We start from the raw sequence: 57,671 nt of genomic DNA on the forward strand, positions 1-57,671 counted from the left end.
GAAACCATTGCAAATCCCGCGCAAAGCATGGTGGGCACTCGCCACACCTTTTTCATCTTTCGTCTTCCAGGAACTTCCGAATTTGTCGTGCCAAGTTTCAATGTCCGCGACCACTGCTTCGGTCAACGCCTCGCGCCTCGCTTCGGGTACCGAGAGCACCTGTTCTTGGAACTTCTCGATATTGATGACGTCCACCTCACCGAAGTCTGGGATCGTGTCACTATTCCCCGAACCCGGAGGTGGCAATTGTTCCCCAAGTCCGCAAATTTGGCCAATGGCATAGTGAAGGCCGGCAAGGTTGATTGGCTTGGATATAACGCCATCCATTCCTGATGCTAGAACTGCAGAACGTTCATCATCGCCGGCAAAGGCTGTCACTCCATAAATGGGGATTTTTGCATGAGCCTTTATCGATCGAATCTCGCGTGTTGTTGTCATCCCGTTTGTTGGCATCCAGACGTCCATCAAAATGCCGTCGAAACGTTCGTTCTCCAATGCGGGCAGTACTTTTGAACCATCATTCACGATTATAATTTCGCAACCCATTGTCTCCAACATCGAGGCTATCACGATTTGATTGGCTTCGACATCTTCGGCAACCAAGATTTTCGGAGGACGCCCGTCGACCAATAGTTTCTTCGGGAGAGTAACTGCCGCTTCTTTGTCCGCAACTTGGGAACCATCGCTAATGGTTACCGGGATAGAGAACCAAAACTTGCTACCTTTGTCCACTTCGCTTTCAACGCCGATATCGCCGCCCATTGCCTCGGCAATCCGTTTGCATATCGAGAGGCCAAGTCCAGTGCCTTCGATCTCGCTATTATCCGCGTCACCGCGATCAAAATCCTCGAACAAACGATCCAGAAAGTCAGGCGCAATGCCTTGACCGGTGTCCGAAACACATAGCTTAAAATATGATTTTTCTGCTTTGCTCGACATTTCGATCGAAACGTCAATTTGTCCATTGCTGGTATATTTGACTGCATTGCTTACAAAATTATCGATTATTTGGCGCGTCCGTGTGGCATCAGTTAGAATGAACGCCGGACAATCCGTTGCAATATCTACCGTGATATCGAGGAGCTTTTTGCGTGCCAGAGGGCGCCAAGTGTCCGCAGCCCCCTCCACAAATTTGGGAAGATTTATTTCTTCCATTTTTAGGTCAAATTGCCAGCCATCTGTTCGCGCATATTCGATAATATCCGCGAGTAAAAAAAGCAGCTGATCGCTGCTGTTTCTTGCCAGTTCGACCTGTTTCTGCTGCTTGGGTTCCAGGTCCGAAATACTCAACAATTCGAGCGTAGCGAGAATGGCATTCATAGGTGTGCGAATGTCATGGCTCATCATGGCCAAGAATCGCGATTTGGATTTATCGGCTGCTACAGCTTTCTCTCTGGCGGCCTTCAGATCTTCGGTGAGAGCTTGGAGTTCGCTTGCCCTGCGTTCGGTGAGTTTCAGCAACTCTTGCTCTTGCCTCTCAGCCTCCCGCTCTTCGGTAATGTTTCGGACGGCTCCATAGCCAAAAAACTGAACTCCATCAGCTGAACGTTCCTGGGTGACCGACCATCTTAACCAACGAATATTTCCATAATCATCGCAAAACCGGAAATCTCGTCTAATATTTTTACCGATCAGTTCTCCGCGATCCGCGTCCAACAGGATTACCATCGCCGCATTTTGGTCGTCGGGATGAACCATTTTTGCAAATTGTTCAAAACTGGTGACCGGCGTTTTGGAGCCGACAACGTCAGCAAAATTCTCGGAACCGATGAAACGTTTATCTTCGTCTCCGTGGAAAGTCGCGACATTAGCGAGTGTTTGCGCACTGACCAGCGACAGTGTTTGGCGGTTAACTTGCTCTAAGAGGGCGGCTTCTTTCTGCCGGAGCATTTCTTCAGCGGATGCAAGAGAGCGGCTTTTTGTATCGAGCAGATGTTCGGCTTCTTTACGTGCAGCCTCACTCCGCGCTAGTCTCCTTTGCAATAAGGTTTCTCGCTGAGAAGGCTGATCAGGTGCCTTGGTTTCTTTGGACTCGTCCATAGCTATTTCTAGCACTAATTACTTTATTGATGGTGAACCATCTAATTCTATCAATGTTAGACAGCATTTGCCTCCTAGAGGCAAATGCCTTGAGCTATTTGACCCACTCTAGTCCCATATCTTGATAGACGCTGCGATCCTCATCCCAGTTGGCGCTGACCTTGACGTGAAGATATAAATGCACGGTTTTCCCTAATATTTCAGACAATTCCGCACGTGCCTTAGCGCCAATATCTTTTATCTGATGACCACCTTTGCCAAGGATGATGGCCTTCTGGCTGGCTTTCTCGACAAGTATTTGTTGGTGTATCTCGAGCGACCCATCTGGACGTTCCTGATATTGCTCCATCGCGATCGCGATCGCATATGGCAGTTCGGCGTGAAGTTGCCGGAAAACCTGCTCACGCGTGATTTCGGCTGCTAGAACCCGTTCGCTAGCATCTGAGACCTGATCAGCGGGAAAATGCCAAGCGCCTTCGGGCATCGCCTCGACGAGATAGGACCTTAGCTCCTCCAGTCCATCGCCAGTCTTCGCGCTAACGAAGAATGTTTCATCAAACTCGGCGAGCGCGTGTAGTTTAACGACATGACCGAGCATTTTGTCTTTTGCTGCAATATCGACTTTGTTCATGACAAGAATGGTTTTTTCGGACCGGTGTTTGATACGTTCGACGATCGATGTCACTTTTTCGCCAAGTCCAGCCCGTGCATCAACCAGAAGTACAATGATATCAGCATCTTCAGCACCTTCCCATGCCGCGGAAACCATTGCGCGATCTAGGCGGCGATGCGGTTCGAATATACCCGGGGTATCGACCAACAATAACTGCGTATCGGCCTCGATTGCGATCCCTAGCAATTTAGTCCGAGTGGTTTGCGGTTTGGCACTGGTGATTGCGACCTTTTGCCCAACCAATGCGTTGATCAAGGTCGATTTACCGGCATTCGGTGCGCCAATCAGAGCCACTACGCCACATTTTTTTGTCATGTGAATTTTTCCAGAAATTTCTTAGCAGCCTCAGTCTCGGCTGCCTGAATGGCGGAGGCCGTGGCTTGAACTTCGCCAATCTTGTTAACGCTCACTCGGACGGTAAATTTCAAATCATGATGCGGACCGCTTTTCTCGATCAGTTCATATTCCGGCACTTTCCGATTGTTCGATGCGGCCCATTCTTGCAGCGCGGACTTGGGGTGCCGAATGTCATCAACCGGTTGGGTGATCCGGCTTTTCCAATGGAGAAGAATGAAACTGCGGGCCGCGTCCATGCCATGATCGAGATAAACGGCTCCGATCAAGGATTCCATGACATCGCCCAGAACCTTCATGCTTTGTCGGGCACCATCATCGCGCGCCTGTTTCCCCAGTAGAATATGGTCGCCGACGCCGATATCTTTCGCGACTTGGCCGCAAACATGGCCCGAAACAAGGCCATTGAGGCGTTGCGATAGTTGGCCTTCGGGTTCCTTGGGAAACTCGCGATAAAGATGATCTGCGATGACTAACCCTAAAACCCGGTCACCCAAAAATTCCAGCCGCTGATAATCTTTGTCACCATGGCTTCCATGGGTGGCAGCCCGAGTGTAAAGGTTTGGAGTTAAGGGCTTCTTGCCGGTGATCTCAACGATCCAGTCGGTAAAAGCTGAGCGACTCAAAATCCTTCTCCAATACGGTCCCAGCGCGCGGCTGAAAACCACGTCCAAGGCTTGATCCATTCCGCCGAACCATCGGTCGAAAAAACGGAAACCAATGCTCGTCCTACCAGATTTTCTTCGGGGACCATACCGATAGATTGCCCTTCTATGGCAGGAAAGCGACTATCCGCGCTACGATCTCGATTATCGCCCATCAGAAACATATGACCGTCCGGAACCATGAAGGTTTCCGTATTATCACCTTCCGAATTTTCGTAAATATCGAGAATGCGATAGCTTGCTCCATTCGGGAGGGTTTCCTGAAACTGGGGATAGCGGCAAATCAGCTTGCCATTTCCGCCATTCGCTTCAAACTCATCGCGGAAGCAGGGGCTATTCGGTGTTACCGGATGCGTAAAATCTTCAATTTTCTCTCGTTTGACGGCGACACCGTTTATCGAAATCAAGCCGTTGGTGACCTGAACCATGTCGCCTGACAAGGCTATGACCCGTTTGATATAGTCATCGCGGGCACTGGGTGGTGCTTTGAAAACAACGACATCCCCAGGTTTCGGCGATTGGGGTAATATACGGCCTGGTATGAGAGATATGTTGAAGGGCAGGCTATATTTGGAAAATCCGTAGGGCCATTTTGCGACGAGCAGAAAATCTCCAACGACGAGACGGGGCTGCATAGACTCCGAGGGGATATTGAATGGGGAGACTATAAAACTGCGCAATATTACAATGAACAGTGCAAGTTTTAGAATGAACGCGGTGAAATCCCACGTTTCCGATCGTTTTGCTTTATGGCGCGTCATGGCGCCCCTTCGCCGACATTGTCGATGGCGTCAAGATTTCTTGCGTTCTGTTCTTGAGGGTGATTTTCAACTTGAGACAGGCCTATCCGGCGGATAGGGCAGGGCAGGTTAACGGATGAACGCAATTTCAAATCTAGAGATCGGGCAATTGGATGACTTCAGACCATTGGCAAACCATCAAGGCGCTTCCACAAGCTTCGTTAGAACATCTTTTTGCTGAAGATAGCGATCGGGTTGGAAATCTCGGATTGGAACAGTCTGGGCTCTATTTTGATTTTTCCAAAACGCATCTCGACAAACGCGCAATGGATGCCTTCCAAAAGCTGGCGGATGATGCGCAGTTGTCGACAAAGGTCAATGCACTATTCGCTGGCGAGCCTGTGAATGTAAGCGAAGGCCGGGCGGCTGAACATGGAGCCGAACGGGGTACCGGAAATCCCACAAGTGTTGATAATGCTCATGCTCTTCACCAGCGGATGAGGAGCCTGATTGGCGCTATTGAAGCAGCTGCTTTGGGTGAGTTTACGCAGATCATCCATCTGGGCATCGGAGGCTCGGCGCTGGGGCCAAAAATGCTGCATCAGGCACTGAAACTGGGCGATGAGAAATATGAACTTGCTGTGGTGTCCAATATCGACGGCGCCGCTCTTGAACCGGTTCTAGAACGCTTTACCGCCGAAAAGACTTTGCTTGTTGTTGCATCAAAAACATTCACCACCGCCGAAACCTTGCTGAACGCTCAGTCCGTGTTGGACTGGATGCGGGAGCAGGGAATCACTGACCCGTTGGGGCAAGTTGTGGCTTTGACTGCTGATCCGGAACAAGCCGTTGAATGGGGTGTGGACGAAACCCGAATCTTACCCTTTTCTGAGACAGTTGGTGGTCGTTATTCCCTATGGTCTTCCATTGGTTTCAGCGTCGCCTTGGCACTAGGCTATGATGTTTTTGAAGATCTATTGGCCGGTGCTGCGGCGATGGACCGCCATTTCCAGGAAGCCTCTTGGGATAAAAATATTCCGGTGCTCGCGGCTTTCGCTGATCAATATTATACGCAAGTTCGCGGATGCGATACCCGCGCTGTCTTCGCTTATGACGAGCGTTTGGGGTTACTTCCTGACTATCTCCAGCAACTCGAAATGGAGAGTAATGGGAAATCGGTCACCCTCGAAGGGGAGGCGCTTTCCCTGCAATCCAGCCCGATTGTCTGGGGCGGCGTGGGTACCGACGCACAACATGCCGTGTTCCAGTTGCTCCATCAGGGAAGCCATTTGGTCCCGGTCGAGTTTCTCGCCGTTGTCGAACCGGGCGACTCTCTCAGCCCGGCCCATCACAATGGATTGTTGCTCAATTGTTTCGCCCAGGGCGCCGCTTTAATGGCGGGCAAAAAATCCGATGACAGTCATCGAAACTATCCGGGTGACAGACCGTCGGTCACCATATTACTGGAAGAGATGGAAGCATCTTCATTGGGTGCGCTGCTGGCATTTTACGAACATCGAACTTTTGTGAATGCCGTTTTGTTGAACATCAATCCGTTCGATCAATTTGGCGTGGAACTCGGGAAGCAAATGGCCAACAAGCTGGCCGATGATGATGGTAACCGATTGGATGCTTCCACCGAAGAACTGAAAAAGCGGGCCTTTGGCGCCGAATAGCAAGGAAATATAATGGCTGAATATGATTATGACCTGTTCGTTATCGGTGGCGGTTCCGGCGGTGTCAGGGCAGCACGGATATCGGCTACACACGGTGCAAAAGTAGCGATTGCCGAAGAATTTCGGATGGGCGGCACCTGTGTTATTCGCGGGTGCGTTCCGAAGAAGATGCTGGTCTATGGTTCGCATTTTGCAGAGGATTTGCACGAAGCCCATCGCTTCGGTTGGGACGTCGAGGGCGCCGCATTTGATTGGCCCCGGCTGCGCGATATTGTGCAAGCGGATGTTGACCGGCTGGAAGGATTATATTCCGTAAATCTCGGCAATGTTGGTGTTGAAATTATCGAGCAGCGAGCGGTTGTCGCGGGGCCCAATGCGGTCAAACTGGCGGACGGAAAAACCGTCAGCGCGAAATATATCCTGATCGCTACCGGAGGCTGGCCGGCGCCAGCGGGATGTCCGGGTGAAGAGCATGCATTGACCTCCAACGAGATATTCCATCTCGAGAAAAAACCGGAAAATATCATCATCGTCGGCGGTGGCTATATTGCGAACGAATTTGCCGGAATCTTCCACGCTTTTGGCAGTAATGTGATCGTAGCCAACCGTTCCGAGAAGATATTGCGCCCATATGACCAGGAAATTGTCGGTCGGTTGCAAGAGATCAGCGAAGCCAAGGGCATAGCTTATCGACTCAACGCTCCCTTGGAGAAGATCGAGAAAAATGATGACGGGACCGTAACCGTCCATTTTAGAGATGGCGGCCCACCGCAAAATGCTGATGTGATCATGGTCGCAACGGGCAGGGTGCCCAATAGCGCGAATCTCGGTCTCGAAGAGGCCGGTGTGGCACTCGATCAGGCGGGCGCCGTCTCGGTCGGGGACGACAATAGGTCGAGCGTGGAGAGCATCTATGCGGTTGGCGATGTGACCAACCGGGTTCAGTTGACCCCGGTGGCGATCCGGGAAGGCCATGCCTTTGCCGATAGCGTCTTTGGCGGCAATCCCCGGACCATTTCCTATGACAATATCCCATCCGCCGTATTCTCTAGCCCGCCCATTGCTTCGGTTGGGATGACCGAAGACGAAGCTCGTGCAAAATTTGGCGAGGATATCAAAATTTATCGCAGTGATTTTAAGCCGATGAAGAATGTCGTCTCAGGCCGCGAAGAGCGCGCCTTGTACAAGATGATCACGCGAGGACCGGATGAAACGGTAATCGGTCTCCACATGATCGGTCCGGAAAGTGCGGAAATCCTGCAAGGCGCAGCGGTCGCCATTGTCGGGAAAATGCCCAAGAAGGTTCTTGATGACGTTGTCGCCATCCATCCCAGCATGGCCGAAGAACTGGTATTGTTCAAATAGGGTGACGCTACGGTAGCTGCCGTTAAAGCTGAAGTTTAATCGACTGTTTAATTACTATTGAGGATTGCCTAACCGGTTGTGCATTGACTAGGGCTTCTGGAACAAAGTGATTCACAGCCGGGGGTTGAATGTCAGACATAATCGCACAATTGGAAGCCAAACGCGCGGAAGCCATGCTCGGTGGCGGGCAGAAGCGCATTGATAGCCAGCATGCCAAGGGCAAACTTACTGCCCGCGAACGCATTGATATTCTGCTCGACGAAGATTCGTTCGAAGAAATCGATATGTATGTTGAACATAATTGCGTCGATTTCGGCATGGAAGAGACCAAAATTGCAGGCGACGGTGTGGTCACCGGTTCGGGCACGATTAACGGCCGCTTGGTCTTTGTCTTCTCCCAGGATTTTACGGTTTTCGGTGGATCTCTGTCGGAACGCCACGCGGAGAAAATCTGCAAGGTTCTAGAGAACGCCATGAAGGTCGGCGCTCCGGTGATTGGCATCAATGACAGCGGCGGCGCGCGTATTCAGGAAGGCGTGGCGTCTCTGGGCGGCTATGCCGACGTATTCCAGCGCAACGTTCTGGCCAGCGGTGTTGTGCCGCAGCTCAGCCTGATCATGGGGCCTTGTGCCGGCGGTGCCGTCTATTCGCCAGCCATGACCGACTTCATCTTCATGGTGAAGGACAGCAGCTATATGTTTGTTACCGGCCCCGATGTGGTCAAAACGGTGACCAACGAGATTGTGACACAGGAAGAACTGGGCGGAGCGGTCACGCATACGACCAAGACCAGCGTTGCCGATGTCGCTTATGACAATGATATTGAAGCCTTGCTGGCTGCCCGTGATTTTATCGATTTCATGCCGCTGTCTAACCGGGAAGAAGTACCGGAACGGCCGACCGCTGATCCATGGGATCGGCTTGAAGAAAGCCTCGACACGTTGATCCCGGACAATGCCAATCAGCCTTATGATATGCATGAAGTCATCCGCAAGATGGTCGACGAAGGTGATTTCTTTGAAGTCCAGCCGACTCATGCTGCCAATATCATCTGCGGCTTTGGCCGGATGGAAGGGGCTACCGTGGGCGTGGTCGCGAACCAACCGATGGTTCTGGCTGGTTGCCTAGATATCAATGCATCCAAGAAAGCCGCGCGCTTCGTCCGCTATTGTGATGCGTTCAATATTCCGATTGTGACCTTGGTCGATGTTCCCGGATTCTTGCCTGGTACCAGTCAGGAGCATGACGGCATTATCAAGCATGGTGCAAAGCTGCTCTTTGCTTATGCCGAGGCGACCGTGCCGAAAATCACCATCATTACCCGCAAAGCTTATGGCGGGGCCTATGACGTGATGGCGTCGAAACATCTTCGTGGTGACCTCAACTATGCGTGGCCAACCGCGGAAATCGCGGTGATGGGCGCGAAAGGCGCGGTCGAAATCATCTTCCGTGGTAAGAGCCCGGAAGAGATTGCAGAGCATACAGCGGAATATGAGGCGCGCTTCGCCAATCCGTTTATCGCGGCCCAAAAGGGTTTCGTGGATGAGGTGATTCTGCCGCATTCGACGCGGCGCCGGGTGGCTCTGGGGTTACGGAAACTGCGGAATAAGCAGTTGGAGAACCCGTGGAAGAAGCATGATAATATTCCATTGTGAGGACCGAAACTAGGGAGCTTTTGACGGGTTTTGTCATCTCGATATCGTTGATGGTAGTATTGGGAGCTGTGGCATGGTTTGGGTTTAATTGGCTTGAAACAGCTAATGAAACGGGGAGCATTCAATTTTTCTGGTATGAAATTGGAAAACAGAACTGGCCAACTCTGTTCTGGCTCTTAAGAGTTTTTTTTGGATTTTTTTTCGGAGCAGCCGGCCTCATGGCTATGATACAATTAGTTTGGATAACGAAATATCTATCAGGAATATTCAAGCCGTCCGTTTCTGACACCGATGAGAAGATATAATATATGCCAACAGGATTAGTAGCCCTCCTCGACGACGTCGCAGCCATTGCGAAAGTCGCGGCGACCTCACTTGACGATATTGGCGCCGCTGCCGCACGCGCCGGAACCAAATCGGCGGGCGTGGTTATCGACGATGCCGCGGTCACGCCGCAATATGTGACGGGATTCCATCCATCGCGCGAACTGCCGATGATATGGAAAATCGCCAAAGGGTCGTTCAAGAACAAGCTGATCTTTCTGCTTCCCGCAGCGGTTCTGCTGGGGCAGTTTGCACCGTTTTTGATCCCCATCATCCTGATCTGCGGCGGACTTTTCCTTTGCTATGAGGCCGCGGAGAAGGTGCTGGAATGGCTGCACGTAGACGAGAGCACCAAACATGACGAACCCGCCATTGTCGAAGGACATGGCCGCGAAGAGGAAATGGTGTCCGGCGCCATCCGCACCGATCTGATCCTGTCTGCAGAGATTATGGCGATCGCCTTGTCGGAAGTAACCGATCAAGTCTGGTGGCAGCAGGGAATCATTTTGGCGCTTATCGGCATTGTCATTACCGTCGCCGTTTATGGCACCGTGGCTCTTATCGTGAAAATGGATGATGTGGGGCTGCATCTTGCCACTGAAAATGAAGGTTTCATCGCCGCTTTTGGCAGGGGCTTGGTGTCCTTCATGCCGAAACTGCTTACGACGCTATCCATCGTTGGTACTTTGGCCATGGCATGGGTCGGCGGCGGATTGCTGGTCCATAATATTGCTGCTGTAGGTTGGCATGGCCCAGAACATCTCATCGATGTGATCTCACATCCTTTGGTCGGCCTGTTCCCAGAGACAGCCCGGCAAATAGCCAGCGGCATATCGTTCGCGATTCTATCCGGCCTGTTTGGCGTCGTCATCGGGGCGATCATCGCTCCATTGGTCCACAAAGTCATTCCTCATGGAGAAGCCCATTGAAACTAGGTCGCTTGAACCACATCGGCGTTGTCACGCCATCGCTGACCGACAGCATCGCCCATTGGCGCGATGTCATGGGTGCGACATCAATTTGTGAGCCATTTGATCTACCGGCTCAGGGCGTAAAAGTCTGTTTCGTTGATACGCCAGCGGAGGGGCCAACAAACGGCACGCAGATAGAATTGATCGAGCCCTTGGGTGAAGATAGCCCAATTCGAAGCTTTCTGGCTAAGAATCCCTTGGGCGGACAACATCATATTTGTTTCGAAGTGCCAGATATCCAAGCGGCCAAAGCTGAATTTGAAGCTTTAGGAAAGCGGGTGTTAGGCGAACCGCGTATCGGCGCGCATGGCACGCTTATCTTTTTTGTGCATCCCAAGGACATGGGCGGGATGCTAACCGAAATTATGGAAACGCCAAAAGGGCACTAACCACATACTCGCCATCCTGCGTTTATTCTGGAATCTCATAGGGTTCTGAAACAGGTTCAGGGTGACGGATCATTCAAAGGGACAGGATATGGAATTCGAGAACATCAAATTGGATATCACCGATCAGGTGGCCACCATCACGCTCAACAAGCCGGAACGCCTCAACGCCTGTTCACTGCCGATGGCGGATGATATCTACAATGCGCTGGACGTTCTGGGAGATGCTCGGGCTTTGGTCATTACCGGCGAAGGCCGCGCTTTTTGCGCCGGTGCCGATCTTCAGGCGAAAAGCGATAGCGCCACAACCGGCGGGCAGGGCAGCTATGCTGCGTTGAACCAGCATTATAACCCATTGATGCTGAAACTTGCCAAGCTGAACATTCCGACGATCACCGCAGTAAACGGCCCCGCAGCCGGCGTCGGTTGCTCGATCGCCTTGGCCAGTGATTTCGCGATTGCCGGGAAATCAGCCTATTTTCTGCAAGCCTTTGTCAATATCGGTCTTGTGCCTGATGGCGGAGCCTCATGGATGCTAACCCGGCTTGTCGGCAAGGCGCGGGCAACGGAAATGATGCTGCTTGGCGAGAAAATTCCCGGCGAGAAAGCGGCCGATTGGGGCTTGGTCTACAAATGCGTTGAAGATGCGGCGTTGATGGATGAAGCGGGCGCGCTGGCAAAACGACTGGCGGGCGGTCCTACCGTGGCTCTGGGTGTGATGCGCCAGAATTTGGCTGCTGCCCTGGAAAGCGATTATGCCTCTGCACTGGTTCGCGAAGCGGAAGGCCAGCGGATCGCCGGTGACAGTAAGGATGCCCGCGAAGGCGCCATTTCGTTTCTGCAGAAGCGGAAAGCCGAGTTTAAGGGCGAATAAGCCATTGTGATCGCCATCCGGACGTTTGTTGCGGATGGCGTTTCACGCACACGAGAAATGCCTAATGTTGCCAAAGTTGCTTTGGCACGACGAATTTTGGGACTGATATGACTGAGAAACCGACCGTAAATGACTGGGAAGAGCTGGCCAACAAGGAAGTTAAAGGCCGTGATCTGACATGGAACACCCCGGAAGGCATTGCCGTTAAGCCGCTTTATACTGCGGATGACGCCGACGGAAAAGGGATTGATCCGGGGCTGCCAGGCTTTGGTCCGTTCACCCGTGGGGTCAAGGCTTCCATGTATGCCGGCCGTCCTTGGACCATTCGGCAATATGCAGGTTTCTCGACCGCAGAAGAATCCAATGCCTTTTATCGCCGCAATCTGGCTGCTGGGCAAAAGGGTCTTTCCGTGGCTTTCGATCTCGCGACGCACCGGGGTTATGACAGCGACCATCCCCGCGTTGTCGGCGATGTCGGTAAGGCTGGCGTAGCGATCGACAGCGTTGAGGATATGAAAATTCTCTTCGATCAAATCCCGCTCGACAAAATGTCCGTTTCGATGACGATGAACGGGGCGGTTATTCCCTGTCTGGCATTCTACATCATCGCGGCGGAGGAGCAGGGGGTTTCTCAAGATAAGCTCGCCGGTACGATTCAGAATGATATCCTCAAAGAATTCATGGTGCGGAACACCTATATCTACCCGCCAGCCCCTTCGATGCGGATCATTTCGGACATCATCGGCTATACGTCGGAACATATGCCGAAGTTCAACAGCATTTCGATCTCCGGCTATCACATGCATGAAGCCGGAGCGACGGCGGTGCAGGAACTGGCTTTCACCATTGCCGACGGTCGGGAATATGCCAAGCAAGCCATGGCAACTGGTCTAGATATTGACGCTTTTGCAGGACGTTTAAGCTTTTTCTTCGGAATCGGTATGAACTTCTTCATGGAAGTTGCGAAACTCCGCGCTGCGCGGACCTTGTGGCATCGTGTAATGACCGATCTCGGCGCACAATCCGAACGGTCAAAGATGTTGCGGACCCACTGCCAGACATCCGGTGTTTCGCTGACCGAGCAGGATCCGTATAACAATGTGATCCGGACGACCATTGAAGCCATGGCGGCAACTCTGGGCGGCACGCAGTCGCTGCATACCAATGCGCTGGATGAAGCCATTGCGCTGCCGAGCGACTTTTCCGCGCGGATCGCCCGGAATACCCAGATCGTGCTGCAGGAAGAGGCTGGCATCACCAAGGTCGTCGATCCCCTGGGGGGCAGCTATTATGTTGAGGCATTGACCGACGAACTGGTCGAAAAAGCCTGGGAGATTATCGAACGCGTCGGTGCCGAAGGCGGCATGGCCAAAGCAGTGGCCGATGGCTGGCCGAAAGCGATGATCGAGGAAGCAGCCGCTGGTCGTCAAGCTGCTGTCGACAAAGGCGATGCCGTGATTGTCGGCGTGAATAAATATCAGTTGGAAGACGAAGAACAGTTGGAAACGCTGGAAGTCGATAATGATCGGGTTCGTCAGGGACAGATTGCGGGTCTTGAAAAAATGCGAGCCGCGCGTGACGAGGTGGCTTGTCAGGCGGCGCTCAAGGCGTTGACTGATGGTGCCCGTTCCGATGGTAATGTCTTGGCCCTCGCCGTTGATGCAGCCCGCAAACGGGCTTCGCTCGGAGAGATTTCCGATGCCATGGAAGCGGTCTTTGGCCGTTATGAGACGCTGCCGACTCCGGTCAAAGGCATTTATGGCGCAGCCTATGAAGGCGATGCGCGCTATGCGATGGTCATTGATGGTGTTGATGCGGTGTCCCAGAGATTGGGTCGCAAGCCGAAGATATTGGTCGCAAAAATGGGGCAGGACGGCCATGATCGTGGTGCCAATGTCGTCTCCAGCGCCTTTACCGACATGGGCTTTGATGTGATTTCCGGGCCGTTGTTCCAGACACCGGGCGAAACCCGCGATCTTGCTTTGTCGGAAAATGTCGATGCCGTGGGCGCATCCAGTCTGGCGGCCGGACATAAGACTTTGATCCCCGAGTTGATCAACCTTCTGAAAGAATCCGGACGCAGCGATATCAAGATTTTTGCCGGTGGTGTCATCCCGCCTCAGGACTATGAATTCCTGCGGAAAAGCGGTGTCGTCGGAATCTATGGACCGGGCAGCAATATTGTGGAATGTGCCGCGGACATATTGAGATTGCTGGGGCATAATATGCCACCCGAAGAGGAAGCTGCCGAATGAACGAAGAATTACCATCCGAAATAGCCGAGGTTCGTCAGGACTGGTCGCGCGACGAGATTGCCGCGCTATTTGACCTGCCGTTTGACGCGCTCGTATTTCAAGCGGCCACTGTGCACCGCGAACATCACAAACCCGGCGAGGTCCAACTTTCGACCTTGCTGTCGATCAAGACCGGCGGCTGCCCGGAAGACTGCGGCTATTGCAACCAGTCTGCTGGCGCAAAATCCGGGTTGAAGGCGGAAAAGCTGCTCGACGTCCGTACGGTGCTGCAAAATGCAGCGCAGGCGAAAGACCGTGGCTCTTCCCGCTTCTGCATGGGCGCGGCATGGCGGAACCCGAAAGACCGCGACATGCCGGCGATCATCGAGATGATCAAAGGCGTCCGGCAGATGGGCATGGAAACCTGTATGACCTTGGGCATGTTGACCAAGGAACAGTCCGCAATGCTGTCCGACGCGGGCCTCGATTACTACAATCATAATATCGACACTTCACCGGAACATTATGAGAAGGTGATTACCACACGGACCTTTGATGACCGGCTCGAAACACTCGAGAATGTCCGGAACAGCGGCATTAACGTCTGTTCCGGCGGCATCGTCGGCATGGGTGAGACTCGCGAAGACCGGGTCGGCTTTGTCCATGCCTTGGCGACCCTCCCGAAACATCCGGAAAGCGTGCCCGTCAATGCGCTGGTCCCGGTCAAGGGTACGGTTCTGGGCGACATGCTCGCCGACACGCCGCTCGCGAAGATCGACGATATTGAGTTTGTCCGCACGATTGCGGTCGCGCGTATCACCATGCCTGCATCGATGGTCCGGCTGTCAGCAGGCCGTGAAAGCATGAGCGAAAGCACGCAGGCTCTGTGCTTCCTCGCTGGTGCTAATAGCATCTTCACCGGCGACAAATTGCTGACGACTGGCAATGCGGGTGATGACGCGGACGAGACATTATTCGCAAAACTGGGCCTTGTTCCCATGGAAGCCGAGCAGCGCGACGACATTCTGGAGGCGGCTGAGTGATTGTACTTCCGCTATTGTTTCTGATTCAACCGCAAGTCGATTGCAACGCTCCGTTGACGCAGTTGGATATGAACTTCTGCTCCCGTCAGGAGTTTGAAGCGGCCGACGAGGCCTTGAATGAACAGTGGCGCAAGGTTTCAGCACATAAAAAGCGGAATGATGAAGCGGCAAAAGCAAATGGCACCGAAGGTGGCTATTTTCAGAAACTGCTAGAAGCGCAGCGTGCTTGGCTTTCTTATCGCGACAGTCATTGCGAGGCGGCCTCGGACGCCTATCGCGGCGGCTCTATTCGTCCATTAATCCATAACCATTGCAAGGCAGAGCTGACCGCGCAAAGAACCGATCAACTTCAAAACATGATTGAGCCAAACTAATGTTCAAAAAAATACTAATCGCAAACCGCGGCGAAATCGCTTGCCGGGTCATTCGCACTGCCCAGAAAATGGGTATCAAGACGGTTGCCGTCTATTCCGACGCGGATGCGCGCAGTCCTCATGTTAAAATGGCGGATGAAGCCGTCCATATTGGGCCTTCTCCGGCAGCAGAATCTTATCTGATCGCCGACAAGATCATTGCGGCTTGTAAAGAAACCGGCGCGGAAGCCGTGCATCCCGGCTATGGTTTTCTGTCCGAACGCACCAGCTTTCCCGAACAGCTGGCGGATAATGACATTGCCTTTATCGGGCCGCCGCCGAACGCGATTGCAGCGATGGGCGACAAAATCGAATCCAAGAAACTGGCCGAAAAGGCGGGGGTCAGCGTTGTTCCAGGGCATATTGGCGAGATAGACGACACCGAACATGCGGTGAAGATTTCGAGTGAAATCGGCTATCCGGTGATGATGAAGGCCAGCGCAGGCGGCGGCGGCAAAGGCATGCGTCTCGCGTGGAATGAAAATGATGTCCGTGAAGGCTTTGAAGCGACCAAGCGCGAAGGCCTTGCCAGCTTTGGCGATGATCGCGTGTTTATCGAGAAATTCATCGAACAGCCGCGCCACATTGAAATCCAGGTGCTCGGCGACAAGCACGGGAATGTCATCTATCTCGGCGAGCGGGAATGTTCGATCCAGCGGCGCCACCAGAAGGTTGTTGAAGAAGCGCCATCGCCTTTCGTCGACCCGGAGATGCGCAAGAAAATGGGCGAGCAGGCTGTCGCGCTATCGCAGGCTGTGGACTATCATAGCGCCGGTACGGTCGAACTGATCGTCGGGGCCGACAAAAGCTTCTATTTTTTGGAAATGAACACCCGTCTGCAGGTCGAACATCCCGTTACCGAATATATCACCGGGCTGGATCTGGTCGAACAGATGATCCGCGTCGCTTATGGCGAAAAGCTGCCATTGACGCAGGACGAGGTCACACTGACGGGCTGGGCGGTCGAAAACCGCGTCTATGCGGAAGACCCGTATCGCGGTTTCCTGCCATCTACGGGACGCTTGGTTAAATATCGCCCGCCGGAGGCCGAAGAAGGCATCCGGGTGGATGATGGTGTAGCCGAAGGCGGCGAAGTTTCCATCTTCTACGATCCGATGATTGCCAAGCTGATCACCTATGGCGAAACGCGCATTGAAGCGATTGATCGCCAGATCGATGCGCTCAACCGTTTCGAGTTGCAAGGCCCCGGCCATAATATCGATTTCCTGTCAGCCTTGATGCAGCATGAGCGTTTCCGCGAAGGCAATATCACAACCAATTTCATCGCCGAGGAATATCCTGACGGCTTTCAGGGCGCGCCAGCATCCGACGAGTTGTTGGGTAATCTGGGTGCCATTGGTGCCTTTGCAGCCACCGCCCACGCCGATCGCGCACGCCGTGTCGACAATCAACTGGGCAAAAGACTTGATCCGCCTTCGGAATGGCAGGTCAAAATCGGCGAGAAAATCATGGCCGTGTCGATTTCTGAAGAAGAGATCACCGTCGATGGCGTTACCGTTGATTTGTCGACCGAATATACGCCGGGTGATAGTTTGATCCTTGCCGAAGTAGCAGGCAAGCCGCTTTCCGTGAAAATCGCCAAGACTGCGGATGGTTTTGCGCTGAACAGCCACGGGGCGACGCATAAATTGCGGATATTGCCAGCACATATTGCCGAACATGCCGTGCATATGATCGAAAAAATCCCGCCAGATCTGTCGAAATTCTTGCTCTGCCCGATGCCCGGCCTGTTGGTCGCACTGCATGTTGGCGAAGGCGATGCGGTCGTCGAAGGTCAGCCTTTGGCGGTTGTTGAAGCGATGAAGATGGAAAACATCCTTCGCGCCGAGAAAAATGGCGTGGTGAAATCGGTGGAAGCTGCGCAGGGCGACAGCCTTGCCGTTGATGCCGTGATACTCGAGCTCGAATAAGAACAGCCTTGGGGAGGGCAAGATATGGCCAGTGAAGCCGCTATCGCAGGACAACGCGAACCAACACAAAAAGAAATCCGTCTGGTCATAGCGGCATCTTCCGCAGGCACCATTTTCGAATGGTATGATTTTTTCATCTACGGCACCTTATTCTATATCATTGGGCCCACCTTTTTCCCGAGCGGGAACCCGACGCTGGAAATATTGATGGTTTGGGCGACCTTTGCCATTGGCTTTGGTTTCCGTCCTGTCGGAGCCATTCTCTTCGGTTTTCTTGGCGATAAGCTGGGACGAAAATATACATTCCTTGTCACGGTGACCTTGATGGGGATTGCGACGGCAGGGGTAGGGCTTATCCCAAGCGCAGCGACCATCGGTCTTGCGGCTCCCCTGATCGTCATCTTCCTGCGAATATTACAGGGATTGGCGCTAGGCGGCGAATATGGCGGCGCAGCAATTTATGTTGCGGAACATGCGCCAACCGAAAAACGCGGGTATTATACAAGCTATATTCAGGCGAGCGTGGCGGGCGGCTTCGTCCTGTCGATCGGCGTTATTCTGGCCTGCCGCTTCCTGATTCCGGAACAGGCCTTTAACGACTGGGGCTGGCGGATACCGTTTCTGCTTTCCATCGCGCTGCTCGCCATTTCGCTTTGGATGCGGCTGAAACTCAATGAAAGCCCCGTCTTCCAAGCGATGAAAGAAGCAGGCGAAACGGCAGGCAATCCGTTTGTGGAGAGCTTTACCTATCCTGGGAACAAGAAACGCATTTTTGTGGCCCTGTTCGGTATAACCGGCGTCTTGACGACGATCTGGTACACCGCCTTTTTCTCCGGCATGTCGTTCTTGCGCGGTCCGATGAACATGGAAGCCGGGACTGTGGATATCATATTATTTGTCTCCGGCCTGATTGCCATGTCCTTCTATCTCGTGGTCGGCAAATGGTCGGACAAGGTGGGGCGCAAGAAACCGATCATTATCGGTGCGCTGCTAACCTTGCTGCTGTTGTTCCCCGCCTTTTGGGGATTGGGGCAGCTCGCCAATCCGGGATTGACGGAAGCCGCCAAAGCCAACCCCGTGCGGGTGGAAGGTAGCGCCTGTAGCACCGATCCTTTTGCCGAACTGTTCAGCAGAGAGCAGAGCGATTGCGGGAAAATTTTGGAGACGCTTACCTCTGCAGGTGTTTCCTACACGCTGACCGACGGCAGCGCATTAAGCCTGAGCGCTGGCGATAATCCGATCGCGATCGACCCGGCTTGGCTGACCGACGGTGACGCTCGTAGCAGCGGCGTTCGCGCTTCGTTGACGGCCTATGGTTATGATTTTGCGAAACAACAGCCGGGTATGATGAGCATATTGGGGATTGTCGCAATTCTGCTGGTACTGGGTGTTTTGAGTGCCTTGACCTACGGTTCGGTTGCAGCGCTGTTGTCAGAGATGTTTCCTGCCAAAATCCGCTACAGCTCGATGTCGATACCTTATCATATCGGTGCCGGTTATCTCGGCGGGTTCCTGCCTCTGATCGCCGGATATATCGTCGCGCGATCCGGTGATATCTATGCCGGCCTTTGGTACACATGGGTGGTCGTAGCATTCGGGGTCATCGTTGCCTGGTGGGGTATCCCCAATGATCCCGAGGCGGCTCTCGACGAAGCGCCCTAATCATCCTATCGATCAATCGATGCAGGACACCAAACAGATCGTACCGCCGACCGCGAGGGTTAGACTCGATTCCGACGCCCTGGTGGCGAACTGGAACAGTCTGAACAGTCTTTCGGGTAAAGCGAAAGCCGGGGCGGCGGTCAAAGCCGATGCTTATGGTCTGGGTGTCCGGGATGTTGTCCGCAAATTGGTGACGGCAGGATGCACCGACTTTTTTGTTGCCAATTGGCAGGAAGCTCAAGAAATTGAGGGTCTGACGCCCGCGGGAGTAAGTGTGTCCGTGCTCAACGGGATCCGCGAGCAGGACATGCCATTTGCGCTTCAATCTCCAGCGAAACCGGTGATTAATAGTCTGGAGCAGCTCAACCGCTGGAAGTCTTCGGGCAGGCCCTGCGATGTCATGATCAATAGCGGCATGAACCGACTGGGTATAAATGTTGAGGATCTAAGCAGCGGCCTTTTTGAGGACATTGAAATTGATATGGCCATGAGCCACCTCGCTTCAGCCGATGAAGATGTACCGCAGAATGATGATCAACTCACCCAGTTCAAAGCCGCTCTGGAAATCGTTCCCAGAAAACGGACAAGCCTAGCCAATAGTGCTGGAATCGCACTGGGTTCCGATTTCCACTTCGATGTCACCCGTCCGGGCTTATCTCTCTATGGCGGCATACAACGTCCGGAATTGGAAGGCTGTATCAGACAGATCGTGATACCGCAGGCCGAGATCATTCAAGTGCGGTCGCTGCGTCCCGGCGATAAGGTCGGCTATAATGCGCAATATACCGCCGATCGCGCGCATGATATCGGGATATTGGCTATGGGCTATGCCGATGGCTATTTGCGTGGCTTTTCCAATAGCGGCATCTTCCTGAATGAAGGCTCTGAATTGCCAGTGCTTGGGCGAGTTTCGATGGATTTGATCGCCGTTGATCTGACGACAGCGCCGGATATCAATGAAGGCGACTGGCTGGATTGCGAATTTGATCTTCGGACAGCATCTGCCCAATCGGGCCTTTCGCAATATGAATTGATTACCGGCATCGGCAATAGAGTTGCGCGCTATTGGATCTAAGGGACAATGGTAGCGCCCTGACGCAGTTGCACAAAGTAAAAATGCTGCGCAAAAATCCCTGAAAACTACAAAAGTTGCGGCAATGCACAAATAAGTTTAGTGCTTGTGCAACATGTATATATTTGTCGGTTAGATAGCCTTGCTAACCTTCGGTATTTCAAAGCATCGGGAGCTTATATGGCCAAGTCGAAAAAAACGGTTCAGGATGGTCCGATAATTATAAAAAAATACGCCAATCGTCGTCTTTATAATACCGAAACGTCCAATTATATAACGCTCGATTTTCTTGCGGAAATGACCCGCAATGACGAAGATTTCGTCGTTGTGGATGCGAAAAGCGGCGACGATATTACGCATAATGTGTTGACCCAGATCATTGTCGACGAGGAAAGCAGCGGCAAACAAATGCTGCCGGTGAATTTTCTTCGGCAATTGATATCGATGTACGGCAACAGCATGCAATCGTTGATGCCATCCTATCTCGAAGCGTCGATGGATAATTTTCGCAAAAACCAAAAGCAGTTTCAGGACGCAGTGGAGGGGGCCCTCAATAAAAACCCCTTGGGCCAGATGGCCGTAAAAAATCAAAAACAATTTCAAGAAGCGGTCGAAAATGCCCTAAAGGCTAGCCCGCTTGCTGGCGTGTTTGAAAAGGCGTTGAGCATCGGCCAAAATGATCGAGAACAACCCGATGAAGACGCGCAAGAAGAAGAATTGTCAGAAAAAGATGCCGAGATCATGGAATTGAAAAAGCAATTGGCTGACATCCAGTCGAAGATTGACAAGATCGATAACTGATCACCGGAAACAATAATCCGCAGGAAATAAACTCAGTGAAGAAAAATGCTCTCTCAATCACCCGCGAAAATGACTTTGCGGGATGGTATCAGCAAGTCGTAACGGAAGCCGATCTTGCCGAAGAATCCGGGGTCCGTGGCAGCATGATCATGCGGCCTTGGGGCTATGGCATCTGGGAGCGGGTGCAGTTTTTGATGGACCAGCGGATCAAAGCCGCCGGTCATGAAAATTGCTATTTCCCACTGTTCATTCCACTCAGCTATTTCGCGAAGGAAGCAGAACATGTGGATGGCTTTGCCAAAGAAATGGCAGTCGTCACACATCACCGTCTGATGAAAAGCGACGATGGTGGTTTGATCGTCGATCCTGATGCAAAATTGGAAGAGCCGCTTGTGGTTCGTCCGACCTCCGAGACGGTGATTGGCACCGCCTTTGCGCGCTGGGTGCAAAGCTGGCGCGATCTTCCGGTGATGATCAACCAATGGGCCAATGTCGTGCGGTGGGAAATGCGGACCCGGATGTTTCTGCGGACCACCGAATTTCTTTGGCAGGAAGGGCATACCGCCCACGCGACCAAAGCCGAGGCGATGGAAGAAACGCTGGAAATTCTGGAACTATATCGGAGTTTCTCCGAAGATGTACTGGCGATGCCAGTGGTCGCTGGTGAAAAGCCGGAGAATGAGCGCTTTCCCGGTGCGGATGCGACCTATTCAATCGAAGCAATGATGCAGGACGGCAAGGCCCTGCAAGCCGGAACCAGTCACTTCCTCGGCCAGACATTCAGCAAAGCGCAAAACATCCGCTATCAGGACAAGGATGGCGAATTTCAATTTGCCTATACGACCAGCTGGGGCACATCGACCCGGATGATCGGTGGCATCATCATGACCCATGGCGATGATGACGGCATGCGGGTTCCACCGCTGATAGCCCCCTATCAGGTGGTGATCGTCCCGATGCTTCGCGACAAGCCAGAAGACGAAGCCGTGCTGGATTATTGCAAGGCTCTCGCGAAGGATATCGGCAAGTTGAAAGCCTTTGATGAAACCGTGCGGGTCAAGCTCGATGTCAGCGGTGCAAAGACGCAGGCCAAACGCTGGTCCTGGGTCAAGAAGGGCGCGCCCATCATATTGGAAATCGGTCCCCGTGATATGGCGGACAATAAAGTTGCCATGATCCGACGCGATGACCTTTATCAAGACAGCGGCAAATTAAACACGCAGTTCCTTGCGAAAGATGCGTTTGTGCCTGAAATTCCAGCGCTGCTCACAAGTATCCAGTCCCAACTGCATGCCGATGCTGATGCGCGGCTTCAGTCCAATATTACCCGTGGCTTCGAACAATGGTCAGACGTGGAACGTTTCTACAAAGAAAATAAGAAACATCCCGGTTGGCTCGAGGTACAATGGTGCAAGGCGACCGGTGAAGAACTGGATGCGATTGAAGAGCGACTGAAGAAACTGAAGCTCACCTTCCGCAACGTACCGGTGAATTCGGCGCCAGCGGAAGGCGAATGTATCTTTACCGGCAAACCTGCTGTTGAACGGATCATCATCGGCAAAGCCTATTAATGGCCGGTCCCAAAAGACCTCATAAACCGAAACAGGTTCCGTCTCGCAAACAGATATTGGAATTTATCGAGCGATCCGAACAGCCCGCGGGCAAACGGGAAATCGCCAAGGCGTTCGGTTTACGAGGTTCGGACAAAATTGCGCTCAAGGCGTTGCTCAAGGATATGGCCGATGAAGGCTTGATCGATAGCACTCCGGGGCGGGCTTTCCACAAAATGGGCGGCGTTCCGAAAGTGACCGTGTTCAAAATTGTCGAGATTGACGGCAATGAAGCAATAGGAATGCCGGAGCGTTGGGAGGCGGACAATGCTCCTGCTCCGAAGATCAGAATCAAAGAAAAGGGCCGCCGCGCCGCGCTCTCGGTCGGAGACCGTATTCTCGCTCGCACTGAAGAGCGGGGGCAAGGCTATATTGCTTTTCTGATGAAGAAGCTGGCCCAGAGCAACGAAATGCTAATGGGCGTGGTCGAGAAAGACGAGCGGGACCGCTATTGGCTTAAGCCGGTCGACCGGAAAATCCGGCGTAGCACTGCAATCATTGATCTGGGCGAGGCGGAGCCCGGCAATCTCGTGCTCGCTGAGCCGGTCAAACGCGGATCTGAAATTAAAGCACGGGTGAAAGATATATTGGGCGACCCGTTTGCACCAAAATCATTCAGCCTGATCGCGATTCATAAATTTGAAATTCCGTTCCATTTTCCGGACGCAGTCACCAAAGAAGCGGAGCAGGCAACCAAATTACCGCTGTCCGAGGATCAGCGTGAAGATTTGCGTCAGGTTCCAATCGTTGCGATCGATCCCGCTGATGCCCGGGATCATGATGACGCGATCTGGGCGGAACCGGATGACAACCCGGATAACAAAGGTGGCTTCAAGGCGATTGTCGCTATTGCCGATGTGTCTTTCTATGTTCGTCCGGGCAGCAAGCTGGACAAAGAAGCCTATAAACGCGGGAATAGCGTCTACTTCCCCGACCGCGTTGTGCCGATGCTTCCGGAGGCTCTGTCTACCGATGTTTGCTCGTTAAAGCAGGACGTTGAGCGCGCCGCGCTGGCCTGTCATTTGACCATTGATGCCAAAGGGCAGGTGATAAAGACACGCTTCACCCGCGCCATCGTCAAATTAGCCGGTAATATTGCCTATGAAGATGCGCAGGCGGCGATTGACGGCAAGATCGAACATCCGTTGAAAACATCGGTGCTTGCACCGCTCTGGGCTTGCTGGAAACTGCTGGCGAAAGCGCGCGATAAACGTGAACCGCTGAATCTCGATATGCCCGAGAAGCGCGTTGTACTGGACGATCAGGGCCGCATAAAAGAAATAGCCATTCGTGAACGACTGGACGCCCATAGGCTGGTCGAAGACTTTATGATCGCGGCCAATGTTGCCGCCGCGAAGATGCTGGAATCCAAGAAATCACCCGTGATATATCGGACCCATGAAGTGCCTTCGCGCGAAAAACTGATTGCCCTGAAAGACTATCTCAAAAGCTTCGATATCAGCTTTGCCATGGGCCAGGTGATCAAACCGTCTGTATTTAACAATCTGATCAAACAGGTCGATGATGAGTTGCTGATGCCGCTGGTCATGGAGCAAATCCTGCGCAGCCAGACCCAAGCCTATTATGGCCATACCAATTTGGGTCATTTCGGCCTGTCACTGGGAAGCTATGCCCATTTCACCAGTCCAATCCGGCGCTACGCCGATCTGATCGTGCATCGCGCGCTGGTCAGCGCCTGCAAGCTTGAACAACCAGCACCGGACAATAATGATATTCCTGAATATTCAGGACTGAGCAAAGACGAAGGCGCGCGGCTAGAACTGATCGCTGAGAAAATCTCTAAGCTGGAACGACGAGCGATGAAGGCGGAATGGGAAACCGTCGACCGTTATATTTCTGCCCATTTGGCAGACCGCGTGGGCGAAGTTGTGAAATGCCGGATCACCGGTGTTCAGAACTTTGGCTTCTTCGCGACGGTCGAGGAGCTTGGTGGCGATGGGCTTGTACCGGTGCGGACATTGGGCGTTGAACGTTTTGATTATGATGAATCGAAACAACAACTCACCGGTATGGACAGCGGAACCAGCTATAATATCGGGCAGAAAATCGAACTGCGTCTGGTTGAAGCAAATGCTGCTACGGGCAGTTTGCTGTTCGAGCTGGCCGAAGGGGCCAACCACATGAAAAGCCGTCCGGCACCTTATCGGCGCGGTAAAGGCAAAACCCATCGAAAGGGGAAAGACGGCCGTCCCCAAAATATCCGTGGCAAGAAGGGTAAAGTCCGGCGAAAGTAATTCTGTATCGGAACAGGCCTATTTTGCGCGCGGGGCCGTCATGGAAACGTCCTAGCTTAGCCGATCAATCTGTTCTTTGGTCAAAGACCCTGGAACGACCATCACGGGGCAGGGCAGCGTCCCTGCCTCAGTTGCGGCGAAATGGCTGACCAATGGTCCAGGTGTGCCGGTCGCGGCTGCGCCCAGCACCAATGCGGCCAGACCATCCACATCACCCATCATTTTGCGGACAACTTTTGGACCTTTGCCTTGTCTAACGGTGATGGAAGGCCGGATTCCCGTTTCGTCGAATAAGGTGCCCGCAGCGCTGGATACAAGGGCTTCAGCGCGACTTTTGGCCTCTTCCTCTAGTGTGGCCTGAACCCCGCCCCAAGCGACAAAGCCTTCGCTTTCCACTAATGCTAGAATATGCAGAGCGCTGTTCGTTTTCATCGCCCGGCGAGAGGCAAAGCGCAACGCAACGCTGGCTTCATCCGTCTCGTCGATCACCACAAGATATGTACGCATGTACTCTCCTACCCCTGTCAGAAACACTTGTTGCGATAAAATTGCGCGCAAGGCAAGCGACTGCCCTTGACGACATTGGCGCAATGTTGGACAGCTTGCAGCGATAACAGGACTTTTTTCAGGAAAGATAACCGGCCATGCCCATCAATCTCCAAATGCCTGCGCTCTCCCCGACGATGGAGGAAGGGACGCTTTCAAAATGGTTGGTAAAGGAGGGCGATACGGTATCATCCGGTGATTTGTTAGCAGAGATTGAAACCGACAAGGCGACGATGGAATTTGAAGCGATTGACGAAGGTGTGATTGCGAAGATCGTTGTCGCCGAGGGCACCGATAATGTGAAAGTCGGAGACGTTATCGCGATTATCGCTGAAGATGGCGAGGAAGTTAGTGATGTGGAGGCCGCTCCTGCGCCAAAAGCAACGGCTAAGCCTGCGGTAAAAGCCCCGACACCTGCACCGGCTTCCAAAGCAGAACCTGCTGCGGCACCCCAAAAAATGGAAGCGGCGGTCGATGGCCGCGTCAAAGCCAGTCCGCTTGCCCGGCGTCTCGCGGAGCAGAAAGGCGTCGATCTGGCTGCTGTTTCTGGTTCCGGGCCTAGTGGGCGGATTGTCAAAGCGGATATCGATTCGGCAAAAGGCGGCACTGCACCCGTTAAAAGCGAAACAGCGACCCCGGTTCCAAGCGCAGCGCCGGCACCAACGGCAACATCGGGCGATTTCGATATCCCGCACAGTACGGAAAAACTGTCCGGTATGCGCAAGACGATCGCGCGCAGGCTAACGGAAGCAAAACAGACCATCCCGCATATCTATCTCACGGTAGACATAGAATTGGACAAGCTGTTAAAGTTGCGCGGCGAACTCAACAAGTCGCTAGAGCCACGCGGCATTAAACTGTCCGTCAATGATCTGTTGATCAAGGCCTTGGCCGTTGCATTGGTGCAGGTACCAAAATGCAATGTTTCAATTGATGGCGATCAACTCAAAACATTTGAACGCGCCGATATTTCGGTCGCCGTGAGCATACCCGGCGGTTTGATTACCCCGATTGTGACATCCGCGGACAGCAAATCGCTCAGCCAGATCAGCACCGAGATGGGCGACCTCGCCGAGCGAGCAAAAGCGGGCAAACTCAAGATGCACGAATATCAGGGCGGTACCGCTAGTATTTCGAACATGGGTATGTTCGGGATCAAGAATTTCGATGCGGTCATCAATCCGCCACAAGCGATGATCATGGCCATCGGGGCAGGGCAGAAGCGTCCGCATGTCATTGATGACAGCCTACAGATCGCCACTATCATGAGTGCAACCGGTAGCTTTGACCATCGCGCGATTGATGGCGCCGATGGCGCGCAACTGATGAAAGTGTTCAAAGAGCTTTGCGAAAATCCGTTGGGGATGTTGGCTTAGCTTGAACCTTTAACCAATCCAAAAACTTGGACCACTTCCTTCTCGGGCCTCTCCGTCACCGCGAGAGAAAATAACAAGGGATTACAATGTCTAAATCTTATGACCTCATCGTTCTCGGTTCCGGTCCCGGCGGTTATGTTGCCGCGATCCGCGCTTCGCAGCTGGGCCTGAAAACTGCCATCGTCGAACGAGAAAATCTTGGTGGGATATGTCTCAACTGGGGTTGTATCCCGACCAAGGCGATGCTGCGTTCAGCGGAAGTGTTCCACAATATGAAACATGCGGCCGACTATGGTCTCGTCGCGGAGAAGATCAGTGCCGATCTAGATGCCATCGTCAAACGCTCACGCGGTGTTGCGAAGCAGCTTAATCAGGGTGTCACCGGCCTGATGAAGAAAAACAAAATTGATGTGGTCATGGGCGATGGGACGATCACTGCGCCGGGTAAGCTGGCGGTCAAGACGGCCAAGGGCGAGGAAGAGCTTTCTGCCAAGAATATCATTATTGCGACAGGCGCTCGTGCCCGTGATCTTCCTTTCGCAAAGGCTGACGGCAAACGGATATGGACTTATCGTCACGCCATGACGCCGCCGGAAATGCCGAGCAAATTGCTGGTCATCGGTTCTGGCGCCATCGGGATCGAATTTGCGAGCTTCTATAATGATATCGGTGTCGATGTTACCGTCGTCGAAATGCTCGACCGGGTTGTTCCGGTAGAGGATGAGGAAATCTCCAAATTCCTTGAAAAGTCCCTGAAAAAACAGGGAATGACGATCATGACTGGTGCCGGCGTGAAGAGCATTGATGCCGGCGATAAAGGCGTCAAGGCGGACATAGAGGACAGTAAAGGCAAGATAGAAAGCCATGATTTCAGTCATGTCATTGTCGCTGTCGGTATCCAGCCCAACATTGAAACCATTGGCCTTGATCAGCTCGGTGTCGAACCGGACGAACGCTATCATATCAAGACCGACGAATATTGCCGGACGAATATCGACGGCATTTACGCTATTGGTGACTGTACTGCTGGCCCTTGGTTGGCGCATAAAGCGAGTCATGAAGGCGTCATCGCTGCCGAAACAATCGCAGGTGGCCATCCTCATGCGATGGATGTGAATAATATTCCCGGTTGTACCTATTGCCACCCGCAAATCGCCAGCGTCGGACTTACCGAAGCGAAGGCGAAAGATGCCGGTTATGACGTCAAAGTCGGAAAATTCCCGTTCATCGGCAATGGCAAAGCTATTGCTTTGGGCGAGACCGATGGTTTCATCAAAACGGTGTTCGACGCGAAAACCGGCGAGTTGCTTGGCGCACATATGATTGGAGCAGAAGTCACCGAACTGATCCAAGGCTATACCGTAGGCAAGACGCTGGAAACGACCGAAGCAGAATTGATGAATACGGTTTTCCCGCATCCAACGCTTAGCGAAATGATGCACGAAAGTGTGCTCGATGCCTATGGCCGTGTTTTGCATATGTGAAGGGCCGAAATCTATTCGGAACAAGGGAATGTTAAATCTACTACGCTTTCAGAAACCAATCATGCTATAGAGAGCTTTCATTTGGGGAGTGATAGTCATGATTGCATTTTTGAGTATTGCCTTGTTCACCACTGCATCAACCGCGGTAATCGCTGATGCGGAGAGCATGCGGATTGAATATTCCAACTGCCTGGTAGAATTTACAATGGTTCAACTTGACGCCAAAATAGGCACCAGCGCTTTCAAAGATGCTGCGAGTGCGGTCTGTACCGCAGAACGTGAAGCCATGATTGCTGCGATGGAAAAGGATGAGTTGGAATTTGGCAGTTCGGAAAGCGAGGCGACTGCCTACGCAACCGAAGAAGCGGACGGCGTGCTTTTTGCCTTCACCGACAGCTATGCAGGATATGCTAGCTCCAATACACGTCCCGTGAAGGAAGAGTAGCAGCGCAAACCGCAATATTGTCGGCATAATTTGCTACAAGAAAACAGCGGAGTGTAGAGTATCCGCACCTGTAACATCCGGTCCGATTTCTCGTGACGCCTTGCAGTTTGGGGGTGAGTGAGGCAATCGATAGTATATGGCTTCACAGATCAACAATCGGACGGGATCGATCCGGCAGCGTCTAAAACTGCTGCAACCCGGCCCGATGATCAGCGGGCTTTTAATTGTGTTTGCCGTTGCGGCGTTACAATTTGCGGCGATTCCCGGTTTTGAACGGCTCGGGCTGATGGTGTTCGATATCTATCAAAGCGCTGCACCACGTTCATACGAAGACGCTGGTGTCCGTATCATAGACATTGACGAGGAATCGATCGAAAAACTGGGTCAGTGGCCCTGGCCTAGGACGGAGATCGCGCGTTTAACGCAGACGCTTTCTGACGCTGGCGCCGCGGCAATTGCCTTCGACATAGTATTTTCGGAACCTGATCGGACATCGCCCAGCCAAATCGCCGCACGGATTCCTGACGACGAAGGCAATGATGCACTTATTGAGTCATTAGCGAGTCTGCCCGACCATGATTCGATACTGGCGGACAGTTTTGCATTGGCACCGGTGGTCAACGGCTTCTTTTTGCTAAAGGAAGACCGCGGCAAAGCGATTGAGCTACCCTCTGGCATGGCTATCTTGGGATCATCGCCGACCGTGGAGGTGGAGCCCTATCGCGGTTCGGTGCAATCATTGCCGGAGCTCAATCAAGCGTCTGCTGGGCTAGGTTCGTTAAGCATTGTCGGAGATGCTGATGGAGTATTGCGCAGAGCGCCGCTGGTTTTTCTCCATAAAAATGAGTTGGTGCCATCGCTCTCGTTAGAGGCGTTGCGCGTAGCGCAAGGAGCTGATTCCATATTGGTCAAAACCAGCGATGGCAGCGGAGAAACGACCAGTGCTCCCGGGGCACTCGTCAATCTAAGGGTCGGCGCGTTTGAAGTGCCAACCACCGCTGCTGGTGAATTGTGGATGCACTTTAGCGAGCCTGCCCCGGAGCGCACTATTCCAGCTTGGAGATTACTCTCAAACGAAATGTCAGCAGCGGAATTGCAACATTCGGTTGAAGGACAAATCATGTTCATTGGCGCGAGCGCCACAGGGTTACGGGATCTGGTTACAACGCCGCAGAGCGATAACGAGCCGGGTGTAACGGTTCATGCGCAGGCCGCCGAACAGATCATCTTGGGAAAGTTTTTGACGCGTCCTGATTGGGCACGGGGATTAGAGCTCTTTTTGATTATCCTGTTGGGTGGGGCGTTAGCCATCCTGTTACCCAATATGGGCGCTCTTGTAGGCGCGGGCATCGGAATGATCATGACAATCGGGGTTGCTGTTGGAAGTTTGCTTGCATTTGATCAATTACAATATCTGTTGGATCCGACTTGGCCGATCGTCGCCTTGGCATTTGTATATGCGGTTCAGACCCTGCTTAGTTTCCGCGAAGAAGAACAGCAGCGAGCCTATATCCATACCGCATTTGACCGGTATCTTTCACCAGAAATGGTCCGGCAGATCGCGGCAAATCCAGAACGATTGCAATTGGGCGGCGAAGAGCGGGAGATGACGGTTCTATTCTGCGATATTCGAGGCTTCTCGCGGATATCGGAGCAATATGAACCGAAGGAGGTAATTAACTTCCTGACCGGCTTTCTAACCCCGATGTGTGATATTTTGCTCGAGAGCAAGGCGACCGTCGACAAGTTTATTGGCGATGCAGTTTTGGCTTTCTGGAACGCGCCGCTTGATGACCCCGATCAATTTCGCAACGGTGCGCGTGCGGCACTAGATATGGTGGACAGTCTTGAGAAATTGAACGTTTCAATGCCGAGTAAGCCAGGCCAAGTTTGGCCGCCTGAGGTCAAAATCGGGATCGGAATGAACGCCGGGCTATGTTGCGTCGGCAATATGGGGTCGCAGCAACGTTTATCCTATTCTTTGATAGGCGACACTGTGAATATCGCGTCGAGGTTTGAAGGTCTTACCAAGCAATATGGCGTTAAAATCATGATCGGCAGCGCTCTAGCAGATCAGTTGGAAGGGTTTGCTTTGCTCGAACTAGACCAAGTGAAGGTGGTCGGACGTGATGCACCAGATACCGTGTTTGCGTTGCTTGGTGATGAGCAAATGCACGATGATCCCGCATTTACGAGACTGCAAAAACACCATCAGGCGTTTCTTCAAGCCTATCGCGAACAGAGCTGGAGCGAGGCAAGCAATCTGCTAAACCAATATGAAGCGAACTATCAGGATAACGACATGTCATTGCTTGCGGATATGTACCGCCAACGGATCGGTGAGCTATCCGAAAAGCCAATCAGGAGCGGCTGGGATGGCGTCTATGCGGCAACTCAAAAATAGCGACTAGCAAGCACCTGCGGCGTTAGGGCCAACACATCTATCGCCTCCATCGTCACCTCCGGATCCCGGTAGCAACAGTCCTAGTCCAATGCCGATAGCCGCCGCAGGGAGCAGTTTATTCAATAGACTGCTTTTATTCGCATTGGTCACCCGCGGGGCCAATAGATCTTGCAATTTGGATAGACCATTTGCTGATAGCAGGAAAGGGCCAATAGGTTCTGCGCCTGGCTCTGGAATATAAGCCGCCAAAATAGGCTGATCGAGCCTGACCGTTCTTCCCGCTGCGCTAACATCAACCAGCCCAACGTCAAGATCCCCGCTTCGGTTTGGCCCCGGTCCACGCAGAACGACCAAGGTCGCTGTATCCTTGTCACTTTCTACACCATCCAAAAATGGTTCGTTTTTGGCAATTTTCACCGCTTCTTTACCGACGACACCATCTACTGCGGTACCACGAATACCGATAGTACCAACAGATGACTGCACCGAGGCAGACGATTTTTTGGTCTTGCGGCCGGACATGAATCGAAAAGCGCCCTTACTAACGGTTGCTCCCAATGATCGCTCTTTTGTCGGATCATAGACAAAACGATTGATGACGAGCCGGGCGTTGGACCCGATTGTCAGCGTTGATCGGTCAAGCAATAATATCTGCAACTTGCTCTTACCTTTGGTGGTCAGAGTATCGCCCCATGCGAGTCGTTGGCGTCGGGGTATTTTGATTGGTTTTTTGATGGCCGTATTGCTTCTGCGGACATCGCCAACCACCGTTGCCGCTATCCCGACCTGTACCGGCGCGGAGGCCGCGGGGGTCATCGCACATAGCAATATAACGAGCCCGAACATCAATGTTTTGACCGGAGAGGCGTGAAATGAAGACATAGCCTATTCCTTCTCTGCCAGAGGACATATCTTCATGACATCAGCCCATAGCTGCTCGGTAAAACTCTTTTCCTTCAACTTTCCGATTTCCACGGCGCCACCGAGTTGGTCATCTATAGAGCATAGATAGGCAGCATGAAGCAGGCGTGCCGGATCGGATTTCGGATGGAGCGCCAATACGCGTTCGAGCGTCCCAATAGCTTCTAGAAATTCACCCCGCGTCGCTTGCTCTTGTGCGAATAAGATGCCTTTTTGTTCGTCAACGGCAACCTCAGCCATTGTATCTAACTCTTCAAGATTCTGTGCATAAACAATGGTACTAGGCTGTGTCGCTATGATGAACGAGATCGCTAAATAGTTGATATATTTACTTGGCAAGAACCGGGCTCCCTTTTTTTACACTTTGAAATCTAGCATATATTCAAAGGGCTCACAAACCGATGCTTCTATTCAAGTTCGAAAATGGCCAGCCCAAAAGATGCAAATGGCAGAGAGTCTGTATTTCAGCAGTGCCTCAGATCACAGAATTATCTCTACAAAGATTTGTTGCATCAAAAACGCGGCGCGTATAATGCATCGCCCGTGAGGTGCGTTGGCAGAGTGGTCGAATGCAGTGGTCTTGAAAACCACCGAGCTAGCGATAGTTCCTAGGGTTCGAATCCCTAACGCACCTCCACTTTAAACACTCCAACAATCTGAATTGTTTCGGTGCTCGGAATTGATGCGCCGCTCATCCGCTTCGTTGGACTTGATCCTGTTAGGGATTGGGGAGCGGATTTCGTCATAAAATTTCGTTCTACCGGCAATTTTAGGGCAAGAGGTTACATCTGCGGGTTATTTAGAGATTCCCCTCAGACTCGCTTTGTGCGACAACGTATGGACGAAAAGGAACCATTCATGCGTATCATGACCGCTTTAGCCTGCGGCGCTCTTGCATTGTTCAGCACGAGCACCGTTGTGCCCCTAGAAAATGTCCAAGCACAGGGCAGCTCGAGCTTTCAATCCTATTTGCAGGAGGTTCGCCAAAAAGCCTTGAAAGATGGAGTGCGTACAAAGACTCTGGACCAGGTTTTGCCAGGCCTGACCTATAACCCCAAGGTGATCAGGCTGGATCGGTCCCAACCGGGGGGAGCGCCCAATAGCGCTATCCCGCCGTTTGCGCCTTATCAAAAACGGCATATCACGACCCAGAGAATTCAGAACGGGAAGGCCGCCTATCGTCGTCTGATTAGCAAGTTGGTCGACGTCGAGCGCGAAACCGGTGTGCCGGGGCCGATCATCATGGCCATCTATGGAAAAGAAACAAATTACGGATCCTACACCGGTAATTTCGATATTCCGCGCTCGCTCGCAACCTTGGCCTACGAAGGGCGGCGGCGGAGCTTGTTTGAAACGGAATTGCTTGCTGTATTAAAGCTAATCGACAACGGAGTCCCGCAATCGGCACTCAAAGGCAGCTGGGCAGGGGCCATGGGTAAGCCGCAATTTTTGCCGTCTGTTTATCTGAGGCTGGCCAAAGACGGGAATGGAGACGGATATGCGGATATCTGGAAAAGCGAATTTGACGCCGTAGCATCGATTGCCAATTATTTTGTCAATTCCGGCTGGCGTCGGGGAGAGCCGTGGGGGATTGCGGTCAATGTTCCATCCTCGCTCGATCGTTTGTCCGTTAAAAGCAAAATCAAACCAACCCGGTGCCCACGCGTCTTTGGCCGTCATAGCCAGTGGAAAACAATGGCAGAGTGGCGCGCGCTTGGGGTTGTGCCGGCCACCGGCAAGAGGCTAGACGAGAATGTGATGGCAACTTTGCTGGAACCCGATGGGCCTGGCAAAAGGGCCTATCTACTGACCGGCAACTATCGTGTCATATTGGATTACAATTGTTCGAACTTTTATGGGCTAGCAGTGGGGTTATTGGCGGATGAGATACGCAGTTAAACTAGGAATATTATCGACCGCAACCTTGGCTCTGGCGGGGTGTAGCGGATCGCGGGATTTTGGTCAGTTCCCCAACGGACTGCCCGCGCCAAGCAGCGCTGGACAGCCTGCAGGATCGGCAGCCGTTTCTGACTATCCTCAAAAAATCGGCGAGCCCTATAAGATTGGCGGCAAGACCTACACGCCCAAAGATATTCCCGGCTATGATGAAGTGGGCTATGCGAGTTGGTATGGAGAAGAACTGGCGGGTAACAAAACAGCCAATGGCGAGATATTTAATCCTCAGGGTATTTCAGCAGCCCATAAAACATTGCCGCTCCCTTCCTATTTAGAGGTTACCGCACTGGAAACAGGCCGCACAATATTGGTTCGAGTCAACGACCGCGGGCCTTTTGTGAACGACCGGTTGATAGATTTATCCCATGGAGCAGCGAAGCAGCTCGGGATCGTCGAAAATGGTGTCAGCGGCGTCCGTGTCCGGAAAGTCAATCCGAACGAACAGGAGCGGGCAGTGCTGCGTGCGGGTTCCGCTGTTGGCGAACGTATTAGAACACCAGATTCACTCCTTGCAATCTTGCGGAAAAATCTAGCGAAGGTTCCGCAGCCCGTTGCGCCCATCCGCCAGGCGGCGGCACCGGTACAATCACCCCAACCATCCAAAACTTCCAATTCAACGCCTTCCGCAGCCCCGCAACTGGGTGGAATGCGAGATGGTCGATTCATTGTCGAAAATAGTGGCGGCGGTCCCGCGATCGTTCAAAACGTCGAGAGGAACAGCTCTGCCAACGGTTTGGCAGGGGGATATGTTGTTCAAGTTGCGGCCTTTGGCGATAAATCACGAGCAGACACGCTAGCGCAGAAAATTGGCGCCAAAGTTATGTCGGATGCAACCGGCTCGATCTGGCGCGTAAGATATGGCCCCTATTCTACTGAGCAAGATGCGCGAGTAGGGCTGGCACAGGCAGAGAGCCGTGGCTATAGAGGGGCCAGAATCTTGAGGGCAGGCAAATAGCTTTCACCACGAAATATTGATCGGGAATCTTGGTCTAAATGAAAAACTATATTCTGGCATCACTGCCTTTCATCGCCTTGTCTTCCGCCGTTCTTGCGGCACCTAGTTTTGATACCGATGCACCAATCGCCTATATGACGGACCTGTCTTCGGGTGCGACATTGTTCGAGAAAAATGCGGACAAACAGATACCGCCGGCGTCGATGGCCAAGATGATGACAGTCTATGTCGCGTTTGACTTGATCGAAAAAGGAAAGCTCGACCTCGACGACAAGTTTCGCGTGAATGAAGCGACTTGGAAAAAGTGGAACAACCAAGGCTCGACGATGTTTCTCGGTCTGGGGGATGAGGTCAGCGTAAAGGATTTGCTGCACGGCATCGTTACCCTCTCCGGCAATGACGCCTGTGTGGTTCTAGCAGAAGGCATTGCTGGCACCGAGCAAGCCTTTGTCGCGCTGATGAACAAGAGCGCCAAAGAGCTGGGCATGTCGAAAAGCCGCTTTGGCAACAGCAACGGCTGGCCGGATGAAGGCCGGACTATGGTAACCGCGCGTGATTTGGCCAATCTGGGTTCCTCGACGGTCCGGAATTTTCCGGAATTATATGATGATTTCTACGGACAGGACTCGTTTACGTGGAATGGTATCAAGCAATCCAATCGCAACCCGTTAATAGGGAAAGTGGCCGGGTCCGACGGATTGAAAACCGGCCATACGGAAGAGGCGGGCTATGGCTTCGCCGGTTCAGCCGAACAAAAAGGCAGGCGACTGGTATCCGTTCTCGCCGGGCTCGATAGCTATGCAGGGCGTATCGAACAATCGATCCGGTTCATGAACTGGGGTTTCAATGCCTGGGAACCCAAAAAGCTATTCGATAAAGGCACCAAAATTCAGACGGCTGAAGTGCAATTGGGCGATAGTTCCACTGTTGCCCTTGTTGCGCCTAGAGATCTTTTTGTGACCATTCCTAAAGCTACAGATGGCAAAATGTCGATGAAGGTGACCTATGATGGTCCAATCAAGGCCCCGATTGTAAAGGGGCAGCCGATTGCCACATTGGTCATTACGACCGCTGATGCCGGCGAACAGGCTGTGCCCCTTGTTGCTGGTGACGATGTCGGTGAAGCCGGTTTCTTCAACCGTGTTTGGGCCGGATTGAAATCCTTGCTCGGATTGGCGTGACCCGAGGTCGTTTCATCAGCCTCGAAGGCGGGGAGGGGACAGGTAAATCCACCCAAGCCAAAGCGCTGGCCGATGCGCTCGAAATACGCGGGTTTAAGGTGCATGTCACACGAGAACCCGGAGGCACTCCAGGGGCGGAAACAATCCGGGACCTTTTGTTAAGTGGCTCCGATGAAAAATGGGATATGCGGACCGAAGCGGTCTTGTTCGCCGCGGCACGCGCCGAACATTGCGCCAAATTGATCCGCCCAGCATTGGCGCGAGGTGAATGGGTGATTAGCGATCGTTTCATCGACAGCAGCCGTGCCTATCAAAGCGTGAATGGCGAGCTCAGTGACGACGAGATCATGGATCTGCATCGCGTGGGAAGCAATAATCTCATGCCAGACCGGACATTTATACTCGATCTACCGGAAGCCGTCGCATCGAAACGGGCAGCGGCCAGAGATCGCGGAACCAGCGATCGGATTGGGGGTAGGGACAGTGACTATCATCAAGCCGTTATGGCGAATTTCCGTCAGTTTGCGAATGATGAACCGGAAAGGGTCCACCTGATCGATGCGTCGGATGTTGCAGAACGTATTACCGAGAATCTAGTCACTAAGCTTGGCGACTTGATGTCATGACGTCATATTTGGGCCACGAGAAACCGGAACAGATATTCCGTCAGTCGCTTGCAAAAGACAAACTCCACCATGCATGGATTCTGGCGGGCGACAAAGGGCTAGGCAAGGCCACTTTTGCACAACAAGCGGCTCATTTTCTCTTGAATTCCCGCAATCAACCGTCAGGTTTTTGCGAGGTTCAGGACAATGAAGCCGGACATCTTCTGACCGCCGGCTCCCACCCGGACTTCCGATTGCTTCGTCGTGGTGCCAAGGGGGACAAGGAAGAGCGAAAGGCGCGCGACAATGGTTTTGATGCGCTGGATGAGCATGAACTGGCACGCAATATCAAAGTAGACCAAATCCGCGATCTACAACCGCTATTCCAGAATCAGGCATCGATCTCGGAATATCGGGTCGTCGTGATCGACTCCGCCGATGATTTAGAACGTGCCGGAGCCAATGCGATCCTGAAGAACTTGGAAGAGCCGCCTAAAAATACGATCTTTTTTCTGATCAGCCATATGCCCGACAGGCTGCTGCCAACCATCCGTTCCCGGTGCCAGATATTGCGCTTCGATCCGTTGAGCGACACAGATATGCGCGGTCTTTTAAAAAAAGCCGCTCCAAAGTTGGGAGAGGCAGATCTGGAGGCGCTTGTCCTCGCTGGCGAAGGATCGCCGGGACGTGCCTTTCAATATATTGAGGTCGGTCTTGCCGAGCTTGAGGAGATTGCACGACAAATCATCAAATCCGGCGACAAGGATAATAGTTTGAAGAGCGAATTGGCGCGTAAGCTGGCTTTAAAAGCCGCAACGCCCCGATATCGCGCCTTCCTGGAACGGGCGCCCAGCCTGATTGCCGAACAGATCAAGTCATCCGAGCTTCCATGTTCCATGCAAACCATTGAAAAATGGAGAGAAGCCAGAGAATTAGCGACTGCGGCACTCCCCAAAGCCTTGGATAATCAGGCGGTAATATTCCGACTGGCTAGCTTAATGGGTGGGCTAGCGCCTTCCGGACGAGTAAAATAGAGATTTTCGCTGTTTACAAGAGCCGCCAATCCATCAAGAGAGATGGCCATGTCAGAACCTTTTTATATTACTACCGCAATCAGCTATCCCAACGGGCGTCCGCATATCGGCCACGCCTATGAGGCCATTGCTGCCGACGCCATAGCAAGATTCCACAGACTTAGCGGCCGTGACGTTCGCTTGATCACCGGAACCGATGAACATGGCTTGAAAATGGTGCAGACCGCCCGTGATGCCGGTATTGAAACCATCGATCTAGCGGATGAAATGTCATCTTATTTCATAGAGATGTGCAATATTCTTAATGTCAATCATGACGGATTTAGACGAACCAGTGAGCCTGCACATCATGAGGCAAGCAAAGCGTTGTGGAAAGCGATGGAGGCCAATGGTGATCTCTATCTCGATCGTTATGAAGGCTGGTATTCCGTTCGCGACGAAGCTTTTTACGCGGAAGACGAACTTGAAGCAGGAGAGGGCGGTGAGAAACTGTCTCCGCAAGGTACGCCGGTTGAGTGGACCGCGGAAGAAACATGGTTCTTCAAACTATCGAAATATCAAGACAAGCTACTGAAACTCTACAAAGAAAATCCAGAATTCATCCAGCCCGAAAGCCGTCGGAACGAAGTTATGCGCTTTGTTGAAGGCGGGCTAAGAGACCTGAGTGTTTCGCGCACCAGTTTCGACTGGGGTGTTTCGGTGCCAGGATCACCTGACCACGTCATGTATGTTTGGGTAGATGCCCTGACGACCTATATGACCGGCGTTGGCTATCCAGACACAGAAGGACTGTTCGCCAAATATTGGCCGGCAGATTTGCATCTCATCGGCAAGGATATCGTCCGTTTTCACGCCGTTTATTGGCCGGCTTTTCTAACCAGCGCCGGATTGCCGCTGCCAAAACAGATATTTGGGCACGGCTTTCTGTTGAACCGCGGCGAGAAAATGTCGAAATCGGTGGGCAATGTTGTAGATCCAATGGAATTGGCAGAACGTTTCGGCGTCGACCAATTGCGCTATTTCTTGTTGGCCGATGTCGTATTTGGCAAAGATGGAACCTATTCGGCTGATGCTATCGTCACCAAGACAAACGCGGATCTCGCCAATAATTTCGGAAATCTCGCTCAGCGCAGCCTATCGATGATCGCAAAAAATTGTGATGGCAAGGTACCGGAATCGGGCGAGCCATCCGCAGCGGAACAAGAATTGTTCGAAGCGATAGACACGTGTTTTGATGAAGTAAAAACAGCGATGACCGGCGGATTGTTCAAGATCGACCAAGCCCTCGATCTCATTCGGGAACGGCTAAGCGCCATCAACACATATTTTGCCGACCAGGCGCCATGGGCATTGCGCAAAACCGATCCTGCACGGGCAGATAGCGTGCTTTATCACACGGCGGAGGCGATCCGGCAGCTTGCGATCATGCTGCGCTGGGCGATACCCGAAAGCTGCGACAAAATGTTGGATCTGCTTGCCCAAGCACCAGATGCTCGCGATTTTGAACATCTTGGCACACCCATCGCGGTTGGGCTTAATTTACCACAACCTAAAGGCGTTTTCCCACGTCTTGAGCTGCTGACCGAAGAAGCGAACTCCTGATATGCTGGTCGATAGCCATTGCCATTTAAACTATAAGGGCTTGGTGGAAGAGCAGGGCGCTGCCCTTGATCGTGCGCGACAGAGCGGCGTTACCGCGATGCTGAACATTTCCACGCGTGAAAGCGAATGGCGCGATATCGTCGCGACGGCCGAGCGGGAAGCAGATGTTTGGGCCAGCATCGGAATTCATCCGCATGAAGCGGATGCCCATCCGGATGTCGACCTTGGCAAGCTGGTCAAAGAAGCCGCACATCCAAGGGTTATCGCTATTGGGGAAACGGGGCTGGATTATTATTATGATCACAGCGACCGTGAGCAGCAGAAACAGAGCTTTCGCACCCATATTCACGCCGCGCGCGAAACTGGCCTGCCTATCATCGTCCATACGCGGGACGCCGAAGCAGATACCGCTGAAATCATGGCTGAAGAAATGGAGCAGGGCGCCTATTCCGGCGTCATTCACTGTTTCACCGCCAGCGAGGAATTTGCGCAAAAAGCATTGGCTATGGGCCTGTATATTTCGATTTCCGGCATCGTGACGTTCAAAAATGCAAAGGATTTGCAGGAAACAGCCGCAAAATTGCCGTCAGACCGGGTTTTGGTTGAAACGGACGCTCCGTTTCTCGCTCCGGTGCCGCACCGTGGAAAAACCGGCGAACCGGCTTTCGTTGCGGATACCGCTCGTTTTCTCGCCGAACTGCGCGGGGACGATTATGACGCGCTTTGCGAAACAACCAGCAGGAATTTCTACGAGCTCTTCACCAAGGCGCGGCCCTGAATGTGGCTTTAAAACTCACAATATTGGGATGTGGGACTTCAGCGGGCGTGCCCCGTATCGGCAATGACTGGGGCGATTGCGACCCGAACGAGCCGAAAAACCGGAGGACCCGCGTTTCCATCATTGTGGAAAGCCCTACCACCCGGATATTGGTCGACACGTCACCCGACTTGCGGAACCAGTTTCTCGACAATGATATCGACAAAATCGATGCCGTAATCTGGACCCACGACCATGCGGACCATTGCCACGGCATCGATGATTTACGATCGGTCTTTCAGCAAACACGGAAACCCATCGCTGGCTATGCTCGGCCATTCGCGCTGAGTAGCCTCAAACAGCGTTTTGGCTATGTCATTGAAGGTCACAAATATTATCCCTCGATCTGCGAAGCCATGACGTTAGACCAAGACACGCAGATCGGTGATATTTCGGTTCGCTTTGTTGATCAACCACATGGCGGCATAACGTCAGCTGGACTACGCTTTGAACATCAGGGGAAATCCATCGTTTATGCGACAGATTTCGGAGAAGTTACGCCGGAAATGCGGGACTTGTACACGGGCTGCGATCTGTTCGTCGTAGACGCATTGCGCGATAAGCCGCATCCCACACATGCGCATCTCGATATGAGTCTGGCTCTAATAGCGGATGTGAAGCCCGAATTGAGTCTGTTGACCCATATGGACAAATCGATGGACTATAATCAACTTCTTGCCATATTACCGGATCATATTCGCCCCGCTTATGATGGTTATCGGAAGGAAATCTAACCGTTGACGGAAGACCAAAATATCAATCTTGTCTTCGCTATTGGCGCGCTTGTGCTGGTGGCCAGTGCGCTATTCTCGCGGCGTATCGGATTTGCCGAAATCGTACGCAATATATTGATCTGGTTCGCAATATTTGCGGTTTTCATCGTCGGATTTTCCTATCAGAATGAAATTCTAGCCGTTTGGAACCGCGTTTCTGGCGAACTAACCGGGGGAAATAATCAAACGATTGTTGGTGAAACAGTGCGCATACGCCAATCGGCAGATGGTCATTTCTGGGTCGATGCAAAGGTTAACGCGCTGCCGGTACGATTTCTGATCGATAGCGGCGCGACGACCACCGCGATGACATTGCGAACAGCACAGGACGCTGGCATTGAAATCAGCCAAAGTCCGTTTCCCGTTACGTTGACAACAGCCAATGGAACGGTTGATGCACAGCGCGGAACAATTCAGTCGTTCCAAATTGGGTCTATGACGACAGAGGATCTGTCTGTTGTGGTCGCCGAAGAATTTGGAGATTCCAACGTTATAGGGATGAACTTTCTGTCCGAATTGGCGCGATGGTGGGTTGAGGATGGGGAAATGATATTGGAACCAACTGATATTAGCATGGATGAATGACCATTTATTTAACATAATATATATTATCAATCTAATATGGCTAACAGAACGGATTCAAAATTGATCAACCCCCTGCTCGAAATCATGCGGCGTTTACGCGATCCGGACGATGGTTGCGATTGGGACAAGGTACAGACGTTCAAAACCATTGCGCCTTATACGGTTGAAGAAGCTTATGAGGTTTCTGACGCCATAGACCGCGACGATATGGACGCCCTGAAGGACGAACTCGGCGATCTCCTCCTCCAAGTGGTATTCCACAGCCAGATAGCCTCAGATGCCGGTCAGTTTGATTTTCAAGACGTTGTCACATCCATTTGTGACAAAATGACCCGTCGCCATCCCCATATCTTCGGCGAAGCGGATGAGAGCCCGGGATGGGAGCAAATCAAGGCTGACGAACGCCAGCAATCCGGCCAGGCTAGCGCGCTCGATGGGGTCGCGCTTGCCCTGCCCGCTTTGTTAAGAGCCCAGAAAATCCAGAAACGCGCCGCACGCGTTGGTTTTGATTGGCCAGATAAAGCGCCGGTGAAAGACAAGCTACTGGAAGAGCTGCAAGAAGTTGTGGACGCAAGAACCGATGCAGAGGTCCACGAAGAAATCGGAGATTTGCTCTTCTCAGCGGTCAATTTGGCCCGCCATTATGAGGTTGATGCCGAACAGGCATTGGTCGACGCTACGGCAAAGTTTACCAAAAGGTTCAACGCTGTAGAATCGACTGTTCCGAAAGATATGAAAGAAATGTCGCTGGAAGAACTGGAAGCGGAATGGCAAAAAGCCAAGACAAGCCCGGCAAGCGGTTCATAGCTTAATGAAGCGCGTGATATCGCCCCCAATTTCGCGGTGACATCTCTACTGCCAATATCAAATTGTCCGAATGCTGTTCGCTACTCAGTACCCGTCCGTTTTCATGCAACCACGCCATTCTTTTTCCATCGGACACCGAAACGGTGACCTCCTCGGACGTATACCCCTCCGACAACGTATCCGCGATCAGATTGATGAGCGTTTCGACACCGGCACCGGTCTGAGCAGAGGTCGTACAGACATTTTTGGCCAATGGTGACGAGATACGCATATAGGCGGGATCGTCGGGCTGGATTTTATCAATCTTGTTCCAAGCTTCGATGACCGGAGGCCCCTCGCCCTCTTCCTCAGGCACGCCCAAATCCGCCAATATTTGGGTCACATCATGGGCTTGTGCGTCGCTGGCTTCATGTGAGATATCTCTGACGTGCACAACGATATCCGCCGCGCTCACCTCTTCCAGCGTCGCGCGGAAAGCAGCAACCAATTGCGTCGGCAGATCGGACACAAATCCGACGGTGTCCGACAGGATCGCCTTGTCATATCCGGGCAGCGTGACTTCCCGCATGGTGGGATCCAAAGTGGCGAATAGCAGATCTTCTGCGAAGACCCCTGCACCGGTCAATCTGTTGAATAATGTCGATTTTCCGGCGTTGGTATAGCCAACCAAAGCAATAACGGGCCAGGGAGCACGCTGACGACGATCACGGTGAAGCGCCCGGGTTTTCCTGAGATGAGCGAGGTCTTTCCGTAACTTTGCCATGCGATCGCGGATCATCCGGCGATCTGACTCAATCTGGGTCTCTCCCGGTCCGCCCAAAAAGCCGAATCCGCCACGCTGCCGCTCAAGGTGGGTCCAACTGCGCACCAGCCTACCCGCTTGATAGTCTAGATGTGCCAGCTCAACTTGTAATCGACCCTCCGCCGTCGCCGCGCGGGCGCCGAATATCTCCAGGATAAGGCCCGTCCGATCGATGACCTTCACCGCGAGCTTTTCTTCAAGATTGCGCTGTTGAATAGCGGTCAAACTGCCATCCACGATCAATATCGTGGCTTCATGCTCGGCCATCATCTTGCGCATTTGGTCCACCTGTCCGGATCCGAACAAGGTGGCTGGCTTTGGATTGCGAACAGAAAAATAGTGCGATTCTACCGCGACCAATCCGATAGCCAAAGCCAAGCCAACGGCTTCATCCAGGCGATGCTCCAGAGCAGATTGGCTCAGCGACTCCATATCTGGATGTACGATGAGCGTCTTGCGGCTCTTGCTATCTAGGCTTTCCTTCTCAAATGGTATCAATGCGCACCATCATCTGATTGATTATAGTCGGCGAGATTAAGCGGACCACCGGGTTGTACGGTCGAGATGGCATGTTTGTAGACAAGCTGCGACAGCCCTTCCCTTTCCAGCAGAATACAAAATAGGTCATGTGCTGCAACTTCACCTTGCAACATAACGCCATTCACCAAAAACATCGTTACCGGATCACTGCTATCCCGCACCGCCGTCAGGAACACTTCTTGTAGAACGCCCGCACGGGATTTTGCGTTGTCCATCATATCGGAAAATGGCTGTGTATTCATTGCTTCGGATGGCATGATCGTAGAAATAGCGTGTTTATAAACAAGCTGAGACTGGCCGTCCCGGCGCAGCAAAACTGAAAAATTGTCGAACCACGTGACAATGCCTTGAAGCTTCACGCCCTTTACGAGGAACATGGTTACGGGGTTTTTCGATTTCCGGAGAGAGTTGAGAAATAGATCCTGCAGATTATTCGATTTATCGGTCATTTTTGACTCCAATTATTGGCTATCTTGACGATGGCATTTTATAGTTTTTATATCTTAACGCGTATTTTCGGGGGATTTTCTACTAACATATATGTGATTCATACGATCACGACAACTGGTTAACCAAAACGCTTATTCTGCATCCTGCTTTTTCCGTGACGCCAGCCCCAATATTTTCAACTTTCGGTGTAGCGCGGACCGCTCCATGCCAATGAAATTGGCGGTTTTCGAAATATTGCCCGAAAAACGCCTGATCTGCACTTTCAGATATTCCCGTTCAAAGCTTTCCCGCGCCTCTCTCAATGGCGATCCCATCAAGGACGCAACACCTTGGTCCAGTTCATCATCATTGCCGAGAACTTCCGGCGGCAACATCTCGATCTCTATTTTCGCAAACTTGTCTTTCGGCGCGAGAATAATGGTCCGTTCGATAACATTTCGCAGTTGCCGGACGTTGCCAGGCCAGTCGCAGGCTTGCAGTGCCGCCATGGCCTCATCGGAAATTTCCGGTGGATGGAGGCGTTGCTCAGATGCGAAACGCGCGGCATAATGTTCGACCAACACCGGAATATCTTCGCGCCGCTCGTTCAGCGGTGGCAAAACCACCGGTACCACGTTGAGGCGATAGAAAAGATCTTCCCGGAATCTCTTCTCCGCTATTTCAACGTCCAGATCGCGCGAAGTTGCAGATACCACACGGACATCTACATCCACTTTTTGAGACCCACCGAGCCGGTTGAAGCTTTGCTCTGTTAAAACCCGCAATATCTTGCCCTGGGTATCCAGCGGCATGTCAGCAACTTCGTCAATGAACAAGGTTCCGCCATGAGCCTCTTCCATCAAACCGGTTTTTTCGACCTTGCCGTTGCGCTCCGTCCCGAACAGTTCCTCTTCCACGCTTTCTGGCGAAAGCCTGGCTGCGCTAATCGTCACAAAAGCGGCATCGGACCGCGAGCTCCAATTGTGCATCAATCGCGCCGCAACTTCTTTGCCCACGCCTGCTGGGCCGGAGATCAAGAGACGGCTGCCTGTTCCGGCTATACGCTTCAATGTCGCGCGCACATTGTTCACGGCCGCTGAGTTGCCGGTCAATTCATCTGCAAACCCCACCCGCGCCTTCAGAATTTCATTTTCTCGACGAAGCCGCTCGGTTTCCGTCGCCCTGGCAACCAGGTGCAAGAGATGTTCCGCTTCAAAAGGCTTTTCGATAAAATCGACGGCGCCTTGCGATATCGCAGCGACGGCTGTGTCAATATTGCCATGCCCGGAGATCACGATGATTGGCAATTTTGCATCGAGTTGTTTCAACTCGGTCAGCAATTCCAATCCATCTAGTTGCGAGCCCCGCAACCACACATCAAGCAGGACCAGTGACGGTTTCCGCTCATTGACGGCAGCAAGCGCCGCATCGCTGTTGGCAGCCACACGCGTGCTATAGCCCTCGTCTTCCAAAACACCGGATATAAGATCACGAATATCGGGTTCGTCGTCGACAACCAAAATATCTAAAGCCATGTTGAACCTCTAGCCTTCATTCTCAATTTCTGTTGTTTGCTCATCACTCTCTGCGGCCCCGTGAGACAGTCTCGCCAATTTCGAGGGACTGAGACGCAATGTTACCTTGGTGCCGCCATTGGGCGCATCACTGAACTTAGTTTCACCAAAATGTTCTTCGACAATCTTCTTGACGATCGCGAGCCCCAATCCGGTGCCGCTGGCGCGGGTCGTCATATAGGGTTCAACGATCCGGTCCCGCTCTATGGGTAGACCAATGCCATTGTCGGTCAGCTCAACCGCGACGATCTGGTTTTCTGTTTTGATAGCGAGCTCAATCTGGCCATCCGCAACCGCGAAATCAGAGCTTGTCTCCGCCTTTTGTTGAATAGCTTCAGCGGCATTTTTAATGATATTGGTCAGCGCCTGTCCCAATTGCCGGCGATCACACACAAGAGACATAGGCTGATCATCTGCGACAAAGCTAAACGCTATCGAAGGCCAAGCTACATCTTGCATAAACAGCGCTTGTTTTAAGATATCATCAAGATTCTCTTCCCGGAAAACCGGTTTGGGCATCCGCGCGAAGGAAGAGAATTCGTCAACGATATTTCTCAGGTCGCCGACCTGACGAACGATCGTGTTGGTAAGATTATCGAATACCGCTGCATCATCCGTCATATGTTTGCCGAAGCGTCGTTGCAGGCGCTCAGCGGCCAACTGTATCGGCGTCAGAGGGTTTTTGATTTCATGAGCGATACGTCTCGCAACATCGGACCATGCGGCCCGTCTTTGATCAAGCAACTGCTGGGTTATGTCTTCAAATGTAATCACATGACCGTTCGGTCCGCCAACAATTTTCACAGCCAAAGTCCGGATATCGGAGTCAGAGGCAAATTCGATGATGCTGGTTTCAACACCTTCCTCAATGAGTTCCGCAAATTGCGGTGCCGCCTTGCCGATATCAACTTCCAGCAATGAATCGATCGGCTTGGAAAGCAGCGACTGTGCTTGCGAATTGACGAGCCTAATCTCCCCTCTTTCATCAAGGCTGATGATGCCGGCCGTGACCGACTCCAAAACCGCTTCGATAAACGCTCGTCTATTTCCCAATTGCTCATTCGCCGTGATCAACGCGGTTGTTTGGGTTTCTAGCCGTTCCGTCATACGGTTGAACGCCCGTCCCAAGGTACCGATCTCGTCGCTTTCAAATGTTGCCGGCACGCGGGTTGTAAGATCGCCTTCGGTTACCCGTTTGGCGGCATGCACCAAGTCACTAACGGGTTTCACCAATCGATCGGCAACGAGCAGCGCGATCCACAATACAATGCCGACGATGAGAAGGGAAATGACGAAAAGCGCGATATTAAACTGCAATTGCACGCTTCGGGAACGAGAGAATAGCTCTTCATAATCAGCAAGGACTGATTGAGCTCTTTCCCATTGGCTTAACGCCAACATATCTGAATCGCGGGCAGCATAGAGGAATATCCGGGCCTCTAAATCAAGCGCTGTCACCGCTTCGATCTTGTCCTGCTTTGCAGTTACGACATAGCTTTTTCCGTTCTCCAGCTGATCCAGAACGGCATCCGTGATCTTTGGTTGAAGGTCTTCATTGTCAGGATCGATCGCTGCCGCTGTTCGGGCGACGCCGTCTGCCCCATATTCAATAATCGCGGATTCATTCAGTTTCCGTGACAAGACTTGATAGACATAGCCCTCTGCAAATTCAGGGCTTTCTAGATCCGCTTGTTGCAAATAATTGCGCAGATCATTCGCCATGGTGATTGTCTCTTCACCGACCTCACGTTGATTTTGCTCATAATATCCGCGGGCAAGGTCATTGGCATTTTCCAACATGCCAGTGGCCCGGTCAGAGAACCAAAATTCTACACCATATTGAAACAGCACCGACGCAAAAATAACGACGAGCAACATTGGAATACTGGCAACGAGGGAGAATAAAGCAACCAGTCGAACATGTAACCGGCCATTGCTTCCTATCGAAGATTTGGCGGCACGCCCCTTTGCGATACGTCTACCAACTAAAACCAGCAATGTGATCGCCGGGATCAGGTTGGCAACCAGCAAGGCCGCGGTTAACGGCGGCGAGATAAAATCGGTTTGGTCCGCCTGTCTGCTCAGCAGAAAATAAGTGCCCAGCATGATCGCGCCGAGCAGAAGCAAGACAATCCATTCTACCCGTCTTACGACCGCTTCTTTCTCGGCGACAAGCGAAAGACGCCGCAGCCATTTGGCAAGAGGTTGTTCCGTTATGGGATTGGAAGCAGTCATTGTGGTTTCAATACAACAGTTTCGTTGCAGAAAAAGCACTTATATTGTAAAAATATCACGGTTCGGCGAGGCAAACCGTCCATTCATCGCAGTATTTTACTTCGATTGCGTCGGATCGATCTGATATTCGTTCAACTTCTTCCGCAAAGTGTTTCGATTAATTCCCAGAATTTTGGCCGCTTTGATCTGATTGCCATGTGCGTGGTTCATCATCTCGATCAACAACGGCTTTTCAAACTTTTCTAATGCTTGAGCATATAGATTCTCTTTTTCGGGATTGGCCATCAAGCCGAGTACGATTGATTTAATATGGCTATCAAACGCCATATTCTCGGATTCGGCATGATCCTCATTGCGTTCCGCGGCAAGGATTTGGCGGATAGCCTCTTCCGAAAGCGTGTCTTCTCGCCCCGTTACGACAAGCCGGTAAATGACGTTTTTCAGTTCCCGCACATTCCCTCGCCAATAGTGATGGCAAAGCAAATTCATTCCCTCTTGCGAGATTTGCTTGTGCGGCAAGCCTTCCGTTACCGCGAGCTTCAGAAAATGATTGGTCAAGGCCGGAATATCGCTGGCGCGCTCTCTAAGCGGGGGCAATTCAATCGGAACAACGTTGATCCGATAATATAGATCTTCACGAAACTTACCCTGTTCGATCAGTTCAAGAAAATCATGGTTGGTGGCTGCGATAATCCGAACATCCAACTGGACCGGCCCCTTGCCGCCAACTCGGTTGATTTCTCCCGATTGAAGAGCCCGCAACAGGCGCGTTTGGGCGTGCATGGGCATATCGCCAATCTCATCAAGAAACAGCGTCCCGCCCTGCGCCTGTTCAAATTTGCCGGAAGCACTGGCGACGGCACCGGTAAAGGCGCCTTTCTCATGCCCAAATAGCTCTGCCTCGATCATTTCCGATGGAATCGCAGCCATGTTCACCGCTACAAACGGCCCCGATTTCCGATGGCCGAGCCCATGTATAGCTTCCGCAACAAGTTCCTTGCCGGTTCCAGATTCGCCTAGAACCAATACCGATAGATCATTCTTCAAAAGCCTGGCGATCATGCGGTATACTTCCTGCATCGCCGGACTTCGCCCAACCAGCGGTAAGCTTTCTTCGTCCATCGATGCCTCGACCGGTCGGATATTCTTCGGCTTCAGTGCCTGCCCGACGACCTCTACCAGCTCATCGAGGTCAAATGGTTTGGGCAGATATTCAAAAGCCCCGGTTTCGGAAGCTCGAACAGCTGTATTCAATGTATTTTGAGCAGATATAATAATGATCGGCAGGTCCGGGTGGTTCGCTTGCACCGTATCGAGGGAAGAGATGCCATCACCCTCCCCTAATCCGACGTCGGTTAGTAGCAAATCATAGCTGGTACTCCCCATCAGGGCATCCCGCTCGGTTATCGATTTGCAACTTTCAACATCATAGCCTTCCGCCCGCAAGGCTGTGATGATGACATGACTGACCGACAGATCATCTTCGACTAATATAATTTTTTCATTGGCCATAAAATATCCTGACGTCAGTTCTTCGGTGCAACGGGAAGAAACAGAGTAAACCTGCTCATCTCGTCCTGATTTTCACGATCGTAACGGATACGCCCGTTCATATCCCGCATAAGCTTTTTCACCAGCGCGAGGCCGAGCCCCTGCCCTTCTTTCTTGGTAGAGACGAAGGGTGAGAAAATTTCTCGTTCCAACTCTGCAGGGACGCCGGGCCCATTGTCACACACCATGATTTGAATGGGTAGCCGTATTGCCTGCTTTTCGCCCTGCGCCGACAACGCGGCTCCAAAGCTGTAGCGCGTGACGACGCGAATTTCCGGATTTGGCAGATGTTTGGTGGCATCGACTGCATTGGCGAATAAATTCGTCAATACCTGCATCATGGCATCAGAATCGATCAACGCATCCGGCAGCGACGGATCAAACTTGTCCTGAATTTTCACCGCTTGGCCGGTCGCTGCTTCGATCGATCGGCGGGCGCGATCAATCAATGTGTGAATATTGACTGCCGTGGTCTGCGCTGGCTGGTTGGAAGACAGCGTTTGCATCCTGTTGAGTAGGTTGACCACCCGCTCTACTTCCGCCGTAATCATCTGGGTTAGTGGTTTTTGATTTTCATCAATCTGTCGGTCGAGCAACTGCGCCGCGCCCTTTATCGCCGCGAGCGGGTTTTTAATTTCATGGCTCAATATATCCGGAGCACGGATTGCGAGATTTGACGGATCGCTATTCTCATTCTCAAGAATGGGACCATCTTGTGGCATCAGTGATAATGATATCAACCGCCATTCAATGTCCGACGCCAGCGGATGAACATCAAAATCCACAATGCCCAATTTGCGGTCATCGCTGGATGCCATCACATTACGGGCTGTGAGACTAATGTCTGTCTCGATCAACGCTTTGTTCAAACGAGCATCGGAAAACTGGAGTATATGGTCGATTTGGCGACCGATGAGATGTTTGGCACTTGTTCCAAACAACGCCTCGCCGGCAGGATTGACGCGGACTACGCTATGTGTGGAATCGACAATCACCAGTGCGTGATTGAGCCCAGCTAAGATTTGCTCTCCCGATGGAGCTTCTTTCATCAAGCCGCAGCTTTATTGAGCCAGGGTGTGTAAAACTCCTCTAGCATTTTTAATACCGCATAGGGATCAGCTTCCTTATTGGCGCGATTCCTGAATTCGGCCGAGCCAGGGAGCCCCTTGGTATACCAACCGATATGCTTCCGTGCGACTTTCACACCGACATCTTCGCCATATAGTTTCAACATATCGCGATAATGTTCATCAAGTACGGCATATTGCGTCGGAATGTCGGGGTCCGGTAGCCGCTCACCGGTTTCAAACCAGTGCATGAACTGCCCCAAGAGCCACGGCTTACCATAGGCTCCGCGTCCAATCATCACACCATCTGCGCCACTCTGCTCCAGAGCAGTTTGGCCATCGTCCAGGGTACAAATATCGCCATTGACGATAACCGGAAGCGAAACCGCTTGTTTGACTTTGCTCACAAAGGCCCAATCGGCGTTATCCCGATACATCTGGCAACGGGTTCTTCCGTGGACTACGATCATTTTCGCGCCAAGGTCTTCCGCAATATGAGCCAGTTCCGGTGCGTTCAGGCTTTGATGGTCCCAGCCCATCCGCATTTTTACCGTGACCGGCACATCTACCGCTTCGACGGTTGCCTTGATCAGGGATGCCGCCAACGGAAGATCGCGCATCAACGCAGAACCGGCGTCCCCGTTTACAACTTTCTTTACCGGACATCCCATGTTGATATCGATAATCTGTGCGCCGCGATCCTCGTTCAGCTTTGCTGCTTCGGCCATCACAACGGGGTCACAGCCCGCGAGCTGCATCGACACCGGTTCTTCGCTGGGGTCCCAAGCACATTTCTGCAGGGACTGCCGCGTTTCACGGATCATAGCTTGGCTGGCGATCATTTCCGTCACATTCAGTCCAGAGCCAAATCTCCGGACCAATCGGCGAAACGGCAAATCGGTGACGCCGGTCATCGGCGCCAACAAAACTGGGCTGTCTATTTGGATGTTGCCAATCGAGATGGGGTTGAGTTTCATTCGCACTGCCTAAAATTTAAGCACCCTCTATCGCCAAATCAATTTAGAGGCAAGAATTGCTTCATCCGGTTTCTCCGCGTAGATCGCTTGCCATGATCGCCGCCAGCAACCCATCCGAAGAAAACCACGTATTAATCGTCGCTGCGGGTGTCGGCGCACGCGCAGGGTTGGACCTACCGAAACAGTTCGAGCTCATAAGTGGTAAACCCATGCTTCGTCACAGCGTGGAGAGCTTTCTCGCGCATAGTGCCATTGATCACCTTTGGATCGTAGTGGCTGCAGGACAAGAGGAACAGGCCAATAGGGCCTTAGCGCCTATCTCCGCCTATAATCTCGTGATCGGTGGCGCAACGCGTCAGCAGTCCGTATTCAACGGACTAGCTGCGATCCAGCAAGCTGGTGGTGCCAAGAACATCTTGGTGCATGACGCAGCCCGGCCTTTCGTTCCGGCTCCGGTGATTGATCATCTGCTCACAAAGCTAAAGTCGGCATCCGGCGCCATTCCGGTTTTGCCGAGCGTGGATACTATGATCAAGCAGGTCGATAACCAACTCGATCAAGCTGTGGACCGCAACAGTCTTTGGCGGGTACAAACGCCACAGGCTTTCGATTTTCAGAAGCTATTCTCTGCCCACAATCGTTTCGTCAGCGACAAAAATGCCAGTGATGACGCTCAGATTTTTAAAGCGGATGGCCATGGCGTCGCGACGGTAGACGGCGATGAGACGCTGAAAAAATACACACTACCAAGCGACTTTGCGGAAAAAGGAACCCAGCATATGGGCCAGACAAGAACCGGCATGGGCTATGATGTCCATCAACTTGCTGCCGGTGAAGACTTGTGGCTAGGCGGCATAAAAATTGACCATGACAAAGGGCTCGCCGGCCATAGCGATGCCGATGTTCTGCTACATGCCCTTACCGATGCACTGCTGGGGACGATCGGTGCCGGCGATATTGGCGACCATTTTCCACCATCGGATCCTCAATGGCGTGGGGTAGCGTCGACTCGATTTGTCCAACATGCTGCCGCACTCATCGCTGCAAAAGGCGGAATGATCCACAATGTCGATATGACCGTCATCTGCGAAGCCCCTAAGATCAAACCCCATCGTGATGCTATTCAAAGCAAGATCGCGGAGATTCTGTCGGTGGAGATCGACCAGGTTAGCATAAAGGCAACAACCACGGAGAGACTGGGCTTTACCGGTCGCAAAGAGGGAATTGCGGCGCAAGCCATCGCCACTATTTCTTTATGATCAAATTGCCGCGCTCAACTTGATTATCGTTTCTTATGAACAGGATTACACCGATCGCAGCAAAGGATCGAAGATTCCTGTTTGCAAAGAACCAGCATCATGGGCTAACGGCCCCGCTCTATGGAAAATCTACTCCCCCGCGAGCTAGTCGCTCTCGCCACATCGGTCATCGAGAAAAATCGTGCCGCCGGTCGCCGCATAACGGTTGCAGAGAGCTGTACTGGTGGTTTGGTTGCAGCAGCCCTGACCGAAGTACCCGGCAGCAGCGACGTTTTCGATTGCGGGTTCAACACCTATTCCAATAGCGCCAAGCAAAGGATGCTGGGTGTCAGCAACGACCTTCTCGAAACATTTGGCGCGGTTTCTATAGCAGTGGCCTGGGAAATGGCGAAAGGCGCTCTAGAGAAATCCGACTGTGATGTGGCGGTGGCGATTACCGGTGTAGCAGGCCCGGGCGGCGGCACCGAGAAGAAGCCTGTTGGTACCGTCGTCTTCGCGAAGGCCGAAAAAGGCAAGAGCACGGAAGATGTTGTCGCAGACCGGAAAAACTTCGGTGACGAAAAAAGCCGCGCAGATATCCGCTTTCAGGCGGTGCTGGTTGCGTTAGAACTGCTGCTACCCGAAGACAGCGAGTAGCTGCTTCCATATATTTCGCCGGCCCGATCAACAAAGGCGCTGGTCATTTTGTGCAATGCCTTGGCGAACATTTGTCCGGCTAGCTTCTCGAACATACGGTTTTTGAAGGTAAACTCCACGTAGAAGTCAACATGGCATCCCCCCTCTTCCCGAGTACGAAAGCGCCATTCATTGTGCAGTTGCTTCAATGGACCATCGAGATAATCGACATCAATTGCTTGGTTGTGCGATTTGATCACCCGCGAGGAAAATTGCTCGCGAAGCCCTTTGAAACCGACCAAAACATCTGCCAGCATCTCGGTTTCGCTGTTGGATCTGATCCGGGTACCCACCACCCAGGGTAGAAATTCCTGATAGCGCCCGACATCTGCCACCAGCGCATACATTTGTGCGGCGCTATAAGGCAGATCGCGAGTTTCCCTATGCGCTGGCATTCAATGGACCCGAACGTGCCAGCTTTTCCTCTCGCGCTTGCCGCATTTTGGCGAAATCATCGCCAGCATGATAGCTTGAGCGGGTCAGCGGGCTGGATGCGACGAGCAGGAAGCCTTTGGCCCGCGCGACCGAAGCGTAAGCGTCAAAAGCCTGTGGCTTCACGAATTCGCTGACTTTGACATGTTTCGTCGTGGGTTGCAGATATTGGCCCATTGTCAGAAAATCGATATCAGCGCTGCGCATATCGTCCATCACCTGATGCACTTCGAGGCGCTCTTCGCTTAAACCGAGCATGATTCCAGATTTGGTAAAGATCGAAGGGTCGAGTCGCTTGACCTGCTCGAGCAAGCGCAGCGACGCGTAATAGCGCGCACCGGGCCGGATCGTCGGATAAAGCCGCGGGACTGTTTCCAAATTATGGTTGTAGACATCCGGACGGGCCGCAACGATCGCTTCAACCGCAGCCTCGGTCTTGTTGCGGAAATCCGGTGTGAGTATCTCGATCGTCGTTTTCGGCGTTGTCCGGCGTAGCGCTTCAATCACCTTCACAAACTGGCTGGCGCCACCATCAGCAAGATCGTCGCGATCAACCGACGTGATCACAATATGTTCCAGTCCGAGCTTGGCGGCCGCGTCGGCGGTATGCTGTGGTTCCAGAACATCGACCGGCATCGGCATGCCGGTCTTGACGTTACAGAAGGCGCAGGCCCGCGTGCATACATCACCGAGGATCATGACCGTTGCGTGTTTCTTGGTCCAGCATTCACCAATATTGGGGCAAGCCGCTTCTTCGCAGACGGTGTTCAGCTTATGCTCCCGCATCAAGGCACGGGTTTTCTCAAATTCGGTGCCCATAGGCGCTTTGACCCGAATCCAGTCCGGCTTGCGCAGGCGTTCTGGTCGCGGCTCTGGTGCGGTAATTTTGGTGATTTCGTTCATTTCTTTCAAATAGGGAAAGAAAACCAGTCTTGCCACCTTTTTAGTCGGTGATATGAACCATTTCATGACAAAATTTACAGACCTGCTCGATGGCTATCGCCGCTTCCGTTCCTCACATTGGAAAACGCAGCGCGAACGCTGGGATGAACTCAGAGACGGACAAAGTCCCAAGGTGATGATTATTGCCTGCAGCGACAGTCGCGTCGACCCGACCCAGATTTTCGACACCAATCCTGGCGAGACCTTCATTGTCCGTAATGTGGCGGCACTGGTACCACCTTTTGAGACCACCCCCGGCCAACATGGCGTTTCGGCAGCGTTAGAATTTGCGGTCCAGTTTTTGAAAGTCGAAGAAGTGGTGGTTATGGGGCACGGTAGCTGCGGCGGCTGCGCGGCGGCACTTTCCGAGCAAATGAAGGACATGCCGCACGGACAGGGCGGCTTCATTGCCGACTGGATCACGTTGCTCGACGGTGCCCGGACAAAGGTCGCACATGATCATGGAGACTTGAGCAGCAGCGCCGCCCAACTCGCAATGGAACAGGAAGGGATCCGGACCAGTCTGGCCAATTTGCGGACATTTCCCTGCATTCAGGAGAAAGAAGCCGATGGCTCTATTCGCCTGATTGGCGCCTGGTTCGCGATCGCTGACGGGAAATTGCACGTGCTGGATCAGGAAAGCGATCAATTCTCGGTTGTAGACTGAACCTGCCCTAGGAATGACATAAATTCAGAGACTTGATTCGATCTCTTGAGGATGTAACGAATCTTGTCCTACTGTTTCGTGTGACGTTACACTCGTGCTAAAGCTATCAAGGTCAAAAAACGGAGCACTGCTTAACCGTTCCGCCTCCGTGTAGGGCAGCGGCTTTTCCCCTTGAATGCCCTTCCCTCGCGGTCCATCAAAGCGCGATGAGAAAATATGATGACAATATCGCCCTGTTGATCGATTCCGACAATGCCAGCCACAATGGCATAGATCCGGTACTGACGGCGCTAGCAGAGCTCGGAACGGTCAATATCCGCCGCGCTTATGGCAATTGGCGCAAACAAGCACTCAAAGGCTGGGTCGAAATTCTCCATAAATATGGCATCGACCCGCAACAGCAGTTCGATATGACCAAAGGCAAGAATGCTACCGATATGAAGATGACCATCGATGCGATGGATTTGCTGTTCCGTGGCAATGTGACCGGCTTTGGCATCATGAGCAGCGATAGCGACTTCATGCCGCTAGCCATGCGCATTCGGCAGGAAGGCCTGCCCGTATACGGCTTTGGTAGCGCCAAGACGCCAGACGCCTTCAAACAGGCGTGTAGCCGCTTCATTGATGTCGATGCGTTGATCAAAGCGGATAAGCGCAATCGAAACGGCGGGACAAGTGACGTCAAGGCGTCAACCAAAGCGACTGACGGCGCAAATGAAGGCAATGGTAGGGTGGATGAGGAATTGCTCAACCTGCTGGTAGATGCCTATCTTGCGACCAAACGCGATGCCGAAGGCTATGCCAAATTGAGCGAAGTTGGCAAGATTGCGGGAAATAGGTCGAGTTTTGACGTACGGAACTATGGCTTTTCCCGATTGTCAGAAATGTTCGAGGAAGTTCCAAACTTTCAGACAAAACGTGCTGATAATGGACAGTTATTTGTAAAACGAATTCGGTAGAACCTTCCCCTGCAGCAACAGACAAGGTGACTCCCCGAACAAAACCGCTATGCATGTTAGATGCAAAGCGGAACACTGATCACACTCGCCCTATATTTCATCGGCATGCTCGCCATCGGATTTTACGCATGGCGCAAATCCACAGATAACAGCGAAGCCTATCTGCTCGGCGGACGACAGCTTAGTCCTGCTGTCGCGGCCTTATCTGCGGGTGCATCCGACATGTCGGGCTGGCTATTACTTGGTCTTCCCGGCGCGCTTTATGCGGCAGGGCTGATTGAAGTGTGGATTGGCATCGGGCTTTTCGCCGGGGCGCTGGTCAACTGGATCATCGTCGCGCCACGCCTCCGTGAACAGACGGAAAAGCTTGGCAACGCCCTCACCATCCCGCAATTTCTCGCCAATCGTTTCCCGGACAAGGCCCTCGCCCTGCGGGTGACGTCGGCGATCATCATCGTCCTGTTCTTCGCGGTCTATACCGCAGCCGGACTGGTCGGTGGCGGCAAGCTGTTCGAGACCAGCTTTGCGGGCCTGTTCGGTGATACGGGCATGAGCGACTATATGCTCGGGATTTGGATTACGGCAGGCGTCGTGCTGGCCTATACGATGATCGGCGGCTTTTTAGCCGTCAGCCTGACAGATTTTGTGCAAGGCTGCATCATGGTCGTGGCGCTGGTGCTTATGCCTATCGTGGTCCTCACCAGCGATAGTGGCGTCGACGCAATCTCGGCACAGCTTGGCACATTAGACCCGAATTTCCTTAGTCTAACGGCGGGATTGACCTTCATTGGCTTTCTATCGGCAGTCACATGGGGCCTGGGCTATTTTGGTCAACCGCATATCATCGTGCGCTTCATGGCCATTCGTTCGGTCGCAGACGTACCAAAGGCACGCAATATCGGCATGAGCTGGATGGGCGTCGCCCTGCTCGGCGCCATCGGCGTTGGCATCACCGGTCGCGCCTATGTCGAGATGAACGGACTAGCGCTCGAAGATCCCGAAACAATCTTCATCCTGCTGGCCAATACCTTGTTCCACCCGCTGATCACCGGATTTCTGCTTGCCGCCTTGCTGGCTGCGATCATGAGCACGATCAGCTCGCAATTGCTGGTCTCGTCCAGTTCGCTCACAGAGGATTTTTACCGCCTGTTCCTGCGTAAGAATGCCAGCGAGCGGGAAGCGGTCAATATCGGACGGCTATTCGTCGCACTGGTGGCCTTGGCCGCTATCTATATCGCCCGCGATCCCGACAGCAAGGTGCTGGGACTGGTGAGCAACGCCTGGGCCGGATTTGGCGCTGCGTTCGGGCCGTTGATCTTGTTGTCGC

Annotated in this window: 50 protein-coding genes and 1 tRNA gene (2 of these 51 only partly in view); 35 read left to right on the top strand and 16 right to left on the bottom strand. The window is 52.6% G+C overall.

The window, feature by feature from the left end; all coding sequences use genetic code 11:
* The 4 genes from ABJG22_RS10220 to lepB form a co-directional block, all read right to left on the bottom strand.
* Window positions 1-2,040, bottom strand: partial view of an ATP-binding protein gene (locus ABJG22_RS10220; RefSeq protein WP_348020123.1) — the 5' portion only. Its footprint begins 129 nt before the window's first position; only the first 2,040 of its 2,169 coding nucleotides appear in the window; the start codon lies at window positions 2,038-2,040; its stop codon lies beyond the left edge, outside the window.
* Window positions 2,041-2,134: 94 nt separating this feature from the next.
* Window positions 2,135-3,028, bottom strand: a complete 894-nt coding sequence (gene era, locus ABJG22_RS10225) for a GTPase Era (RefSeq protein WP_348020124.1) — start codon at window positions 3,026-3,028, stop codon at window positions 2,135-2,137.
* Window positions 3,025-3,693 (bottom strand): ribonuclease III, encoded by a 669-nt coding sequence (gene rnc / locus ABJG22_RS10230; RefSeq protein ID WP_348020125.1) that lies wholly within the window; start codon window positions 3,691-3,693, stop codon window positions 3,025-3,027. Before rnc ends, era begins: the two co-directional genes overlap by 4 nt.
* Window positions 3,690-4,493, bottom strand: coding sequence for a signal peptidase I (gene lepB / locus ABJG22_RS10235; protein WP_348020126.1), 804 nt, complete (start codon window positions 4,491-4,493; stop codon window positions 3,690-3,692). The genes rnc and lepB overlap by 4 nt, the downstream gene beginning before the upstream one ends.
* Window positions 4,494-4,645: 152 nt before the next feature.
* Here lepB and pgi point away from each other — a divergent pair, with 152 nt between their 5' ends.
* From pgi to rnr, 15 genes are all read left to right on the top strand, one after another.
* On the top strand, window positions 4,646-6,148 hold the full coding sequence (gene pgi / locus ABJG22_RS10240) for a glucose-6-phosphate isomerase (RefSeq protein WP_348020127.1): 1,503 nt from the start codon (window positions 4,646-4,648) through the stop codon (window positions 6,146-6,148).
* 12 nt (window positions 6,149-6,160) lie between these two features.
* Window positions 6,161-7,513, top strand: coding sequence for a glutathione-disulfide reductase (gene gorA / locus ABJG22_RS10245; RefSeq protein ID WP_348020128.1), 1,353 nt, complete (start codon window positions 6,161-6,163; stop codon window positions 7,511-7,513).
* 128 nt (window positions 7,514-7,641) lie between these two features.
* On the top strand, window positions 7,642-9,168 hold the full coding sequence (locus tag ABJG22_RS10250; protein ID WP_348020129.1) for an acyl-CoA carboxylase subunit beta: 1,527 nt from the start codon (window positions 7,642-7,644) through the stop codon (window positions 9,166-9,168).
* A gap of 308 nt (window positions 9,169-9,476) precedes the next feature.
* Complete coding sequence (locus tag ABJG22_RS10255; protein ID WP_348020130.1) at window positions 9,477-10,421, top strand: DUF808 domain-containing protein; 945 nt, start codon at window positions 9,477-9,479, stop codon at window positions 10,419-10,421.
* Window positions 10,418-10,852: a methylmalonyl-CoA epimerase gene (gene mce / locus ABJG22_RS10260; RefSeq protein WP_348020131.1), complete on the top strand. Its 435-nt coding sequence runs from the start codon at window positions 10,418-10,420 to the stop codon at window positions 10,850-10,852. The genes ABJG22_RS10255 and mce overlap by 4 nt, the downstream gene beginning before the upstream one ends.
* A gap of 88 nt (window positions 10,853-10,940) precedes the next feature.
* A complete protein-coding gene (locus ABJG22_RS10265; RefSeq protein ID WP_348020132.1) occupies window positions 10,941-11,723 on the top strand; it encodes an enoyl-CoA hydratase-related protein in 783 nt (260 codons plus the stop codon).
* Window positions 11,724-11,830: 107 nt separating this feature from the next.
* Window positions 11,831-13,978 carry a methylmalonyl-CoA mutase gene (gene scpA / locus ABJG22_RS10270; RefSeq protein ID WP_348020133.1) on the top strand — a complete coding sequence of 716 codons (2,148 nt, stop codon included), beginning with the start codon at window positions 11,831-11,833 and terminating at the stop codon, window positions 13,976-13,978.
* Complete coding sequence (gene bioB / locus ABJG22_RS10275) at window positions 13,975-15,000, top strand: biotin synthase BioB (protein ID WP_348020134.1); 1,026 nt, start codon at window positions 13,975-13,977, stop codon at window positions 14,998-15,000. Before scpA ends, bioB begins: the two co-directional genes overlap by 4 nt.
* A 62-nt stretch (window positions 15,001-15,062) precedes the next feature.
* Window positions 15,063-15,374 (top strand): lysozyme inhibitor LprI family protein, encoded by a 312-nt coding sequence (locus ABJG22_RS10280; RefSeq protein ID WP_348020135.1) that lies wholly within the window; start codon window positions 15,063-15,065, stop codon window positions 15,372-15,374.
* Window positions 15,374-17,344 carry an acetyl/propionyl/methylcrotonyl-CoA carboxylase subunit alpha gene (locus ABJG22_RS10285; protein ID WP_348020136.1) on the top strand — a complete coding sequence of 657 codons (1,971 nt, stop codon included), beginning with the start codon at window positions 15,374-15,376 and terminating at the stop codon, window positions 17,342-17,344. The genes ABJG22_RS10280 and ABJG22_RS10285 overlap by 1 nt, the downstream gene beginning before the upstream one ends.
* A gap of 24 nt (window positions 17,345-17,368) precedes the next feature.
* Window positions 17,369-19,006 (top strand): MFS transporter, encoded by a 1,638-nt coding sequence (locus ABJG22_RS10290; RefSeq protein ID WP_348020137.1) that lies wholly within the window; start codon window positions 17,369-17,371, stop codon window positions 19,004-19,006.
* Between the two features lie 19 nt (window positions 19,007-19,025).
* A complete protein-coding gene (alr, locus tag ABJG22_RS10295) occupies window positions 19,026-20,081 on the top strand; it encodes an alanine racemase (RefSeq protein WP_348020138.1) in 1,056 nt (351 codons plus the stop codon).
* Window positions 20,082-20,258: 177 nt separating this feature from the next.
* Window positions 20,259-20,879, top strand: a complete 621-nt coding sequence (phaR, locus tag ABJG22_RS10300) for a polyhydroxyalkanoate synthesis repressor PhaR (protein ID WP_348020139.1) — start codon at window positions 20,259-20,261, stop codon at window positions 20,877-20,879.
* 35 nt (window positions 20,880-20,914) lie between these two features.
* On the top strand, window positions 20,915-22,450 hold the full coding sequence (gene proS / locus ABJG22_RS10305; protein WP_348020140.1) for a proline--tRNA ligase: 1,536 nt from the start codon (window positions 20,915-20,917) through the stop codon (window positions 22,448-22,450).
* A complete protein-coding gene (rnr, locus tag ABJG22_RS10310; RefSeq protein WP_348020141.1) occupies window positions 22,450-24,744 on the top strand; it encodes a ribonuclease R in 2,295 nt (764 codons plus the stop codon). The genes proS and rnr overlap by 1 nt, the downstream gene beginning before the upstream one ends.
* A gap of 51 nt (window positions 24,745-24,795) precedes the next feature.
* Here rnr and ABJG22_RS10315 read toward each other — a convergent pair whose 3' ends face one another.
* Window positions 24,796-25,251: a universal stress protein gene (locus ABJG22_RS10315; protein ID WP_348020142.1), complete on the bottom strand. Its 456-nt coding sequence runs from the start codon at window positions 25,249-25,251 to the stop codon at window positions 24,796-24,798.
* A gap of 137 nt (window positions 25,252-25,388) precedes the next feature.
* Here ABJG22_RS10315 and ABJG22_RS10320 point away from each other — a divergent pair, with 137 nt between their 5' ends.
* The 4 genes from ABJG22_RS10320 (at window position 25,389) to ABJG22_RS10335 (ending at window position 30,999) form a co-directional block, all read left to right on the top strand.
* Complete coding sequence (locus tag ABJG22_RS10320) at window positions 25,389-26,666, top strand: pyruvate dehydrogenase complex dihydrolipoamide acetyltransferase (protein WP_348020143.1); 1,278 nt, start codon at window positions 25,389-25,391, stop codon at window positions 26,664-26,666.
* Window positions 26,667-26,752: 86 nt separating this feature from the next.
* Entirely contained in the window at window positions 26,753-28,150 is a 1,398-nt protein-coding gene (lpdA, locus tag ABJG22_RS10325; protein ID WP_348020144.1) for a dihydrolipoyl dehydrogenase, read from the top strand.
* Between the two features lie 97 nt (window positions 28,151-28,247).
* Window positions 28,248-28,595 carry a hypothetical protein gene (locus tag ABJG22_RS10330; RefSeq protein WP_348020145.1) on the top strand — a complete coding sequence of 116 codons (348 nt, stop codon included), beginning with the start codon at window positions 28,248-28,250 and terminating at the stop codon, window positions 28,593-28,595.
* A 136-nt stretch (window positions 28,596-28,731) separates the two neighbouring features.
* Window positions 28,732-30,999: an adenylate/guanylate cyclase domain-containing protein gene (locus ABJG22_RS10335; RefSeq protein WP_348020146.1), complete on the top strand. Its 2,268-nt coding sequence runs from the start codon at window positions 28,732-28,734 to the stop codon at window positions 30,997-30,999.
* A 3-nt stretch (window positions 31,000-31,002) separates the two neighbouring features.
* Here ABJG22_RS10335 and ABJG22_RS10340 read toward each other — a convergent pair whose 3' ends face one another.
* Together ABJG22_RS10340 and ABJG22_RS10345 are read right to left on the bottom strand one after the other, a co-directional pair.
* Window positions 31,003-31,881, bottom strand: a complete 879-nt coding sequence (locus tag ABJG22_RS10340; RefSeq protein WP_348020147.1) for a FecR family protein — start codon at window positions 31,879-31,881, stop codon at window positions 31,003-31,005.
* 3 nt (window positions 31,882-31,884) lie between these two features.
* The gene (locus tag ABJG22_RS10345) at window positions 31,885-32,259 is read right to left on the bottom strand and encodes a hypothetical protein (protein WP_348020148.1); all 375 of its coding nucleotides are present in this window, start codon (window positions 32,257-32,259) and stop codon (window positions 31,885-31,887) included.
* A 208-nt stretch (window positions 32,260-32,467) separates the two neighbouring features.
* On the opposite strand from ABJG22_RS10345, the gene ABJG22_RS10350 reads away from it, so the two are divergent.
* The 11 genes from ABJG22_RS10350 to mazG all read left to right on the top strand — a co-directional run bounded on the left by ABJG22_RS10350 (window position 32,468) and on the right by mazG (window position 42,235).
* A tRNA-Ser gene (locus tag ABJG22_RS10350) sits at window positions 32,468-32,557 on the top strand.
* Window positions 32,558-32,787: 230 nt separating this feature from the next.
* On the top strand, window positions 32,788-33,819 hold the full coding sequence (locus ABJG22_RS10355) for a lytic murein transglycosylase (protein ID WP_348020347.1): 1,032 nt from the start codon (window positions 32,788-32,790) through the stop codon (window positions 33,817-33,819).
* Window positions 33,803-34,831 carry a septal ring lytic transglycosylase RlpA family protein gene (locus ABJG22_RS10360; RefSeq protein WP_348020149.1) on the top strand — a complete coding sequence of 343 codons (1,029 nt, stop codon included), beginning with the start codon at window positions 33,803-33,805 and terminating at the stop codon, window positions 34,829-34,831. Before ABJG22_RS10355 ends, ABJG22_RS10360 begins: the two co-directional genes overlap by 17 nt.
* A gap of 38 nt (window positions 34,832-34,869) precedes the next feature.
* Complete coding sequence (locus ABJG22_RS10365; RefSeq protein ID WP_348020150.1) at window positions 34,870-36,012, top strand: D-alanyl-D-alanine carboxypeptidase family protein; 1,143 nt, start codon at window positions 34,870-34,872, stop codon at window positions 36,010-36,012.
* Window positions 36,009-36,638 carry a dTMP kinase gene (gene tmk, locus ABJG22_RS10370; protein ID WP_348020151.1) on the top strand — a complete coding sequence of 210 codons (630 nt, stop codon included), beginning with the start codon at window positions 36,009-36,011 and terminating at the stop codon, window positions 36,636-36,638. The genes ABJG22_RS10365 and tmk overlap by 4 nt, the downstream gene beginning before the upstream one ends.
* Complete coding sequence (locus tag ABJG22_RS10375) at window positions 36,635-37,651, top strand: DNA polymerase III subunit (protein WP_348020152.1); 1,017 nt, start codon at window positions 36,635-36,637, stop codon at window positions 37,649-37,651. Before tmk ends, ABJG22_RS10375 begins: the two co-directional genes overlap by 4 nt.
* A gap of 48 nt (window positions 37,652-37,699) precedes the next feature.
* Entirely contained in the window at window positions 37,700-39,253 is a 1,554-nt protein-coding gene (metG, locus tag ABJG22_RS10380; protein ID WP_348020153.1) for a methionine--tRNA ligase, read from the top strand.
* Window position 39,254: 1 nt separating this feature from the next.
* Window positions 39,255-40,031, top strand: a complete 777-nt coding sequence (locus ABJG22_RS10385) for a TatD family hydrolase (RefSeq protein WP_348020154.1) — start codon at window positions 39,255-39,257, stop codon at window positions 40,029-40,031.
* 2 nt (window positions 40,032-40,033) lie between these two features.
* Window positions 40,034-40,804 carry an MBL fold metallo-hydrolase gene (locus tag ABJG22_RS10390; RefSeq protein ID WP_348020155.1) on the top strand — a complete coding sequence of 257 codons (771 nt, stop codon included), beginning with the start codon at window positions 40,034-40,036 and terminating at the stop codon, window positions 40,802-40,804.
* A gap of 3 nt (window positions 40,805-40,807) precedes the next feature.
* Complete coding sequence (locus ABJG22_RS10395) at window positions 40,808-41,428, top strand: TIGR02281 family clan AA aspartic protease (protein WP_348020156.1); 621 nt, start codon at window positions 40,808-40,810, stop codon at window positions 41,426-41,428.
* A gap of 36 nt (window positions 41,429-41,464) precedes the next feature.
* Window positions 41,465-42,235 carry a nucleoside triphosphate pyrophosphohydrolase gene (gene mazG, locus ABJG22_RS10400; RefSeq protein ID WP_348020157.1) on the top strand — a complete coding sequence of 257 codons (771 nt, stop codon included), beginning with the start codon at window positions 41,465-41,467 and terminating at the stop codon, window positions 42,233-42,235.
* 1 nt (window position 42,236) lies between these two features.
* Here the strand turns inward: mazG and hflX are convergent, their stop codons facing one another.
* The 7 genes from hflX to dusB all read right to left on the bottom strand — a co-directional run bounded on the left by hflX (window position 42,237) and on the right by dusB (window position 51,410).
* On the bottom strand, window positions 42,237-43,535 hold the full coding sequence (gene hflX, locus ABJG22_RS10405) for a GTPase HflX (protein ID WP_348020158.1): 1,299 nt from the start codon (window positions 43,533-43,535) through the stop codon (window positions 42,237-42,239).
* Entirely contained in the window at window positions 43,532-44,026 is a 495-nt protein-coding gene (gene hfq, locus ABJG22_RS10410; protein WP_348020159.1) for an RNA chaperone Hfq, read from the bottom strand. Before hfq ends, hflX begins: the two co-directional genes overlap by 4 nt.
* 132 nt (window positions 44,027-44,158) lie before the next feature.
* The gene (locus tag ABJG22_RS10415; RefSeq protein WP_348020160.1) at window positions 44,159-45,541 is read right to left on the bottom strand and encodes a sigma-54 dependent transcriptional regulator; all 1,383 of its coding nucleotides are present in this window, start codon (window positions 45,539-45,541) and stop codon (window positions 44,159-44,161) included.
* 9 nt (window positions 45,542-45,550) lie between these two features.
* Window positions 45,551-47,815, bottom strand: coding sequence for an ATP-binding protein (locus ABJG22_RS10420; protein WP_348020161.1), 2,265 nt, complete (start codon window positions 47,813-47,815; stop codon window positions 45,551-45,553).
* A gap of 96 nt (window positions 47,816-47,911) precedes the next feature.
* Window positions 47,912-49,327, bottom strand: a complete 1,416-nt coding sequence (locus ABJG22_RS10425; RefSeq protein ID WP_348020162.1) for a sigma 54-interacting transcriptional regulator — start codon at window positions 49,325-49,327, stop codon at window positions 47,912-47,914.
* Between the two features lie 14 nt (window positions 49,328-49,341).
* Window positions 49,342-50,415 (bottom strand): ATP-binding protein, encoded by a 1,074-nt coding sequence (locus tag ABJG22_RS10430; RefSeq protein WP_348020348.1) that lies wholly within the window; start codon window positions 50,413-50,415, stop codon window positions 49,342-49,344.
* Complete coding sequence (dusB, locus tag ABJG22_RS10435; RefSeq protein ID WP_348020163.1) at window positions 50,415-51,410, bottom strand: tRNA dihydrouridine synthase DusB; 996 nt, start codon at window positions 51,408-51,410, stop codon at window positions 50,415-50,417. The genes ABJG22_RS10430 and dusB overlap by 1 nt, the downstream gene beginning before the upstream one ends.
* 92 nt (window positions 51,411-51,502) lie before the next feature.
* Between dusB and ABJG22_RS10440 the strand changes: the two genes are divergently transcribed.
* Window positions 51,503-52,669, top strand: a complete 1,167-nt coding sequence (locus ABJG22_RS10440; RefSeq protein ID WP_348020164.1) for a bifunctional 2-C-methyl-D-erythritol 4-phosphate cytidylyltransferase/2-C-methyl-D-erythritol 2,4-cyclodiphosphate synthase — start codon at window positions 51,503-51,505, stop codon at window positions 52,667-52,669.
* A gap of 120 nt (window positions 52,670-52,789) precedes the next feature.
* Window positions 52,790-53,305, top strand: coding sequence for a CinA family protein (locus ABJG22_RS10445; RefSeq protein ID WP_348020165.1), 516 nt, complete (start codon window positions 52,790-52,792; stop codon window positions 53,303-53,305).
* Here ABJG22_RS10445 and ABJG22_RS10450 read toward each other — a convergent pair.
* Complete coding sequence (locus ABJG22_RS10450) at window positions 53,254-53,739, bottom strand: type II toxin-antitoxin system RatA family toxin (protein ID WP_348020166.1); 486 nt, start codon at window positions 53,737-53,739, stop codon at window positions 53,254-53,256. The genes ABJG22_RS10445 and ABJG22_RS10450 overlap by 52 nt on opposite strands.
* Window positions 53,726-54,679 (bottom strand): lipoyl synthase, encoded by a 954-nt coding sequence (lipA, locus tag ABJG22_RS10455; protein WP_348020167.1) that lies wholly within the window; start codon window positions 54,677-54,679, stop codon window positions 53,726-53,728. Before lipA ends, ABJG22_RS10450 begins: the two co-directional genes overlap by 14 nt.
* 64 nt (window positions 54,680-54,743) lie before the next feature.
* Here lipA and ABJG22_RS10460 point away from each other — a divergent pair, with 64 nt between their 5' ends.
* The 3 genes from ABJG22_RS10460 to putP form a co-directional block, all read left to right on the top strand.
* Entirely contained in the window at window positions 54,744-55,385 is a 642-nt protein-coding gene (locus ABJG22_RS10460) for a carbonic anhydrase (RefSeq protein ID WP_348020168.1), read from the top strand.
* A 206-nt stretch (window positions 55,386-55,591) separates the two neighbouring features.
* Complete coding sequence (locus ABJG22_RS10465) at window positions 55,592-56,344, top strand: NYN domain-containing protein (RefSeq protein ID WP_348020169.1); 753 nt, start codon at window positions 55,592-55,594, stop codon at window positions 56,342-56,344.
* Window positions 56,345-56,404: 60 nt separating this feature from the next.
* Window positions 56,405-57,671, top strand: partial view of a sodium/proline symporter PutP gene (gene putP / locus ABJG22_RS10470; RefSeq protein WP_348020170.1) — the 5' portion only. 203 nt of this gene lie beyond the right edge of the window; only the first 1,267 of its 1,470 coding nucleotides appear in the window; its start codon is at window positions 56,405-56,407; its stop codon lies off the right edge, out of view.

This window comes from Parasphingorhabdus sp. (assembly GCF_039939955.1).
GTDB lineage: Bacteria > Pseudomonadota > Alphaproteobacteria > Sphingomonadales > Sphingomonadaceae > Parasphingorhabdus.

Excerpts from the sequence above, each read along its gene's own strand:
- era (WP_348020124.1), bottom strand. The coding sequence starts at position 3,028 with ATGACAAAAAAATGTGGCGTAGTGGCTCTGATTGGCGCACCGAATGCC.
- lepB (WP_348020126.1), bottom strand. The coding sequence starts at position 4,493 with ATGACGCGCCATAAAGCAAAACGATCGGAAACGTGGGATTTCACCGCG.
- pgi (WP_348020127.1), top strand. The coding sequence starts at position 4,646 with ATGACTTCAGACCATTGGCAAACCATCAAGGCGCTTCCACAAGCTTCG.
- gorA (WP_348020128.1), top strand. The coding sequence starts at position 6,161 with ATGGCTGAATATGATTATGACCTGTTCGTTATCGGTGGCGGTTCCGGC.
- ABJG22_RS10250 (WP_348020129.1), top strand. The coding sequence starts at position 7,642 with ATGTCAGACATAATCGCACAATTGGAAGCCAAACGCGCGGAAGCCATG.
- ABJG22_RS10255 (WP_348020130.1), top strand. The coding sequence starts at position 9,477 with ATGCCAACAGGATTAGTAGCCCTCCTCGACGACGTCGCAGCCATTGCG.
- ABJG22_RS10265 (WP_348020132.1), top strand. The coding sequence starts at position 10,941 with ATGGAATTCGAGAACATCAAATTGGATATCACCGATCAGGTGGCCACC.
- scpA (WP_348020133.1), top strand. The coding sequence starts at position 11,831 with ATGACTGAGAAACCGACCGTAAATGACTGGGAAGAGCTGGCCAACAAG.
- bioB (WP_348020134.1), top strand. The coding sequence starts at position 13,975 with ATGAACGAAGAATTACCATCCGAAATAGCCGAGGTTCGTCAGGACTGG.
- ABJG22_RS10285 (WP_348020136.1), top strand. The coding sequence starts at position 15,374 with ATGTTCAAAAAAATACTAATCGCAAACCGCGGCGAAATCGCTTGCCGG.
- ABJG22_RS10290 (WP_348020137.1), top strand. The coding sequence starts at position 17,369 with ATGGCCAGTGAAGCCGCTATCGCAGGACAACGCGAACCAACACAAAAA.
- alr (WP_348020138.1), top strand. The coding sequence starts at position 19,026 with ATGCAGGACACCAAACAGATCGTACCGCCGACCGCGAGGGTTAGACTC.
- phaR (WP_348020139.1), top strand. The coding sequence starts at position 20,259 with ATGGCCAAGTCGAAAAAAACGGTTCAGGATGGTCCGATAATTATAAAA.
- rnr (WP_348020141.1), top strand. The coding sequence starts at position 22,450 with ATGGCCGGTCCCAAAAGACCTCATAAACCGAAACAGGTTCCGTCTCGC.
- ABJG22_RS10315 (WP_348020142.1), bottom strand. The coding sequence starts at position 25,251 with ATGCGTACATATCTTGTGGTGATCGACGAGACGGATGAAGCCAGCGTT.
- ABJG22_RS10320 (WP_348020143.1), top strand. The coding sequence starts at position 25,389 with ATGCCCATCAATCTCCAAATGCCTGCGCTCTCCCCGACGATGGAGGAA.
- lpdA (WP_348020144.1), top strand. The coding sequence starts at position 26,753 with ATGTCTAAATCTTATGACCTCATCGTTCTCGGTTCCGGTCCCGGCGGT.
- ABJG22_RS10330 (WP_348020145.1), top strand. The coding sequence starts at position 28,248 with ATGATTGCATTTTTGAGTATTGCCTTGTTCACCACTGCATCAACCGCG.
- ABJG22_RS10335 (WP_348020146.1), top strand. The coding sequence starts at position 28,732 with ATGGCTTCACAGATCAACAATCGGACGGGATCGATCCGGCAGCGTCTA.
- ABJG22_RS10340 (WP_348020147.1), bottom strand. The coding sequence starts at position 31,881 with ATGTCTTCATTTCACGCCTCTCCGGTCAAAACATTGATGTTCGGGCTC.
- ABJG22_RS10355 (WP_348020347.1), top strand. The coding sequence starts at position 32,788 with ATGACCGCTTTAGCCTGCGGCGCTCTTGCATTGTTCAGCACGAGCACC.
- ABJG22_RS10360 (WP_348020149.1), top strand. The coding sequence starts at position 33,803 with ATGAGATACGCAGTTAAACTAGGAATATTATCGACCGCAACCTTGGCT.
- ABJG22_RS10365 (WP_348020150.1), top strand. The coding sequence starts at position 34,870 with ATGAAAAACTATATTCTGGCATCACTGCCTTTCATCGCCTTGTCTTCC.
- ABJG22_RS10375 (WP_348020152.1), top strand. The coding sequence starts at position 36,635 with ATGACGTCATATTTGGGCCACGAGAAACCGGAACAGATATTCCGTCAG.
- metG (WP_348020153.1), top strand. The coding sequence starts at position 37,700 with ATGTCAGAACCTTTTTATATTACTACCGCAATCAGCTATCCCAACGGG.
- ABJG22_RS10385 (WP_348020154.1), top strand. The coding sequence starts at position 39,255 with ATGCTGGTCGATAGCCATTGCCATTTAAACTATAAGGGCTTGGTGGAA.
- mazG (WP_348020157.1), top strand. The coding sequence starts at position 41,465 with ATGGCTAACAGAACGGATTCAAAATTGATCAACCCCCTGCTCGAAATC.
- hfq (WP_348020159.1), bottom strand. The coding sequence starts at position 44,026 with ATGACCGATAAATCGAATAATCTGCAGGATCTATTTCTCAACTCTCTC.
- ABJG22_RS10415 (WP_348020160.1), bottom strand. The coding sequence starts at position 45,541 with ATGGCTTTAGATATTTTGGTTGTCGACGACGAACCCGATATTCGTGAT.
- ABJG22_RS10420 (WP_348020161.1), bottom strand. The coding sequence starts at position 47,815 with ATGACTGCTTCCAATCCCATAACGGAACAACCTCTTGCCAAATGGCTG.
- ABJG22_RS10425 (WP_348020162.1), bottom strand. The coding sequence starts at position 49,327 with ATGGCCAATGAAAAAATTATATTAGTCGAAGATGATCTGTCGGTCAGT.
- ABJG22_RS10430 (WP_348020348.1), bottom strand. The coding sequence starts at position 50,415 with ATGAAAGAAGCTCCATCGGGAGAGCAAATCTTAGCTGGGCTCAATCAC.
- dusB (WP_348020163.1), bottom strand. The coding sequence starts at position 51,410 with ATGAAACTCAACCCCATCTCGATTGGCAACATCCAAATAGACAGCCCA.
- ABJG22_RS10440 (WP_348020164.1), top strand. The coding sequence starts at position 51,503 with ATGATCGCCGCCAGCAACCCATCCGAAGAAAACCACGTATTAATCGTC.
- ABJG22_RS10445 (WP_348020165.1), top strand. The coding sequence starts at position 52,790 with ATGGAAAATCTACTCCCCCGCGAGCTAGTCGCTCTCGCCACATCGGTC.
- ABJG22_RS10450 (WP_348020166.1), bottom strand. The coding sequence starts at position 53,739 with ATGCCAGCGCATAGGGAAACTCGCGATCTGCCTTATAGCGCCGCACAA.
- lipA (WP_348020167.1), bottom strand. The coding sequence starts at position 54,679 with ATGAACGAAATCACCAAAATTACCGCACCAGAGCCGCGACCAGAACGC.
- ABJG22_RS10460 (WP_348020168.1), top strand. The coding sequence starts at position 54,744 with ATGACAAAATTTACAGACCTGCTCGATGGCTATCGCCGCTTCCGTTCC.
- ABJG22_RS10465 (WP_348020169.1), top strand. The coding sequence starts at position 55,592 with ATGAGAAAATATGATGACAATATCGCCCTGTTGATCGATTCCGACAAT.